The organism is Psychrobacter sp. 72-O-c, from assembly GCF_904846605.1.
Classification (GTDB): Bacteria; Pseudomonadota; Gammaproteobacteria; order Pseudomonadales; family Moraxellaceae; genus Psychrobacter.
Map to the genome: position 1 here is coordinate 1 of NZ_CAJHBI010000017.1, position 57671 is coordinate 57671.

At 43.7% G+C, this 57671-nt stretch carries 40 protein-coding genes and 1 tRNA gene; 30 read left to right on the forward strand and 11 right to left on the reverse strand.

Translation table 11 applies throughout. The features are described 5' to 3' along the window. The 11 genes from JMX97_RS07810 to JMX97_RS07860 form a co-directional block, all read left to right on the forward strand. Positions 1-467, forward strand: a 467-nt coding sequence (locus JMX97_RS07810) for an EF-Tu/IF-2/RF-3 family GTPase (protein ID WP_265089448.1), incomplete at its 5' end; no start/stop codon positions are given. Positions 468-721: 254 nt separating this feature from the next. Next, positions 722-797 (forward strand) — tRNA-Trp (locus JMX97_RS07815). 51 nt (positions 798-848) lie between these two features. After that, complete coding sequence (gene secE / locus JMX97_RS07820) at positions 849-1334, forward strand: preprotein translocase subunit SecE (protein ID WP_201556581.1); 486 nt, start codon at positions 849-851, stop codon at positions 1332-1334. Between the two features lie 108 nt (positions 1335-1442). Next, positions 1443-1973, forward strand: a complete 531-nt coding sequence (gene nusG / locus JMX97_RS07825; RefSeq protein ID WP_201556582.1) for a transcription termination/antitermination protein NusG — start codon at positions 1443-1445, stop codon at positions 1971-1973. Positions 1974-2080: 107 nt separating this feature from the next. Beyond that, positions 2081-2512, forward strand: a complete 432-nt coding sequence (gene rplK, locus JMX97_RS07830; protein WP_201556583.1) for a 50S ribosomal protein L11 — start codon at positions 2081-2083, stop codon at positions 2510-2512. Then, positions 2512-3213 carry a 50S ribosomal protein L1 gene (rplA, locus tag JMX97_RS07835; protein ID WP_201556584.1) on the forward strand — a complete coding sequence of 234 codons (702 nt, stop codon included), beginning with the start codon at positions 2512-2514 and terminating at the stop codon, positions 3211-3213. The genes rplK and rplA overlap by 1 nt, the downstream gene beginning before the upstream one ends. Positions 3214-3733: 520 nt before the next feature. Beyond that, positions 3734-4261, forward strand: a complete 528-nt coding sequence (gene rplJ / locus JMX97_RS07840; protein ID WP_201556585.1) for a 50S ribosomal protein L10 — start codon at positions 3734-3736, stop codon at positions 4259-4261. Between the two features lie 125 nt (positions 4262-4386). After that, positions 4387-4758 (forward strand): 50S ribosomal protein L7/L12, encoded by a 372-nt coding sequence (rplL, locus tag JMX97_RS07845; protein WP_201556586.1) that lies wholly within the window; start codon positions 4387-4389, stop codon positions 4756-4758. Positions 4759-5459: 701 nt separating this feature from the next. Beyond that, a complete protein-coding gene (gene rpoB / locus JMX97_RS07850) occupies positions 5460-9578 on the forward strand; it encodes a DNA-directed RNA polymerase subunit beta (protein ID WP_201556587.1) in 4119 nt (1372 codons plus the stop codon). 185 nt (positions 9579-9763) lie between these two features. Continuing rightward, the gene (gene rpoC, locus JMX97_RS07855) at positions 9764-13990 is read left to right on the forward strand and encodes a DNA-directed RNA polymerase subunit beta' (RefSeq protein WP_201556588.1); all 4227 of its coding nucleotides are present in this window, start codon (positions 9764-9766) and stop codon (positions 13988-13990) included. 189 nt (positions 13991-14179) lie between these two features. Next, positions 14180-14707 (forward strand): DUF6586 family protein, encoded by a 528-nt coding sequence (locus tag JMX97_RS07860; RefSeq protein ID WP_201556589.1) that lies wholly within the window; start codon positions 14180-14182, stop codon positions 14705-14707. A 228-nt stretch (positions 14708-14935) separates the two neighbouring features. Here JMX97_RS07860 and JMX97_RS07865 read toward each other — a convergent pair whose 3' ends face one another. Continuing rightward, entirely contained in the window at positions 14936-17617 is a 2682-nt protein-coding gene (locus JMX97_RS07865; RefSeq protein ID WP_201556590.1) for a penicillin-binding protein 1A, read from the reverse strand. Between the two features lie 201 nt (positions 17618-17818). Here JMX97_RS07865 and pilM point away from each other — a divergent pair, with 201 nt between their 5' ends. From pilM to JMX97_RS07920, 11 genes are all read left to right on the forward strand, one after another. After that, positions 17819-18874, forward strand: a complete 1056-nt coding sequence (gene pilM, locus JMX97_RS07870; RefSeq protein WP_201556591.1) for a type IV pilus assembly protein PilM — start codon at positions 17819-17821, stop codon at positions 18872-18874. Next, entirely contained in the window at positions 18874-19533 is a 660-nt protein-coding gene (locus JMX97_RS07875) for a PilN domain-containing protein (RefSeq protein ID WP_201556592.1), read from the forward strand. Before pilM ends, JMX97_RS07875 begins: the two co-directional genes overlap by 1 nt. Further along, entirely contained in the window at positions 19530-20252 is a 723-nt protein-coding gene (locus tag JMX97_RS07880; protein ID WP_201556593.1) for a type 4a pilus biogenesis protein PilO, read from the forward strand. The genes JMX97_RS07875 and JMX97_RS07880 overlap by 4 nt, the downstream gene beginning before the upstream one ends. Continuing rightward, complete coding sequence (locus JMX97_RS07885; protein ID WP_201556594.1) at positions 20252-20785, forward strand: pilus assembly protein PilP; 534 nt, start codon at positions 20252-20254, stop codon at positions 20783-20785. The genes JMX97_RS07880 and JMX97_RS07885 overlap by 1 nt, the downstream gene beginning before the upstream one ends. Positions 20786-20812: 27 nt before the next feature. Then, positions 20813-23197, forward strand: coding sequence for a type IV pilus secretin PilQ (gene pilQ / locus JMX97_RS07890; protein WP_201556595.1), 2385 nt, complete (start codon positions 20813-20815; stop codon positions 23195-23197). 166 nt (positions 23198-23363) lie between these two features. Beyond that, entirely contained in the window at positions 23364-23933 is a 570-nt protein-coding gene (gene aroK / locus JMX97_RS07895; protein WP_201556596.1) for a shikimate kinase AroK, read from the forward strand. A 94-nt stretch (positions 23934-24027) separates the two neighbouring features. Further along, a complete protein-coding gene (gene aroB / locus JMX97_RS07900; protein ID WP_201556597.1) occupies positions 24028-25152 on the forward strand; it encodes a 3-dehydroquinate synthase in 1125 nt (374 codons plus the stop codon). Between the two features lie 137 nt (positions 25153-25289). Beyond that, entirely contained in the window at positions 25290-26396 is a 1107-nt protein-coding gene (locus JMX97_RS07905; protein WP_201556598.1) for a hypothetical protein, read from the forward strand. 732 nt (positions 26397-27128) lie between these two features. Next, positions 27129-31592, forward strand: coding sequence for a glutamate synthase large subunit (gene gltB / locus JMX97_RS07910; RefSeq protein ID WP_201556599.1), 4464 nt, complete (start codon positions 27129-27131; stop codon positions 31590-31592). A 142-nt stretch (positions 31593-31734) separates the two neighbouring features. Continuing rightward, positions 31735-33156, forward strand: a complete 1422-nt coding sequence (locus JMX97_RS07915) for an FAD-dependent oxidoreductase (RefSeq protein ID WP_201556600.1) — start codon at positions 31735-31737, stop codon at positions 33154-33156. Positions 33157-33342: 186 nt separating this feature from the next. Further along, positions 33343-34554: an FUSC family protein gene (locus JMX97_RS07920; protein ID WP_227671517.1), complete on the forward strand. Its 1212-nt coding sequence runs from the start codon at positions 33343-33345 to the stop codon at positions 34552-34554. 79 nt (positions 34555-34633) lie between these two features. On the opposite strand, the gene JMX97_RS07925 is transcribed toward JMX97_RS07920, so the two are convergent. Then, positions 34634-35770, reverse strand: coding sequence for an ABC transporter substrate-binding protein (locus JMX97_RS07925; protein ID WP_201556602.1), 1137 nt, complete (start codon positions 35768-35770; stop codon positions 34634-34636). A gap of 323 nt (positions 35771-36093) precedes the next feature. On the opposite strand from JMX97_RS07925, the gene JMX97_RS07930 reads away from it, so the two are divergent. Further along, positions 36094-36891 carry a 3-oxoacyl-ACP reductase gene (locus JMX97_RS07930; RefSeq protein WP_201556603.1) on the forward strand — a complete coding sequence of 266 codons (798 nt, stop codon included), beginning with the start codon at positions 36094-36096 and terminating at the stop codon, positions 36889-36891. A gap of 52 nt (positions 36892-36943) precedes the next feature. Then, the gene (locus JMX97_RS07935; protein ID WP_201556604.1) at positions 36944-37201 is read left to right on the forward strand and encodes a hypothetical protein; all 258 of its coding nucleotides are present in this window, start codon (positions 36944-36946) and stop codon (positions 37199-37201) included. Positions 37202-37280: 79 nt separating this feature from the next. Here the strand turns inward: JMX97_RS07935 and JMX97_RS07940 are convergent, their stop codons facing one another. The 3 genes from JMX97_RS07940 to parC form a co-directional block, all read right to left on the reverse strand. Then, positions 37281-38117 (reverse strand): Cof-type HAD-IIB family hydrolase, encoded by an 837-nt coding sequence (locus tag JMX97_RS07940; protein ID WP_227671516.1) that lies wholly within the window; start codon positions 38115-38117, stop codon positions 37281-37283. A gap of 153 nt (positions 38118-38270) precedes the next feature. Continuing rightward, entirely contained in the window at positions 38271-39794 is a 1524-nt protein-coding gene (locus JMX97_RS07945; protein ID WP_201556605.1) for a cryptochrome/photolyase family protein, read from the reverse strand. A 90-nt stretch (positions 39795-39884) separates the two neighbouring features. Continuing rightward, positions 39885-42215: a DNA topoisomerase IV subunit A gene (gene parC, locus JMX97_RS07950; RefSeq protein WP_201556606.1), complete on the reverse strand. Its 2331-nt coding sequence runs from the start codon at positions 42213-42215 to the stop codon at positions 39885-39887. A gap of 627 nt (positions 42216-42842) precedes the next feature. On the opposite strand from parC, the gene JMX97_RS07955 reads away from it, so the two are divergent. The 6 genes from JMX97_RS07955 to JMX97_RS07980 all read left to right on the forward strand — a co-directional run bounded on the left by JMX97_RS07955 (position 42843) and on the right by JMX97_RS07980 (position 51645). Beyond that, the gene (locus JMX97_RS07955) at positions 42843-44705 is read left to right on the forward strand and encodes a vWA domain-containing protein (RefSeq protein WP_201556607.1); all 1863 of its coding nucleotides are present in this window, start codon (positions 42843-42845) and stop codon (positions 44703-44705) included. A gap of 219 nt (positions 44706-44924) precedes the next feature. Then, on the forward strand, positions 44925-46661 hold the full coding sequence (locus tag JMX97_RS07960) for an AMP-binding protein (RefSeq protein WP_201556608.1): 1737 nt from the start codon (positions 44925-44927) through the stop codon (positions 46659-46661). A gap of 452 nt (positions 46662-47113) precedes the next feature. Further along, the gene (locus JMX97_RS07965; RefSeq protein ID WP_201556609.1) at positions 47114-48919 is read left to right on the forward strand and encodes an AMP-binding protein; all 1806 of its coding nucleotides are present in this window, start codon (positions 47114-47116) and stop codon (positions 48917-48919) included. Positions 48920-49269: 350 nt separating this feature from the next. After that, entirely contained in the window at positions 49270-49986 is a 717-nt protein-coding gene (gene rph / locus JMX97_RS07970; protein WP_201556610.1) for a ribonuclease PH, read from the forward strand. A gap of 99 nt (positions 49987-50085) precedes the next feature. Further along, positions 50086-50577 carry a hypothetical protein gene (locus JMX97_RS07975; RefSeq protein ID WP_201556611.1) on the forward strand — a complete coding sequence of 164 codons (492 nt, stop codon included), beginning with the start codon at positions 50086-50088 and terminating at the stop codon, positions 50575-50577. Positions 50578-50925: 348 nt separating this feature from the next. Further along, on the forward strand, positions 50926-51645 hold the full coding sequence (locus JMX97_RS07980; protein WP_413786399.1) for a hypothetical protein: 720 nt from the start codon (positions 50926-50928) through the stop codon (positions 51643-51645). A gap of 119 nt (positions 51646-51764) precedes the next feature. Here JMX97_RS07980 and hemJ read toward each other — a convergent pair whose 3' ends face one another. From hemJ to serB, 6 genes are all read right to left on the reverse strand, one after another. Continuing rightward, positions 51765-52199, reverse strand: coding sequence for a protoporphyrinogen oxidase HemJ (gene hemJ, locus JMX97_RS07985; RefSeq protein WP_201556612.1), 435 nt, complete (start codon positions 52197-52199; stop codon positions 51765-51767). 162 nt (positions 52200-52361) lie between these two features. After that, positions 52362-53495 carry a biotin synthase BioB gene (gene bioB, locus JMX97_RS07990; RefSeq protein WP_201556613.1) on the reverse strand — a complete coding sequence of 378 codons (1134 nt, stop codon included), beginning with the start codon at positions 53493-53495 and terminating at the stop codon, positions 52362-52364. A gap of 274 nt (positions 53496-53769) precedes the next feature. Then, entirely contained in the window at positions 53770-54276 is a 507-nt protein-coding gene (locus JMX97_RS07995) for an SCP2 sterol-binding domain-containing protein (protein ID WP_201556615.1), read from the reverse strand. A gap of 172 nt (positions 54277-54448) precedes the next feature. Next, positions 54449-54856 carry an AciT family ciprofloxacin tolerance protein gene (aciT, locus tag JMX97_RS08000; protein WP_227671514.1) on the reverse strand — a complete coding sequence of 136 codons (408 nt, stop codon included), beginning with the start codon at positions 54854-54856 and terminating at the stop codon, positions 54449-54451. Between the two features lie 155 nt (positions 54857-55011). Beyond that, positions 55012-56043, reverse strand: coding sequence for a DUF368 domain-containing protein (locus JMX97_RS08005; protein WP_201556616.1), 1032 nt, complete (start codon positions 56041-56043; stop codon positions 55012-55014). Positions 56044-56270: 227 nt separating this feature from the next. Beyond that, complete coding sequence (gene serB, locus JMX97_RS08010; protein WP_201556618.1) at positions 56271-57563, reverse strand: phosphoserine phosphatase SerB; 1293 nt, start codon at positions 57561-57563, stop codon at positions 56271-56273. Positions 57564-57671: the final 108 nt, after the last annotated feature.

The following is a 57671-nucleotide window of genomic DNA, read 5'->3' on the forward strand; positions in this document are numbered from 1 at the left end:
GTGACGAGATTGAAATCGTCGGCATCAAAAACACTCAAAAGACCACTTGTACTGGTGTAGAGATGTTCCGTAAACTGCTTGACGAAGGTCGTGCAGGCGAAAACTGTGGCGTTCTATTACGTGGTACTAAACGTGAAGACGTACAGCGCGGACAAGTATTGGCCAAACCAGGTTCAATCACCCCGCATACCAAGTTTGACGCTGAAGTATACGTACTAAGCAAAGAAGAAGGCGGTCGTCATACCCCGTTCCTAAACGGCTATCGTCCCCAGTTCTACTTCCGTACCACTGACGTAACTGGCGCAATCCAATTACAAGACGGTACTGAAATGGTTATGCCTGGTGATAACGTTGAGATGGGCGTAGAGCTTATCCACCCAATCGCTATGGACAAAGGTCTTCGCTTCGCTATTCGTGAAGGCGGCCGTACAGTAGGCGCTGGTGTGGTTGCTACTGTTAAGGACTAATACTTAGTTACTGATTGCAGTACTTAAGTGTTTGACTAAAAAGCCGTTCTCTTTATTGAGGGCGGCTTTTTTTATGGAAGTTCGACCAAGTAGAATATTACTAAAGATGATTAAAATATAGCACGAATGTATTTGCTTAATTTTTACAAGATTTTATCGATTTTAATCTGTTAATTAGATTAATATGACTAAATAGTACCTTATAACTTGCATTCTAACTAAAAGCTTGTATAATTGTCAGCCTTAACACCCATAGGCGATTGGCTCAATTGGTAGAGCATCGGTCTCCAAAACCGAGGGTTGTAGGTTCGAGTCCTACATCGCCTGCCATCTTTTTGTTATATCTTTGCTGTATTTCACCATCTCCAAAGCGAGTCCTTTATGAGCAACAATCAAGATAACCTCGATTCTAAGTTATCTGATGCCAAGGCGACGGCTAGTGGAATGTTGTCTAAAGACAAGCACATATCAGCGACCAATACGTCAGCTGTTGAAGTAGCTAAAACTGGTTCAGCGAAAGATATAATGTTATGGCTACTGGCCATTGCGCTTTTAATTGGCGCGACATTTGTCAATCAGTATCTACCGGGTTATTGGCAGCCTGCTAATGATGTCTGGACACGTATTGGCCTTATTGTTACTCTTTTTGTGTTCGCGCTAGTATGCTTAGCATTAACTCATCAAGGTCGAGCTTTTAAAACTTTGTTAAAAGACGCTGCTGTAGAACTACGCCGCGTTACTTGGCCTGGTAAAGATGAAACCTTTCAATACACATGGCAAACGATTGTCGTGATTGGGATTGTTGGGTTTTTTATTTGGTTATTGGATAACTTTTTTAATTGGTTCGTTGGCTTATTCATTGGTTAAACAGCATAAACTTGAGCGCCAACTCGCATATTGCGAGCCGTCTCAATTGCTACCATTTAACTCAAATTTTACTTATAACGACTTATTTATAAAGATCAGGAGCGTGATATGCGTTGGTATATTGTCCAAGCGTTTTCAGGATATGAAAAACAAGTACAACGTTCATTAACTGATCGTATTAACCGTAGTGACTTTGCTGAGTCGTTCGGTGACGTGTTAGTTCCTACTGAAGAAGTCGTCGAAATGAAAGACGGCAAAAAGCGTAAAAGCGAGCGTAAGTTCTTTCCAGGATATGTATTGATCCAAATGGATATGAACGATGACACTTGGCACATTGTCAAAGAATGCCCTCGTATTATGGGCTTCATTGGCGGTACGCCTGAGACTCCTGCGCCCATTACTGAAGTAGAAGCAGATCGTATTTTAAACCGTTTAAATCAGACTGAAGCTGATCCACGTCCGAAAACATTATTTGAGCCGGGTGAAGAGCTATTGGTTATCGATGGTCCCTTTACCGACTTTAAAGGCTTGGTAGAAAAAGTGGATTACGAAAAGTCTAAACTACATTTAACCGTAAACGTATTTAACCGACCCACTCAGGTCGAACTTGAGTTTAGTAAAGTTGAAAAACTAGACTAAACATTCATAAACCGGGGAGCTATTAATCAGTACCGTGTTATTTTTATAGTGTTTAATATATAGCATAGAATATTGGTTTAGCGCTATCACCCATTTAGGAGACAGTTATGGCTAAGAAGATTGATGGCTATATCAAACTACAAGTGCCTGCGGGCAAAGCAAATCCTTCACCACCGATTGGTCCAGCCTTGGGTCAAAAAGGCGTGAACATCATGGCGTTTTGTAAAGAATTTAACGCTGCGACCTCAAGCCAAGAGCCAGGTCTACCGATCCCAACTGTGATCACGGTATATAGCGATAAGTCTTTTACTTTCATCATGAAATCACCACCAGCTGCGTTCTTACTACGTAAAGCCGCTGGCGTTACTAAAGGTTCTGGTACACCAAATACTGCTAAAGTCGGTAAAGTGAACCGTGAACAACTTGAAGAGATCGTTAAGACCAAGAATGCAGACTTAACTGCTGCCGATCTTGATGCTGCTGTTCGTACCGTTGCTGGTACTGCCCGTTCAATGGGTATTACCGTGGAGGGTATATAATGTCTAAGCTAACCAAACGTCAAAAAGAAATTAATAGCCGTATCGAAAATGAAAAACTATACACTATTGAAGAAGCGGTACAGATCTTAAATGATTTACCAGCTTTAAAATTCAAAGAGTCTATCGATATTGCGGTAAACTTGGGTGTTGATCCACGTAAATCGGACCAAGTCGTTCGTGGTGCAACTAACCTTCCTTCGGGTACTGGTAAAACCAAACGCGTTGCTGTATTCGCTCAAGGCGCTGCTGCTGAAGCCGCTAAAGAAGCGGGCGCGGACATCGTTGGTTTTGAAGACCTAGCAGAATCAATCAAAGCCGGTAACATGGACTTTGACGTGGTTATTGCTGCTCCTGACGCTATGCGTGTTGTTGGTCAATTGGGTACGATTTTAGGCCCACGTGGTTTAATGCCTAACCCTAAGGTTGGTACCGTAACGCCTAACGTTGCAGAAGCTGTAACCAATGCTAAAGCCGGTCAAGCACAGTATCGTGTGGACAAAGCGGGTATTATTCATACCACTATTGGTCAAGTTGGCTTTACTGCCGAACAAGTAATGCAAAATGCGCAAGCGCTACTAGCAGATCTAAAACGTGCTAAGCCTGCAACCTCTAAAGGTATTTTCATTAAGAAAATTACTTTGTCTAGCACTATGGGTCCAGGTATCACTATTGACCCTGTTCCTTATCGCGTTGCTAAGTAAGATAAGTAAAAAATATATTTACGTATTATCTTCAGGTTTTTAGATAAAATATCGTAGTGATAGGTACAAAAGAATTTTAAAAGATTAGGTCAGTGTAGCAGTCGCTACGCTGTCTAAGACCGTAGGTAGAGATCAGTTCGTTATATTGTTAGCTCTCTTTCAAAATTTTTTTTAATTTTTAAAGTGGCTTTTAATACCAATAAGCTGGTTTTATTAATCGATAATAGATGAAAATCTTAGTTGGCCTACGCAGACGGTGGCCCACACAGTTTAAGACAAGAGCGGATAGGGCATGCTTTTATTAAGATACTAGCTATCAAAATATCAGTATTAACCTATCACTCAACGTCATTCTGATAACGGTGCCGTAATCAGTCGTTATCAATGAGCACTGTTTTTTTTGGGCTTATTGATAATGTGTCGTATCAAGTCAGTCTTAGCTTATGGTTTAACGGATTGAAAACTTCGGTTTTTAAAAATTTAAATGGTAAGACGATTGATAAGATTAAGGAGTCAACTTATGGCATTAACGCTAGAGCAAAAACAACAAGTTGTGGCTGAAGTGTCTGAAGTTGCTGCTAATGCGTACTCAGCGGTAGCTGCCGAGTATCACGGTATTGGTGTTGCGAAGCTTACTAAGCTTCGCGAACAAGCTCGTGACAAAGGCGTAGTTTTGAAAGTGGTAAAAAATACCCTAGCAAAACGCGCTTTTGAAGGTACTAGCTTTGAGTGCATGTCAGACAGTCTGACTGGTCCATTACTTTTGGCTTTCTCAATGGATGATTTGGGATCTGCAGCTAAAGTCATTTTTGACTTTAGTAAAGATAACAGTGCCCTTGAGACCAAATTAGTATCAGTCAGTGGTAAATTATTTGGTCCAGAAGAGCTAGAACGCGTATCGAAGCTGCCAACTCGCGACGAAGCGCTATCTATCTTGATGGCTACCATGAATGCACCAGTGACCAAACTTGTCCAGACTATGAATGCAGTCCCTGGCAAATTTGTTCGCACCGTAGCAGCAATCAAAGACGCAAAAGAAGCTGCTTAATTGCTTGTTTTAACGTAACTTTAACATTGCCAGTTGCATTTTATTGTCATACCTATTTTAAGATTTGGCAAGCAGCTTAAGCAATATTAGAATCAATTAATTTTATCAGATAACGGAGAGTTCTCATGGCACTATCTAAAGATGATGTGTTAAACGCAATCGCTGAAATGTCAGTAATGGATATCGTTGAGCTTATCAGCGACATGGAAGAAAAATTCGGCGTAACTGCTGCTGTTGCTGCTGCACCTGCTGCTGCTGCTGATGCCGGTCCTGCTGCTGAAGAGCAAGACGAGTTTGACGTTGTTCTTGCCAGCTTTGGCGAGAAGAAAGTTGCGGTCATTAAAGCCGTACGTGAAGCTACTGGCCTTGGTCTAAAAGAAGCGAAAGATTTGGTTGAAAGTGCTCCAACACCAATCAAAGAAGCTGTTTCTAAAGCTGACGGCGAAGAGTTGAAAAAGAAACTTGAAGAAGCTGGTGCAACTGTTGAACTAAAATAAGTTTAACGCTGTACAAAAAAAGCTGGTGATGCCTTGCATTGCCAGCTTTTTTTAATTATAATTGTCAGCTTGACCTTTTGTGTCTGCCAACATACGTATGCATTAACACGGTGGATACCCATCAAAAGGACAGACGATATACATGCACGCAAACCTGTCAGTTTTTAAAAATAGTTTTACATAAGCTAAACATCAATAGATGGATGTTTGGCGTTTTTTTGCGTCTGCATGCTTTCCAACTACTAATAACGTTTGTATTGATTCCGATTTATTTTACTTCTAAATAGTCTAGCATGGTTTTACTGTCAGTACAGAGTTCATAGACGGTAGATATCAGTGACGATACTGTTCATATCATATATATATCTGATACGACTCAAAAATAAAGCGCTTGAAGATAGATTGTTTATTATTGTCACAATCCACTATTGAAATCTTAAGCGAAAGTAGTCATATCCTAATATCAATTTTAGAAAGCTGCAAAGTGTCATAATGATATGACAGTTGAATTCCAGCTAAATTAAAATAAGTATTTGTTTATTATAAACAGGTACAGCACATTATTAAGAATAGTTGTAGTAAGAACCGTTTTTATTATTATCGTTTACGTCGCTAAGTTTGCACAGTATTAATATCAAATAGTATTGATGCACACTGGCCACGCTTTTCATTTGTTTTCACGTTTACTGTAAGGACTCTCGATGGCATATTCTTATACTGAAAAAAAGCGTATTCGCAAAAGTTTTGCTGAATTGCCCACTGTGATGGACATTCCCTATTTATTGTCTATCCAAGTAGATTCCTACGAGCACTTTTTGCAAGAGCACAAAAAGCCAAAAGCTCGTGAGAATACCGGTCTGCAAGCTGCGTATTCCTCTATTTTCCCTATCGAAAGTCACTCTGGTAACGCAGAGCTACAATTCGTTGAATACTATTTAGGTACGCCTGAGTTTGATGAGCGTGAATGTATCCTACGCGGCTCAACTTTCGCAGCACCGATGCGGGTCAAAATTCGCTTAATTATCAAAGATAAAGACAGCAAAGATAAAGACAGCAAAGCGGCCATTAAAGATATTCGCGAGCAAAGCGTTTATATGGGCGAGATGCCATTAATGACCAATAACGGTACCTTTATTATTAATGGTACTGAGCGGGTTATCGTATCGCAATTACATCGCTCACCTGGTGTGTTCTTTGACCATGATAAAGGCAAGTCGCATTCAAGTGGTAAAGTGCTGTATAACGCGCGCATTATTCCTTACCGTGGTTCTTGGTTAGATTTTGAATTTGATGCCAAAGATTTAGTATTTGCTCGTATTGATCGTCGCCGTAAGCTATTGGCTTCTATCATTCTACGCGCACTAGGTCTGAGCACCTCTGAGATCCTAGATCTATTCTTTGAAAAAGTAGCCGTTTATAGAGGCGAAGAGCAGTTTGAGATTGATCTGGTTGCTGATCGCCTACGCGGTGAGATGGCACAGTTTGATATCTTGTCACCTGAAGGTGACGTGGTTGTTGAGCAGGGCAAACGTATTAATGCCCGCCGTATCCGTCAGCTTGAAGAAGCGGGTATGACCAAAATTTCGGTACCTGATGAATACCTATATGAGCGTATCTTAGCAGAAGATATTATCGTTAATGATGAAGTAATCGCTAAAGCTAACACGTTAATTGACCATGAATTATTGGTAAAATTAAGCTCGTTTGAAGCCAGTGAATCTATCAAAGAAATCAGTATCTTGTTCACTAACGATATTGATCAAGGCAGTTATATCGCTGACACGCTACGTGCTGATAGTACGTCAAGCCGTGAAGAAGCTTTGATCGAAATTTACAAAGTCATGCGTCCAGGTGAGCCACCAACGGTTGACACCGCTGAGAAGCTGTTTGACAGTATGTTCTTTAACGCTGATCGTTATGATTTATCGAACGTCGGTCGTATGAAATTTAACCGCCGTTTAGGTTTAGATTTTGACGATACTGCTGATCCTGATATCCAGCGTTCACGTAGTGTTTTAACCAATGGTGATATCGTTAATGTGCTTAAAGAGCTGGTCGAGATTCGTAATGGTCGCGGCGAAGTCGATGATATTGACCACTTGGGTAACCGCCGTATTCGTTCAGTTGGCGAGATGGCAGAAAACCAGTTCCGCGTCGGTCTAGTACGGGTTGAGCGAGCGGTCAAAGAGCGTTTGAGCTCAGCTGAGTCTGATAACTTGTCACCACAAGATTTGATTAACTCGAAGCCTGTAGCGGCTGCGGTAAAAGAATTCTTTGGCTCAAGCCAATTATCACAGTTTATGGATCAGAACAATCCATTGTCTGAAGTGACCCACAAACGTCGTGTGTCAGCACTAGGACCGGGTGGTTTGACTCGTGAACGTGCTGGTTTTGAAGTACGTGACGTTCATGATACTCATTATGGTCGCGTATGCCCTATTGAGACTCCTGAAGGTCCAAACATTGGCCTGATTAACTCATTAGCTATATTTGCAAAGACCAATAGCTTTGGCTTCTTAGAAACGCCTTATCGTCAGGTGGTTAATGGTCAAGTAACTGATAATATTGAATATTTATCAGCGATTGAAGAAGTGGGTACTGTGATTGCACAGGCTGACTCACCCATGACTGAAGATGGTGCACTGAGCGATGAGATGGTCAGCGTCCGTAGCTATGGCGAATTTGTCCGTATGCCGCCTGAAAAAGTGACCCATATGGATGTGTCACCAAGTCAGGTAGTATCGGTAGCAGCAGGCTTGATTCCATTCCTAGAACATGATGATGCTAACCGTGCCTTGATGGGCTCGAACATGCAGCGTCAGGCCGTTCCTACACTACGTGCTGATAAGCCGTTAGTAGGTACTGGTATGGAGCGTTATGTTGCGCGTGACTCTGGTGTCTGTGTGATTGCTAAGCGTGGCGGTGTGATTGAAGACGTTGATGCCTCACGTATCGTTGTACGGGTCAACGAAGATGAGATGACTGCTGGTGAAGCGGGTATCGATATCTACAACTTGGTCAAATACACACGCTCGAACCAAAATACTTGTATCAACCAGCGCATTATTGTCAACCAAGGTGATGAGATTGCCTTAGGTGATATTTTGGCTGATGGTCCTTCAACGGATCTTGGTGAGTTGGCATTGGGTCAGAACATTCGCATCGCATTTATGCCGTGGAATGGTTATAACTTCGAAGATTCAATCTTGTTGTCTGAAAAAGTGGTTAAAGAAGATCGTTTTACCACCATTCATATCCAAGAATTGACTTGTGTGGCACGTGATACCAAGCTTGGTACCGAAGAAATCACTGGCGATATTCCAAACGTTGGTGAAGCTGCTTTATCAAGTCTTGATGAAGCCGGTATCGTCTATATCGGTGCTGAAGTAGATTCTGGTGATATTTTAGTCGGTAAAGTCACGCCAAAAGGTGAGACCCAGCTGACCCCAGAAGAGAAACTACTACGGGCAATCTTTGGTGAAAAAGCTGCTGATGTTAAAGACACGTCTTTACGTGTACCAACATCAAGCAAAGGGACGGTTATTGACGTACAAGTCTTTACCCGTGACGGCGTCGAAAAAGATGCACGTGCCAGAGCGATTGAAAAATCACAGCTCGACAGCTACCGCAAAGATTTAAAAGAAGAGCTGCGTATTTTTGAAGAGGCGGCACGTGGACGTATTGGTACGTTACTTGATGGCCAAAAAGTCAGTGGCGGTTCTGGACTAAAAGCGGGTACCGTCATGGCAGCCGCTGATATGAAAGATATGAGCCTTGAGACTTTACTTGATATCCAGCCGGTCGAAGAAGAAATTTCTGAGCGTCTAACACAAATCGCCGAATACTTAGTTGATAAGCAAAAAGATATCGATAGCAAGTTTGCTGAGAAAAAACGCAAATTGACTTCAGGTGATGACTTACAACATGGCGTGCAAAAGATCGTCAAGGTTTATCTAGCGGTCAAACGTCGTATCCAGCCTGGTGATAAAATGGCCGGTCGTCATGGTAACAAAGGGGTGGTATCACGTATCATGCCAGTCGAAGATATGCCTTATGATGAGCACGGTAACACCGTAGATATCGTACTGAATCCACTTGGCGTACCCTCGCGTATGAACATTGGTCAGGTACTAGAGACCCATTTGGGTATGGCTGCGAAAGGCTTAGGTGAGAAAATCGAAGGTATGCTCAAAGCGAAAGCGGCGATAACTGACCTACGTAATTTCTTAGATCAAATCTACAATAAAGTTGGCGGCGAAAGCGTTGATCTTGATAGCTTAACTGATGATGAAATCATGACCTTATCAGATAATCTGCGTGGTGGTGTGCCAATGGGTACGGCGGTATTTGATGGGGCGCATGAGCATCAAGTCAAAGACTTGCTAGAGCTTGCAGGCCTCGCTAGAAACGGTCAACAAACTTTATATGATGGTCGTACGGGTCAGAAGTTTGACCGTCAAGTAACGGTCGGCTATATGTACATGCTCAAACTTAACCATTTGGTTGATGACAAGATGCATGCACGTTCTACAGGGTCATATTCACTAGTAACGCAGCAGCCACTTGGTGGTAAAGCTCAGTTCGGTGGTCAGCGCTTTGGTGAGATGGAAGTGTGGGCACTAGAAGCTTATGGTGCTACTTACACCTTGCAAGAGATGCTAACGGTGAAATCGGATGACGTTGAAGGTCGTACTCGCATGTACAAAAACATTGTCGATGGCGAGCAGTATATGGATCCTGGTATGCCAGAGTCATTTAACGTACTGACCAAAGAAATCAAATCATTGGGTATCAATATTGAGTTAAAACAAACCCATTAAGAACGACTGGCTGACTGATTTAACATTATTACAGTCAGTTATTACCCTTAGTGGTTAGCTAAAAGCAGCATGCTCGATTGCTGCTGCTTTTAGTGATTTATCTCAACCCTATTCATTGCCTTCATTCATCTTATCCGCGTTAATAGCACGCTGTCAGATGATTATAAAGATAACGGAGAAGCAACTTGAAAGATTTACTCGATATCATGCAAAGCCCTACCAGTAATGGTAACCATGAGTTTGATAGTATTCAAATTACTTTGGCCTCACCTGATGTTATTAAGTCATGGTCGCATGGCGAAGTCAAAAAGCCTGAAACGATTAACTACCGTACGTTCAAACCTGAGCGTGATGGTCTATTTTGTGCCAAAATTTTTGGTCCAGTAAAAGACTTTGAATGTCTTTGTGGTAAATATAAGCGTCGTAAATTCCAAGGCGTTATCTGCGAAAAATGTGGCGTTGAAGTTACGACTGCTAAAGTGCGCCGTGATCGCATGGGTCATATTGATCTTGCCAGTCCAGTTGCGCACATTTGGTTCTTAAAATCATTACCAAGCCGCATTGGTTTGTTGCTTGATATGACCTTGCGTGATATTGAACGTGTTTTATATTTTGAAAGCTACATCGTTACTGAGCCGGGTTTAACCAGCTTAGAGAAGTATCAATTGCTTGATGATGAAGACTATTTCAGAGCGCTGGAAGAATTTGGCGACGAGTTCATTGCTAAGATGGGTGCTGAAGCCGTCCGTGATCTATTAAAAGATATCGACTTAGATCTTGATATTGATGAGCTGCGCGAAGCCATTCCGCAAACCGGCTCTGAGACTAAGCTTAAAAAGATGTCTAAGCGTTTAAAATTATTAGAAGCTTTCCGTGATTCTAATAACAAGCCTGAATGGATGGTCATGACCATCTTGCCAGTATTGCCGCCAGATTTGCGCCCACTAGTACCGCTAGAAGGCGGACGTTTTGCGACTTCAGATCTTAACGATCTCTATCGGCGCGTTATCAACCGTAACAACCGTCTTAAGCGTCTACTTGAGCTGAGCGCCCCTGATATCATCGTGCGTAACGAAAAGCGTATGTTGCAAGAATCAGTTGATGCGTTGCTTGATAACGGTCGTCGTGGTCGCGCGATTACTGGTAGTAATAAGCGTCCGTTGAAATCTTTGGCCGATATGATCAAAGGTAAGCAAGGTCGTTTCCGTCAGAATCTACTGGGTAAACGTGTGGATTACTCTGGCCGTTCGGTCATCGTGGTAGGTCCAACGCTGCGTTTGCATCAGTGTGGTTTGCCTAAGAAAATGGCCCTTGAGCTATTCAAGCCATTTACTTATAACAAGCTATTATCACATGGTTTGGCGACTACGATTAAAGCGGCCAAGAAAATGGTCGAACGTGAAGAGCCACAAGTGTGGGATATGCTGGCCATGGTTATCCGTGAGCATCCAGTACTTCTTAACCGTGCGCCAACGTTGCACCGTCTAGGTCTACAAGCATTTGAACCGGTATTGATCGAAGGTAAAGCCATCCAGCTACATCCGCTCGTCTGTACTGCGTTTAACGCTGATTTTGATGGTGACCAAATGGCGGTACACGTGCCATTGACCTTAGAAGCACAGCTTGAATCACGTGCCTTGATGATGTCAACCAACAACATCTTGTCGCCTGCTAACGGTGATCCAATCATCGTACCGTCACAAGATGTGGTCTTAGGTTTATATTACATCAGTCGCTCATCAATCAATGCGCAAGGCGAGGGCATGATTTTTGCCACCGTCAATGAAGCATTGCGCGCGATTGGCTCTAATGATTTGCATGTGAATGCCAAGATTAAAGTACGGGTTACTGAAACCCATATCGATGACGATGGCAATCACACTGAAGAAACCAGTATCAAAGATACCGTTGCCGGTCGCTTGCTTATCTGGAACATCATGCCGATGGGTATGGCGTTTGAAGAGTGTAATCAAGAGATGACTAAGAAAAACATCTCAGGTTTGATCAACTCCTGCTATCGTAAAGTGGGTGTGAAGGACAGCGTTATGTTCGCTGACCAATTAATGTATCTTGGTTTCGCACAAGCGACGCTATCTGGTGTGTCTATTGGTTTGGATGATATGGTCATTCCGCCAAATAAAAAGCAAATCATTGAAGTTGCGGAAGCCGAAGTTCGCGAAATTGAAGATCAATTTGAGCAAGGTTTTGTGACCGCTGGTGAGCGCTATAACAAAGTAGTCGATATCTGGTCACGTACCAATGACAAAGTCGCCAAAGCGATGATGGATAACTTAGCAACCGATAAAGTTATCAATGCCCAAGGCGTTGAAGAAGAGCAAAAATCGTTCAACTCGATCTTTATCATGTCAGACTCCGGTGCTCGTGGTAGTGCCGCACAGATTCGACAGCTTGCAGGTATGCGTGGTTTGATGGCTAAGCCGGATGGCTCAATTATTGAGACCCCGATTAAAGCCAACTTCCGTGAGGGTTTGACCGTACTTCAGTACTTCATCTCAACGCATGGTGCACGTAAAGGCTTGGCAGATACGGCTCTAAAAACAGCCAACTCAGGTTATCTAACTCGCCGTTTGGTTGATGTCGCACAAGATTTGGTCATTACCGGTGATGATTGTGGTACGGATCAAGGCTTGCTCATGAAGCCGCACATTCAAGGTGGCGAGATCATTGAAAAACTTGGTGATCTAGTGCTTGGCCGTGTGACTGCTCGTGATGTGACCTATAACGATGATGAATCAAAAATCTTGATTCCAGTTGGCACCTTGATTGATGAGCATTGGGTCAATGTTCTTGATGAAAATGCAATTGATGATATTTGGGTACGCTCAGTCATTACTTGTAATGTGGCACATGGTGTTTGTTCACAGTGTTATGGTCGTGACCTTGCCCGTGGTCATAAAGTTAATATCGGTGAGTCAGTCGGTGTTATGGCTGCGCAGTCTATCGGTGAGCCGGGTACTCAGTTGACTATGCGTACTTTCCACGTGGGCGGAGCAGCAAGCTCAGCCTCTGTGGACAATAGCATCTCTGTACGCAATGCCGGTCAAGCGCATTTCGAAAACATGAAAACCGTTGAGCATACTGATGGCCATTTGGTTATCGTATCGCGTTCAGCTGAGATTGCTTTAACCGATGAGCTAGGCCGTGAGCGTGAGCGTTATAAAGTTCCTTACGGTTCAAGCGTCCTCGTGAAACATGAAGATCAGGTCGAAGGTGGTCAGACTATCGCTAAATGGGATCCGCACACGCATCCTATTATTACTGAGTTTGCTGGTAAAGCGCGCTTTAGTGATATCACCGATGGTCTAACAGCGACTGTGAAAGTTGACGATGCTACTGGTATGAGCTCATTTGAGATTCTAGCGACTCGTGACCGTTCAAGCTCGGCCAAAGACTTACGTCCTGCTATTATTTTGAATACCGATGCTGGTAAAGAAGTGGTTTATTTCTTACCTGCTGAAACCATCATTCGTGTTGGCGATGGTGAAGAAGTTGCTGCTGGTTCAATTCTGGGCCGTGTACCACAAGCGTCTTCAGGAACTAAAGATATTACTGGTGGTCTACCACGAGTAGCTGATTTGTTCGAAGCCCGTCGTCCAAAAGATCATGCCATCATGGCAGAGATGACTGGTGTGGTGAGCTTCGGTAAAGAAACCAAAGGTAAAAACCGCTTTATCATTACCAATGAAGAGGGTGAGGTTCATGAAGAGCTGATTCCAAAATGGCGTCAAATCAACGTCTTTGAAAACGAGACGGTAGCGCGCGGAGAAGTGATCGCTGATGGTCCACAGAACCCGCATGATATCTTACGTCTAAAAGGCCAAACGGCACTTGCTGACTATATCGTGAACGAAGTGCAAGATGTTTATCGCTTGCAAGGCGTAAAAATCAACGACAAGCACATCGAAGTTATCATTCGTCAGATGCTGCGCAAAGTTGAGATCACTGATGGCGGCGATTCAAGCCACTTTAAAGGTGATCAGGTTGAGTTTGCAGATATCAAAGCCGTTAACGCTAAGTTGGCTGAAGAAGATAAATTCCCAGTCCAGTATGAGCGTCAATTACTTGGTATTACTAAAGCCAGTCTTGCGACTGAGAGCTTTATCTCAGCGGCCTCGTTCCAAGAAACCACACGTGTCCTAACGGCTGCTGCGGTTACTGGTAAGATTGATGAACTACGCGGTCTCAAAGAAAACGTAGTTGTTGGTCGCTTGATTCCTGCTGGTACTGGGCTTGCTTATCACAAAGCTCGCAAAGATAAAGCAGAGCAAAAAGTTATCGATAAAGATCGTAATGCGGCATTTGATATGACCACTGCCAGTAGCGATAGTAAAGACTTCACTAGCTTTGATGAAGCATTTGCTCAAGAGCTGAATCAAGACAGTCAGTCTTAATAGCGTTTAACGAAACATTATGATTAAAGTAAAAAAGCCAGCCACGTAGCTGGCTTTTTTATGCCTTTAAAAAAGTGAAAAAAAATCGTCACTATAGCCAAGAAAATAGTACACTAAAAAACCAGCTTTATAAGTCGTGGCTGTTTTTGATTAATATGAGTTCGTTATTAATATAAGGATAAAAGGCGTATGGCAGGTAAAACTCGCGTTGCCAAATATCAAGCAGATCGTACCAATCAAAAGTTATATTTTTGTCGTCTGGCCTGTCAAGCTGCGGGTAGCAGTAATGATAAACAGCACTATCAAGCACACTGTGAGACGGCTATCTTTCATTTGCATGGCACTTTTTTGGCATTATTGCAGGAGCTGAGTCATTTTTATGGTTTGACCATGACGGCACCAACGTTGGCAGATATCGAGCAAGCGTTGAACGATCGTACGCAAGTCTCACCAGAAGTACAGCGTCTACAGCAGTTGCAACAACAAGGGTTTTTAGCGAATATCGAGCGCGCTTATCAACGCTGCTTGTATGCCGTACCCTCTGACAACTCAGCTGATGACAGTGTAAGTACTACTGAGACACAATCACGGGACATCATCGTCAATGTGGTTACTTTATCGAATCAATGGTTACCGGATGAAGCGACCATACGTGAATGGCGACAGCAGTTTTTAGAGCTCATCGAGCAATTACGTGCGGGGATGGTAGAATTTTAGACGTGATATCGAAGGTAGCATAAACAGCCAGTTAATAAACATGCATAATATAACTGTTTAAACGATAAAAGTAAGTAGGGTAGGGTTTATTTGCTCTTAGTAGGACCAATAAAAATGCTTGTTCAGCTATTACTGAACAAGCATTTTTTACGCGTTAAACATCAATAGCGGCTTTTTAATCTAAGGAGCTTCTAATCTAAGGAGCTTTTAATAGCTAGGCCTATTGCTTTATTCTGGCAGCGGCGGCATACGCTCAGCGGGTGTTACTGATAGTTGGTTTTGCGGCACACTACCGCTATTACGTTTTGGTGTTGTGGGTTTATCTGATGGGTTATCTGACGGTTCAGTAGGCTCAGGCTCAGGCTCAGGCGTTTTACGCTGCTGAGTTTTGGGCTTAACCGGTTTTGCCACTGTACGGGTATCTACATCCTTACCATCAGGAGCGATAATGCCGTCATCAGACATCTCTATCACTTGCTGCTTTTGTTTCTGGGATTTAGCACGGTTATTAATAGATACCCATTGGGTAGGGGTATCTTCAAGCTGTGCTTTCATAAAGTCCATCCATACCGGTAACGCTGCTACTCCGCCATATTCACGGCGACCTAAAGTTGATGGCTGATCAAAGCCCATCCATACTACGGTAGCATTGGTCGGATGAAATCCTGCAAACCACGCATCTTTGGCCTCGTTGGTGGTTCCGGTCTTACCTCCGATATCGCTACGACCTAAGGCTTTCGCCCGCACTCCTGTACCGCGCTGTATCACATCACGTAAGATATCTGCCATATCATAAGCAACCCGCGACTTTATAATTCGCGGTGCTTGTATAGCACGTAGGTGTTGGACTACTGGCGCTTTTAGACGATCTGCTGCTGGGGTTGCATCATAAACACTTAAATTGAGAGCCGCACTTTTTTGTTGAGTATTATTTTGTTCTATATTCTCATCATTCTCTGAATTTTGCTCTTCAGTAGCTGCTTGCTCGTTATTAGAATCAGTAGCAGCGTCTTTATCTTCAGCCGATTTATTATAATCTTCAATTAGCTTTTTATTGAGCTCATCGACTTGCTCGTTAAAACATAAGGCACAAGCTTGCTGCGGATTGGCTTGAAATAACAGCTTATTCTCATAATTATAGATTTGTTCGATAAAATAAGGTTGTACGCGGTGACCACCATTGGCAAAGGTTGCATAAGCAGTGGCCATTTGTAAAGGCGTTGCTTGTCCTGTACCGAGAGCCAGTGACAAGGTTGTTGGTAGCTTTTCTTTATCTAAACCAAACTGATCTAATAAATCGCGAGTACCTGAAATACCAATAGCTTGTAGCAGGCGGATCGACACTAGATTACGCGATAAGTATAGACCCCGACGCAAAGTAATATCCCCTAAAAAACGATCGTCAGAGTTTTTAGGTTCCCAATCTCCTACTTGAATAGGGCGGTCTGAAACAATACTATCAGGACGATAACCTTTTTCTAAAGCCGCTGTATAAACCAGAGGCTTAATGATTGAACCCGGTTGCCGCCAACCTTGTAGCGCGCGGTTAAATTTACTATGGTTAAAATCAAAACCGCCGACTAAAGCATTGACAGCTCCGGTCTCCGGATCTAAAGATACCAAGCTGCCTTGTATATCAGGTATTTGTGTCAGTTGCCAATTGCCGTTAGCGGTGGGTATTAGTCGGATAATATCATTTTCACTAACGATCTGTTGTGCATTATCAGGAAGATAGCCGATACGGTCCGCTGAAAAATACTTGCGTGCCCAGCTCATCCCATCCCAGTTAACTGTCACAATTTCACCAGAGGGTATTTTTGCCTCAAAACTACGTGAGTTGACTTTAGTCACTTTGGCAGGAGACATACTGCTATAACGGCGGAAATTTTCAAGGGGTTCGTCTTTAGCCTCAGCACCGCGCCAACCATGACGATGCTCATAAGCAATCAGACCGGTTAGGATGGCGGCTTCGGCTTCGACTTGTGCTTCGCTGTCAACTGTTAGTCGCACACGCCAGCCCCCATTTACCACTTGTTCGCCGTAGCGATTGACCAATGCATAGCGGGTCATTTCTGCCAAATACGGCATATTGACATCAAGCTTTTCTTGATACAAATTAAGGCCGACGGGTGAGTTAATAGCGTCGTCATATTGAGCTTTATTGATATAGTCCAGTTCATGCATACGGCCAATGATCCAGTTACGCCGAGTAAGAGCACGGCTAGGATTGGCGACCGGGTTGTACTTAGAAGGCGCTTTTGGTAAACCTGCTAACATTGCCATCTCAGCAATAGTAAGGTTCTCTAATGATTTGCTATAGTATTTTCTGGCAGCGGCGCGGATACCATAAGCCCCTTCGCCTAAATAGATCTTATTGACATAAAGAGTCAAAATATCATTTTTGCTTAGCTCGTCCTCTATCTTACGGGCCAAAAATAGCTCAGTAAGTTTACGGTTTAAGGTACGCTCTGGGCTCAAAAAGTAATTTTTGGCAACCTGCATGGTAATGGTTGAGCCACCGGTTTGAGTGTCGTCATCAGTAACCACTTCGGTAACCGCGCGTCCGAGGCCTGTGATGCTAATACCACTATGTTGGAAGAAAGAGGAATCTTCAGCCGCTAAAAAGGCATGAGTTAGGTCTTCAGGAATGTCTTCAAAAGTGACAGGTAAAGATAGGCGATTGCCATATTGACCAATTAATTTGTCATCGCGGCTGTAAATCTGTAGGGGCATCTCCAAATTCGCGGTCTTAATCTCTTGAATGCTGGGTAGAGTTGGCGATATATACATGGCCATACCATAAAAGCCAATAGGCACAGCAAGTGCTAAGACGACGGCCAATGCCAGACAGGCAATAACTAGCCCCACTAAAGAGCGAATGAGACGAGCGGTAGCATTTTTTTTGGTCATAATAAGACTTATTGGTTAAAATTTGCAACAAATGAAGTATTATACCTTGAACAAAATAGCCAGGTTATACTAAAAGTGTAATTGGGCCTGAATTGTTTTTTAAATACTTGAATCTGTCTATTAAGTAACGTATTGTATTCAATTATTACAAATGTTATATATAATTGTTAGATTTTACATTCCATATAAGGTGTAGAGCTTTTGAGGCTATTTTCTTCCAAGAATCGACATTTGATTGGGGTAGATGTTTGTGCTACTTCAGTAAAGCTAGTTGATATACAGCGCCAGCAAGGAATATTCCACCTAAAATCATATGGTATCGAAAAATTACCCTTAGGCGTAGTGGTTGATAAACTTATTGTAGATACCGAAGCGGTTGGAAATATCATCGCTAGTTTAGCACGTCGCTGTCAGGTAGCTGGCAGCGATGCTGCAACCGCAGTCTCAGGGTCAGCAGTGATTACTAAAGTTATTGATATGGATATGGTGCTTAATGACATTGAACGTGAAGCTCAAATTCGTTTGGATGCCGATCAATATATCCCTTATCCGCTAGAAGATGTCAATTTAGACTTTGAAGTACTAGGTCCGTCTTTAATAGACGATAACATGGTACAAGTCTTGCTGGCGGCCTCGCGCTCAGAAAACGTAGATCAACGGGTCGATGCCCTGACCTTTGGTGGTTTGCAAACTAAAATTATAGATATTGAAACGCATGCTATCGAGCGTGCTTTTGGGCTTATGGTAGACAATTTGCCCAATATGCCAGAGCTGGTTGCTTTAGTCGATATTGGACACAATCAAACCACTTTGTATGTCGCTAAAAACGGTGAATTTGTTTATAGCCGAGAGCAGTTGTTCGGTGGCAGTCAGCTGACAGAGGCAATCCAAAACCGCTATGGCTTATCATCTGAAGAGGCGACCATTAGTAAGCGTGAACGCACTTTGCCTGATGATTACTATCCTGAAGTTTTAACTCCTTTTATGGAAAACGCGATTCAACAAATTACCCGATCTTTACAGTTTTATTTTTCCTCGAGCCAGTACAGTAGCATTGACCATGTAGTGATCGCCGGTGGTAGCAGCTCTATTCCCGGTTTTGCAGGCATGATACAACAGAAGCTTGGCGTAACTGTCAGCGTAGCCAATCCATTTATAAATATGACCATTGATCCGTATGTGGATAGTGAGCAGCTTGCAATTGATGCGCCAATTTTAATGGCCGCTTGCGGTCTGGCGTTAAGGAACTTTGACTAATGGCTCGTATTAACCTATTGCCATGGCGGCAAGAAGAGCGCGAACGCCGCAACAAAGAATTCATTACCTTAGTCGTTGCAGTGACTCTACTCGCGTTATTGGCTGCATTTGCTTCATGGAGCTATTTTAAAAATGAGCTTGATGAACAACGCGATGCCAATGCGCTGATTGTACAAGAGAACAACCGCTTAGATACTGTGCTGACGGACATTGATAGTCTAGAGCAGCGCCGCGAAAATATTATCTCACGTATGCAAGTTATCCAAGATCTACAAGGTCGGCGTCCCGTCCCTGTCCGTTTATGGGATGATCTAGCCAAAGCTATACCCGCAGCGCTCTATCTAAATAATCTCAAGCGTGAAGGTGACCTGCTGACGCTAACCGGTCTTGCAGACAACCCGAACATCGTATCAAGTTTGATTCGTAATCTTGATAGTAGTAAGTGGATGGGTGACTCGGCTGTTCGTAACATTCAGCAAAATATTAGCGCTTATGAGACCGCACCTGCTCTTAATCAGACCACTACTACGGGTGAACAGCCACGTCCAATTTATCCTGAAGACAGTTATGTGCAGTTTGTGGTGACCACAAAAGTGCAGTCAGAAACCGCCGCACCCGCTGAAACTGACAGTAGCACTGGGCTTGGAGGTGAATTATGAAGTTTAGCCGCAAAAAAAGCCTAATCAAAACCAAAAAAGCCGCTGTACGCCCTAAAAAACAGTTCAATCTTAATGAATTTCGGCGTAGCTTTGAGTCATTAGATTCTGAAAACTACGGCAGCTGGCCCTTGCCTGTTAAAGTAACGGTGATTGCATTTATTGTCGCTCTTATTGCTGCTCTATCATGGGCGTTACCGATTAGCAGTAAAATCGATGATATTAAAGCTGCTGAAAGTGAGCAGCAAACTTTGCTCGATAGCTACCGCGAAAAAGAATCGCGTGCCCGCCACTTGGAAGCTTATAAAGCACAAGTTATTCAAATGGAAACTGAGTTTAATACCTTACTCGATCAGCTACCAAAAGACACCCGCGTGTCAGAGCTGGTAGAGGGTATTAATATGACCGGAGTAGGTAGCAACATACGCTTTCAAGACATTTCGGTGGAAGCTGAAATCGAAAACGAGTTCTTTATTGAACAGCCTATTCGTATCGCTGCGTTAGGGGAATACCATCAGTTTGGTAGCTTCATCAGTGGTCTTGCCGCCTTACCGCGCATTATTACTATGCACGATTTTGAAGTCAGTAATCCCCAGCCCAGCTTAGATGTCTTACCGGAGCTTAATTTGGTATTACAGACTAAAACCTATCGCTCAAAAGAAGCGGCGACTGAAGTTGACGAGACCGTCGCTACGGCTGATGACAATGCAGGAGGCAACTGATGATTGTCAAAAAACTGCCTACGCTGCTGATGTTAAGTGTCACCGTCTTATGGCTGACTGGCTGTAGCGATCGTATTGGGATGGCGGAGCAAGCGATGGCTGAGGTACGTAACCAGCCGGCGCAGGCTATTGAGCCGCCGCCAAAAGCTGAGCTGGTAGAGGATTTCGTCTATAGTGCCAATATGCTACGCAGCCCATTCTTGCCACCAAGCTTAGTCAATGTACAAAGCCCTACTGCCCCTATTGATGGTGTGCGACCTGATATCACGCGGACAAAAGAACCACTCGAACAATATGAGCTAACGCAACTGACCTTTAGCGGTATGATAATCTCACCCGAGGGCCAGCAGTATGCGTTGGTACAGCGTCCTGACGGCTCGGTTGCTAGTGTCAAAGTGGGTGATTATCTTGGATTAAATGACGGCCGTATTGTTGAAATCACGCCGACCCAGATTAATTTGATTGAAATTGTGCCAGACAGCCGCGCAGGGTTTGTTGAAAAACCCCAGTCGCTGGTTTCTCCTATAAGTTAAGTCGGCAGATTTTTTGAGGAATAAATAATGACCGTACGCAATAACAAGGTAATGACGATGAGCAACCGCGTATCTTCTGCCTTTGCCATACCTGCATTGGCAATCAGTATGGTGGCGATTAGCAGTAGCGCCTATGCTGATCAGCGCATCAATAACGTCTCTGTGATACAGACAGCACCAGCAGTCACACAGATGCGCTTGGGGTTTTCAAACGTGCCAGTTCTTCCTGCTGCTTACCAGCTTGATGATCCGAGCCGTTTAGTATTAGATTTTGAGCAGGTACAAAATGGACTTGCTAGCCGCTTTAATGATTATAATATCGGTATGATCAATGATGTCACTACCTTAAGTAATGACAGCACTACTCGTCTTATTGTCGGCTTAAAGCAATCTGGCAGTTACACTACTGCTATTGATGGTAATAATCTACTGCTGACCATCACTGACCCTAACAGTCCTATTGTTACCACCAACCGTACTAGCACTAACTCTGTTATATCAGCGCCTATTGTAAGAGCAACCGATAACGCAGCGATAACGACTACGGCAGTTGTCACACCTATTGTTGAGCGTAACAGCGTGGCCGTTGCTCCTATTATCACTAGCTCTACGGGTGTTAAGAATCAAGTACCTGCTGATACTATGGTGGTACGAGTCAATCCTTTATTAGATCCAAGTCTTGCGGCCTCACAAGTGAGTAAGCAGTATAGTTATGATGGTCTGACGGCGCTTAATTTTTCAGCAGGGAGCAATGGCGGCGGTAATGTCAGTATTGCTCTTGCCAACGAAGCTATACCCGTTGATGTCCAGCGCCAAGGTAATAAGCTGGTAGTACGCCTGACGGGCAGTACGGTGCCTAGAAGTTTATTGCGCCGATTGAATATCAATAGTGGTCTGGTCGATAGCGTTGATACCAAAAACCAAGGACAAAATGGGGTTATCACCATTAATATGACCGGTGATTATGAGTATCAAGCCTATCAATCGGGCAACCAACTTAATATTGGTATCAGTAAGCCTGCGCTGCTACGCGAGCCGACCCTAGAAGAAAAAGTCTATAGCGGTGAAGCGCTGTCGATGGAATTCCAAGACGTTGAGGTTCGTAGTGTTTTAGATATTTTAGCCCAGTTCACTAATATGAACATCGTCGCCAGTGATTCGGTAACTGGTAGTATCACCTTGCGCCTTATCAATGTACCTTGGGATCAAGCGCTTGATATTATTCTGAAAAGTAAGAACTTGGGTAAACGTGAGAATGGCAACGTTATTTTAGTCGCGCCAACTGTTGAGCTTGCGCAACAAGAAGCGCAAGAGCTCGAAGCCCAGCAAGTGGTGCAAGCTTTTGAGCCGCTAAGAACAGAGTATATTCGTCTAAGCTACGCTAAGGCGGCAGATGTGCTGAACCTTATCTCTGATGGTAGTGGGCCTACAGGTAATAGTGGTGGTGGTATTACTACCAATCGTGTCGATGACAACAATACGTTACTGTCGAATCGTGGTACGGTAACCATTGACGATCGTACCAACACTTTGATTATTAAAGATGTGGCATCAAGTATCGAGAACATTCATAAGCTCATCAGCAAGATTGATATTCCAGTGCGTCAAGTAATGATTGAGGCACGTATTGTTAGTGCTACTGATACTTTCAGTAAAGAGATCGGCGTACGTTGGGGTATCTTATCTAACGGCGCTGCTACTAATCGTAACTTACTGGTTGGCGGTAGCAATCAGACCTTAGCGGACCTTAAAGACTTTGATGTAGAGACCACTACCGTCAATGGGCAAACGGTCTCCTATCCTTCATACGATATTACGAGTCCTGATAACCTAAACGTGGACCTTGGCGTCGCCAACCCTGCTGGGCGTATCGCTTTTGGTTTGCTTGGCTTGTCAGATTTTATGCTTGATCTTGAGCTATCTGCTATGCAAGCAGACAATCGCGGTGAGGTGATCTCTACGCCTAAGATTTTGACCGCGGATAAACAAACGGCAAAAATCTCATCGGGTACCCAAATTCCGTATCAAGAAGCAGCGGCAAGTGGCGCAACCACCACCAGCTTTAAAGAAGCAGCCCTCAGCTTAGAAGCCACACCGAACATTACTCCTGATGGCAAAATTGGTCTACAACTGAACATTACCAATGGTACACCAACAATTATCAATGGTGATATAGCGATCTCTGAAGACGCTCTCTCAACCAACATCATCGTCGAAGACGGTCAAACCATCGTGCTTGGTGGGGTCTTCAAAAACCGTATCTCTAATGGGGTGGACAAAGTACCCTTCTTAGGAGACTTACCTTATATTGGCCGCGCATTTAGACGTGATGTGCGTAGTAACAATAAAGAGGAGCTGCTAATATTTATAACTACCAAGCTTATAAATGATGGTATTAGCCGGTTAGATTAATATTGCTGTATTGATATCTAACAAAGTAAAAAAGCAAGCCTAAGCGCTTGCTTTTTTATGGGCTGATCTTTACGATTGGTTGGTTTTTATCGATAATAATCGCGGCTCGTTACTAGCCAGAATATCGATGACGTTGTATGATAGCTAATTTAACTGAGTGAGTATTATGGTTGAGGAATTGCCGTCGGTATTTTTAGTGGGACCGATGGGAGCAGGGAAGACCACCATTGGCCGGTTGCTCGCCAAACAATTAGGACGCGCGTTTGTAGATAGTGACTGGTATATCGAGTCGCAAACCGGCGCTGATATTCCTTGGATCTTCGCTAAAGAAGGCGAGGCGGGTTTTCGCGAACGTGAGACCCGGGCAATAGATGAGCTGACGCAGAAAAAGCAAATTGTATTGGCGACTGGCGGCGGCGCAGTGATGTGTGCTGACAACCGTGAGTTCTTGCAGCAACGCGGTATAGTTGTTTATCTCAATGCGCCAGTTGATGTGCAAATGGCACGCACTGCTAAAGATAAGTCGCGGCCGTTGTTACAGCAGCCTAATCCTAGAAAAATATTGCAAGAACTATATAGCGCCCGCGATCCACTATACCGACAGGTGGCGCATATAATCCTGCCTACGGGTCATACCTACCCACGACATATGGTCAATCAGTTATTACAGCAGCTTGAATCGTTTTCTGTGTCTGTCTCTATTGTGAAGGACTCACCAACGTCTGAAGACGAATAATTATAACAAGACGTGAGATTGGATTAATCACAGAATGTATCAATAAAGACGTTTAGAGAAAGTTAACCTATTAAAGATACTTAAGGAGTATTTCATGGCAACGCCACTGTTTCATGATGGCTTAACAGTACATACTCAAAATCATGATTATCCTATTGTCATTACTGAAAAAACGACTACTGAAAAAGATGCCAGCGCAACAATTACTATGGCAGAGCAAGTTGCGCCCTATATTAGTGGTCAACAGGTATTGATTGTAACTAACGAGACGGTTGCTCCTTTATACTTACAACCACTACAAAAGCAGCTGGCAGAGCAATTCACAGTGAGAGTTTGTGTGCTGCCAGATGGCGAACAATACAAAAACCAAGCCAGTATCAACCAGATTTATGACGAGCTGATGGCGCAGCACTTTAACCGTGATGTGACCCTAATCGCATTGGGTGGCGGGGTGGTCGGTGATATGACGGGGTTTGCGGCAGCAAGTTTTATGCGCGGGGTTAATTTTATTCAAATTCCAACCACGTTACTGTCGCAAGTCGACTCGAGCGTTGGTGGCAAAACGGGTATCAATCATCCGCAAGGCAAAAACATGATTGGTGCGTTTTGGCAGCCGCAAATGGTATTGGCTGATATGAGTACCTTACAAACCTTGCCTGCACGTGAGCTATCGGCAGGGCTGGCTGAAGTCATCAAATACGCACTGATTATGGATGTGAATTTTTTAACGTGGCTTGAGCATAATTTACCAGCGATGATGGCACTAGATCTTGCCATATTAGGCGAGGCAGTGAAACGTTGCTGTGAGCATAAAGCCGCTGTTGTGGCGCAAGATGAAAGAGAGGCTGGCTTGCGGGCGCTATTAAACTTTGGTCACACCTTTGGTCATGTGATTGAAACCCATGAAGGCTATGGTAATTGGCTACATGGCGAGGCGATTGCTGCTGGCATGGTACAAGCCGCTGAATTGTCACAGAAAATGGGCTGGTTGAGCGTCAATGAAGTGGTACGTATTAAGCGTGTCTTAGCGTTAGCCAATTTACCCACCACACCGCCACCTATTGCTGTCCAGACTGCCTTGGATTTAATGGGTCATGATAAAAAAGTGAAAAACGGACAAATCCGTCTGATTTTGTTAAAATCACTAGGACAAGCGGTATTAACGAATGACTTCGATGACCAACTACTCACTGACGTATTGTCACAACACACTTCATAAAGCGTCAGAAAGCTGGTTGTGTAAATCAGTTATGTAAATTAAGGGTGTAACATAGATCTATTAGCGATATTAATATCGTTATACCTATCTGCATTTCTTATCAGTGAGTTTAATTATATTTTATCAAGGATACACTCATGGCAGCCTCAAGCTCGACGACTCATCCCGCTCGCCAGTCATATCGCCGTCAAGCCCTGATTTGGCTTGTAATGACTTTGCTATTAGGGGTTATCACTGCCCTAATTTGGATGTTTAGTCAGACTCCAGCGATGGGTGCCAAAATCGAAAATGAACCGATCTCAGCACCACAAACGCTAGGTAGTGAGCTGGAACAGCCTTTATCGATTGAAGCGCTGCATGAGCTTGATACTGATGTACAGCCAATTAATTTTGAAGACACTATACGCGACCTGCGCAGTTATCCTGATGAATTTAAAGACAAGCGCTATCTGCTTGCTAATAAAGGTAAATGGACCGTACAGGTGATGAATGTCGCTGAAAACGATGTTATTGTAAGCTATCTAGAAGGTCGCAAAGATCGTAAAAAGTTCTCTTACTTCCGTTACCTTGATGATGAAAATCAGCTGCGTTATATGCTTACTTATGGATTGATGAGCAGTCCGCAAGAAGCGGTTGGTGCTGCTAAATTGATAGACTTTAGGCTGCCTGACGATGTGCGTGTACTGGCCGAAGAAATCAGCCGCTACGTTAGTATTATAGATAATTATGAACGCCCTGGCTCTATAAAAGACTTAAGTGCTAGACGCGCCCGTTCTGTTAATTTGAGACCGACCAAGCGTGAAGTGCCGGTTCGTCAGCAGGCTCAAGCCGCCACTGAGAATAGCGTCAGTAACTCAGCGACAAACAATAGCGGTAACTCTAGCAGTCAAGAAGCAAATGATAATAGTCGCAATGCTGAAAGTATTCGTCAATCAGAGGATACCTCGGCCACCTTATCGGTTACTGAAGAGCGTACCGTGGTCACTGAAGACCAAAGTTCGTTTGGCTCACCTGCGCAAAATGATGATAACCTGCGCAAATCTGAACCAGAAAGCAAAAGATCAACAGGAACAGGAACTGATAACAGCTCGCTTAAAAAGCCACCAATTGTCACGCCTAAACCGCCCAGTGCTACTAGTAGTAGCTCAAACGCTAGCTCAAATCCTGGTAGTAGGAATGCAAACTCAGGCGCCGCCAAGAACAATAACGACAGTATCAAAGAGCTGATAGAAGAAAAAAAGTGATTAATTTTGGATTATGACAGTCGCTTATCATGAACCCGCCAGATGTTTTGTTTGGTGGGTTTTTTTATGGGTGAATGAGTATTAGATTTTGTTTTTTTTACGAATTACTCGTCGATGATTGTGCTCATATATTATCCTGATTAAGCTATATCATTCTTATACGGTTTGCTCAAAAAAGCCATTACTGTGATTTATCAATTTTTAAACCATTAAAATTAAAAGGTACAGCCATAAAAACTGGCTGGTCAAATGACAGAAAAGACTAGATTTTTCGCTAAGCATTCACTAAGATAATGGTAGTCGACACTCTGTATAGTTATGGTAAACTATCATTTGATCAGAAATCGTATGATACCTTTCACTATAGTTTCATAGCCTCAAGCGCTGCTACTAGTATAATAAGCATGATTTTAAGTGTTATTATTGTCTTGACGATTGCAATCATAGTAATAACGGTTATTTATATCAAGCGTATTGCAAGTAGCACAATCCCTCATATGATCTCCCTTTCCAGGGTTATCAAGGCGCTTGAAAACAGAGCGTCTGATATTCAAACGTAGTCAAGCGCCGTATTATTGGGTACTCAACCAATCGATTATCGTTCGCTGAACGTGTCGTACCATTTTTCATTCGGTGTTACGAATATCGACCATCAGCCCGTTCTGCTTGCGGGACTCAGCTTATAATCCGCATTGGATGCATATGCTGCCCGCTCACTTAAAAGGACTAGCCATGTCAATGATCTCCTCCCAGACGCATCTGGCCACACCAGATGATTTCTCTGATAACTGTGGTTTTGGTTTAATTGCTCATATTGAGGGACAAGCCAGCCACGATTTGGTAAAAACAGCCATTCATAGTCTAAGCTGTATGACTCATCGCGGCGGTGTTGCGGCTGATGGCAAGACCGGAGACGGTTGCGGCCTGCTTCTTGCGATGCCCATTGCATTCTTCAAAGAGATTGCCATCGAGCAACAGTTAGATATTAGTGATAATTTTGCTGTCGGTATGGTGTTCGTCAATCTCGACGATACTAAGGCGCAGCACAGCCAGCAGGTATTGGCTGAAGAAGTCACCGCCCAAGGTTTAGAAGTGGCTGGCTGGCGTGATGTGCCACTTGATTTGAGTATTGTTGGCGAGATTGGCCGTGAGACGCTACCGGACTTTAAGCAGATTTTTGTTAATGGTCCTGCTAGCCTCGAGGCTGATGACTTTAATCGTAAGCTGTTTGTCGCGCGTAAAAAAGCAGAGCAACGTTTGAGTGATGATGAGCTATTTTATGTCTGCTCACTGAATTGCCAAACGATTATTTATAAAGGCTTGGTGATGCCGTCAGATTTACCAGCGTTTTTCTTGGACTTACAAGATGAGCGTTTGGCCTCACACATTGTGGTATTCCACCAACGTTTTTCGACCAACACCTTACCACGTTGGCCACTGGCACAACCGTTCCGTTATCTGGCTCATAATGGTGAGCTCAATACCATTACGGGTAACCGTAACTGGTCTGAGGCGCGTACGCCAAAATTAAAATCAGATAAACTACCGAACTTAAATGAGCTACGTCCGCTAGTCAATAGCACTGGATCAGACTCATCAAGTTTGGATAATATGCTTGAAGTACTCATGTCAGGCGGTATGAACTTGTTCCATGCTATGTCCATCCTTGTGCCGCCAGCGTGGCAGAATGTTGATAGCATGGATGTGGACTTACGGGCGTTTTATGAGTTTTACTCACAGCATATGGAAGCATGGGATGGGCCAGCAGGTCTGGTTCTCCAAGATGGCCGCCATGCAGTATGTATGCTTGACCGCAATGGTCTGCGTCCATCGCGCTGGGTCACGACTACGAACGGCTACATCACCGTCGCCTCTGAAATTGGCGTTTGGGATTATGAGCCAAAAGATGTGCTCGCCAAAGGCCGCGTAGGTCCTGGTCAGATGCTGGTCATTGATACCTTGACCGGACAGATCCTAGACACCCAAGCTATCGCTACCTTGCTCAAAGAAGCCCATCCGTATCGTAAATGGCTGCGCGAAGAGGCCACGCGTATTCGTGATGATGAACGCTTAGAAGAAGAATTGGCAGCGCAATCATGTCGCGGTGATAAGCTCAAAACCCTGCAAAAAATGTATCACATTACCAATGAAGAGCGTACGGAAATCATTCGCCCCAATGCTGAAAATGGTCAAGAGCCGGTCGGTTCAATGGGGGATGATACCCCGATGGCCGTACTGTCACAGCAGATTCGCCATGTAGGTGACTTTTTTCGCCAGCAGTTTGCCCAGGTGACCAATCCACCGATTGATCCGCTGCGTGAGTCCATCGTCATGTCGCTACAAACCTGTTTGGGCGCTGAGACTAATGTATTTTCGCCTTCTGCCAAAGATGCCCATCGTATTATTTTGTCGTCGCCGGTGTTGTCTGCTAGTAAAATGCAGCAAATTGAGACGTTAGATGATCCTGCATTTAAGATATCTCGTATTGATCTAAACTACGATCGTACCTCAGAGCTTTCTGATGCCATTGTGACTATCTGCGAGCAAGTGGCAAGCGAGATTCGTGCGGGAAATACCTTGATTGTATTGTCCGACAAAGATATTGACGCCGACAAAGTACCTGCCAATGCCATTATGGTGACGGGTGCAGTACATCATTATTTGATTGCTGAAGGCATTCGTACTGATGCTAACTTAATTATCGAAACTGGTCTGGCACGTGATTCGCACCAAATAGCAGTACTGATTGGCTTCGGCGCGACCTGTGTTTATCCCTATTTAGCTTATGATGTCATTGATGACTTAGTGGCGACCGGTGAGTTGCTTGGTGATCCTATTCAAGCGCGGGTTAATTTCCGCAAAGGCTTGGACAAAGGCTTACTGAAAATTTTATCAAAAATGGGTATTTCTACCGTTGTTTCTTATCGCGGTGCCCAGTTATTTGAAGCAGTTGGTTTGTCTGAGCCTGTGGTTGATATGTGCTTTAAAGGCGTTCAAAGTCGTATTAAAGGCGCAACCTTTGCTGATTTGGCTGCTGATCAAGCACAACTAGCGGCCAATGCATTTAAGCGCCGTGCACCGCTCGATCAAGGTGGTTTGCTAAAGTTTGTCTTTAATAAAGAATATCACGCCTTCAACCCTGATGTGATTAACAGCTTACATACGGCGGTACGTACTGGTGATTATGACAATTATCGCCACTATGCCGATTTGGTTAATAGTCGTCCGGTCGCCACGTTACGTGACTTATTACAGTTAAAAACGGACAACAGCATTGACGTGAATGAGGTCGAAGACATTGCGAATATTTTAACGCGCTTTGACTCGGCTGGTATGTCGTTAGGGGCATTGTCCCCTGAGGCACATGAGTCGATAGCTATGGCGATGAACACCATCGGCGGTCGCTCAAACTCTGGTGAGGGCGGCGAAGACCCAGTACGTTACGGCACCTTGCGTAACTCAAAAATCAAACAAGTGGCCTCTGGTCGCTTTGGGGTAACACCCGCTTATCTACGCTCCGCAGAAGTCATGCAAATTAAAGTGGCTCAAGGTGCCAAGCCTGGTGAAGGTGGTCAGCTGCCCGGTGGCAAGGTAAATGCCTTGATTGCCCGCTTACGCTATTCTGTACCAGGGGTGACCTTGATTTCACCGCCACCGCATCACGATATTTATTCTATCGAAGATTTGGCACAGCTGATTTTTGATTTAAAACAAGTCAATCCTGATGCTTTAGTTTCGGTTAAACTGGTCTCACGTCCAGGTGTTGGTACCATTGCAACGGGCGTGGCAAAAGCCTTTGCCGATCTGATTACCATCTCAGGCTACGATGGCGGTACCGCAGCCTCTCCGCTGTCTTCTATCCATCATGCAGGCTCTCCGTGGGAGTTGGGGCTCGCTGAGACTCATCAGTCGCTACGGGTCAATGGTCTACGTCATAAAGTGCGTATCCAAACTGATGGCGGTCTTAAGACTGGCCTTGATGTGGTCAAGGCAGCGATACTGGGCGCCGAAAGCTTTGGCTTTGGCACGACTCCGATGATTGCTGTTGGCTGTAAATATCTGCGTATTTGTCACCTTAACAACTGTCCGACTGGGGTTGCCACTCAAAAAGCTGAGCTACGTGACAAGCACTTCATTGGTGAAGCTGAGATGTTAATTAATTTCTTTAAGTTTGTTGCGACTGAAACTCGTGAATGGCTGGCTGCATTAGGCGTACGTAGTATGGAAGAGTTGGTCGGTCGTACCGATTTGCTCGAGATATTAGAAGGCACAACCGATAAGCAGCGCCATCTTGATTTAACACCTTTATTGTATAGTCATCCCGCAAGCGCGGGCGCCCCAGAAACTTGTCAAGTAGCGCGTAACGAGCCGTTTGATAAAGGGTTGCTGGCTGAGCAAATGATTAGCGATATGCTGCTTAATATTCGTCAAGGTAACGGCGGTGATTATAGCTACGAAGTTGGTAACTGTGATCGCTCTATTGGCGCGCGTATCTCAGGTGAGATTGCCCAAGTATGGGGCAATCTGGGCATGAACGATATGCCTATTAAGCTGCACCTTACCGGTTCCGCAGGGCAAAGTTTGGGCGTATGGAATGCAGGTGGCTTGCATATTGAGCTAGAAGGCGACGCCAATGATTATGTGGGTAAAGGTATGGCAGGCGGCGAAATTGTCATCTATCCACCCGAAGGTTCGAGCTTTGTGGCCCAGAACACCGCGATTATTGGTAATACCTGTTTATATGGTGCCACTGGTGGCAAGCTGTACGCTGCTGGTACCGCGGGTGAGCGCTTCGGAGTGCGGAACTCTGGTGCGCATGCGGTCATTGAAGGCACAGGCGATCACTGCTGTGAATATATGACTGGCGGAATAGTGACCATCCTCGGGCGTACCGGTCTCAACTTTGGTGCTGGGATGACAGGTGGTTTCGCTTACGTGCTCGATATGGAAGGCGATTTTTTTGATCGTTGTAACCATGAGCTGATCGATCTCAACCGTGTCTCTAGTGAGCAGACCGAAGGGCATCGTATCTACTTACAACAAGTGATTGAAAACCATGTGGAAAAAACCGGCAGCGTATGGGGTCAAGCTATACTGGCTGACTTTGAGCATTATGCCCGTAAGTTTTACTTGGTTAAGCCCAAAGCGGCGAACATTGCAAGCTTGCTTAAAACCACAATGGCAGACCCACAATAAGGGTCGTAGGCCATAGGTTTTGAGTTAAGTTTTCAGTTCACATGTGTTAAGCAGGCAAGTGACAGCGTTTATTGCGCCGTACCATTTTTATAAAGGCGGCATGTAACCGCTGTCACCGCCCCCTATTAAAGAGAGTTTGATCATGGCAAAACGCTTAGATAATGATTTTCAATTTTTAGATGTGCCGCGGCTTGAGCCGGTTAAAAAAGCTATCGTCACCCGTGCGACAGAGTTTGTTGAGATTTATAAGCCTTCCGAGAGTGAGTCGGTTGCCCAGCAATCACATCGCTGCCTCCAATGCGGTAACCCTTACTGTGAATGGAAATGTCCAGTACATAACTACATCCCTAATTGGCTTAAAATGGCAACAGAAGGGCAGATATTTCAGGCGGCAGAACTGTGCCACAGTACCAATACGCTACCTGAAGTGTGCGGACGTGTGTGCCCCCAAGACCGTTTGTGTGAAGGTGCCTGTACTCTCAATGATGGCTTTGGCGCAGTCACTATCGGTAACGTGGAAAAATACATTAACGATACTGCCTTTGCACTCGGCTGGCGTCCGGATATGTCCGATGTGGTTTGGACGGATAAAAAAGTCGCTATTATCGGCGCAGGGCCTGCTGGTTTAGGCTGTGCCGATATTTTGGTCAGAAATGGCGTGACGCCTGTTGTTTTTGATAAGCGCCCTGAAATTGGTGGTTTACTCACCTTCGGCATTCCTGAGTTTAAAATGGAAAAAGATGTCATGCGTAACCGTCGTGTGATTTTTGAAGGCATGGGCATCGAGTTTCGCTTAGAGACAGAAATCGGTACTGACGTTAGTATCGATGAGCTGCTAACTGATTACGATGCAGTGTTTATGGGTATGGGTACTTATACTTATATGCGTGGCGGTTTCGCTGGTGAAGAGCTAGAGGGCGTCTATGATGCACTAGATTACTTGATCGCCAATGTTAATCGCTGTAATGACTGGGAAACGAATCCAGAAGAGTATATTGATTTAAAGGGTAAAAAAGTCGTGGTGCTGGGCGGCGGAGATACAGCGATGGACTGTAACCGTACTAGTATTCGTCAAGGTGCTGAGCGAGTATTCTGTGCTTATCGCCGTGATGAAGAAAATATGCCCGGCTCACGTCGTGAAGTGGTCAATGCACGTGAAGAAGGGGTTGAGTTCTTATTTAACCGCCAACCGACCGAAATTATTGGCTTAAACGGCAAGGTTAATGCCGTAAAAGTCGTCACTACGCATCTGGGCGCACCAGACAATCGTGGTCGTCAACGTCCTGAACCGATTGCAAACTCTGAAGAGATCATTCCTTGTGACGCGGTGATTATGGCCTTTGGTTTCCGTCCTAGCCCAGCTTACTGGTTTGAAACGCAACAAGTGGCCATGGACAGCTCCGGCCTTGTATTGGCCGCAGAAGAGCAGACCTTTAAGTTCCAAACTAAGAACCCCAAAATCTTTGCTGGTGGTGATATGGTACGTGGTTCTGATTTGGTCGTAACGGCCATTTGGGAAGGTCGTGAAGCGGCCGAGGGGATATTAGACTTCTTGGAAGTTTAGTGTTCTAGCATGTTTTGACCTCTAACGTCTTTTATCTTTTAATAGGTGAAAGGCGTTATTTTTTTGGTAGACGAGATAAGACTGTGCTGTCGGCTGGCAGTGGCCTTTTATTTTAGGCTAATGTCTCACTTAAAAGCGTCTTACTTAAATTTTTTACTTAAAAATCACTTAAAAGAGTATCCCTGCGTGAAATCTATTCTTTGGCAGCGTGTTACTGCCCCGCTTACTGAGCCTTATGCGCGCTATCAGCACGCTGATGTTTTGCATGCCATACGTTTGGGTATAGCCGTTATACTCGCGCTATTGGTCAATAAAGTTACTAACTTCCCGCATGGCGAATGGACGACCATTACTGTTTTTATCATTTTGGGCCTATTACAATATCAAGGTGCCATCTATACCAAGGCGAAAGAGCGCGTACTTGGCACGTTACTAGGTATTGGTGCCGCGCTTGGTATTTTGTGGTTTAGCCAAAATGTGGGCGCATGGTTGTGGGTAGATTATGCGCTCATTGGCCTGATAAGTGGCATCATTGGCTATCTTGCGGTTAAGAATTTAGGTTATACAGGGTTGCTGACCGGTATTACCATGTTAATGATCGTCTCAAATCTAGGCCAAAGCAGTATCGGTCAAGATGGCATTTATCGCGCCCTTAATATCTTACTCGGTACTGGCGTTGCGGTAGCGGCGACCTTAATTTTACCGCTGAAGTCTACTTTGATGTGGCGATTTTTACTGGCCAGTAACTTGGATGCCTGTAGCAGTCTTTATGCTGGGGTGGGTAATCACATCGATGCGGCTGAGGCGTTGGGGGATGAGTCTGTTCAGCACGTAAACCCAGCTGCCTTTGCCGTCGATGGCGTGCCTGTTGATAAAACATTAGTCGCGGAGCTACAACAGATTAATAAGAGGCTGTTAGCCGTGCGCCCGCATATTGCAGCGACCGCTAGTGAATCAGGGATCAAAAAAGTGACGCTTGAGACTATTCAGCGTACGCATCGCAATATTATTGGTACGATTGATTTATTGTTAAGTGCTGCGCCGCGCTTGGCGAATATTGAGATTGATGAAGACAATCATATCTTACTCATGCATTATCAGCATGAGCTGACCCAAGCCATGCAGCATATGGCAGCGGTACTGCGCAGCCCCAGTGATGAAGTGTTTCGCCCTATTACTCGTATTGCAGTGTCGGAGTATCCCAGTGTTCAAAATTTGGCGTTTGAATGGCAAGGATATTTTTGGTTGACGCAAACGTTGCAAACCCAGTTGCAGCAGCTTAGTGACTTACTGCAAGAGACTAAACCACACTGGTATGCGGCCTCCGGTCTGAGTTATCAGCGCCGTGAACAGCGCAGAATAAAAGAGCAGGGCGGTGAGACGGATTTGCATTTATAAATATAAAAAAACGCTGACCGGCAACGATCAGCGTTTTTTATTGGTGAATCTTGATCAATAAGGCTTTAAACAATTACGATTAACGGCCGGTTTTAAGCTTATTCCAGTACTGTTGATAAACTTGTAGCGCATCATCGCCCACATCTTCTTGGAACTCAGCGTTCGCTAACACTTCTTTGCTAGGATAAATAATGGGATTGTTTCTGACATCATCAGTCATTAGTTCACGTGCCGCGAGGTTAGGTGAGGCATAGCCAATCTCCTCACTCACAATTTTAGAGTTCTCTGGGCGTAGCAGATAATCAATAAATTTATGCGCCGCGTCTACCTGTTTGGCGTTTTTAGGGATAACAAAGTTGTCCATCCATAATATCGCACCTTCACTTGGGTATTTATAAACCAAGCTAGTCAGACCTTCGTCATTGGCTATCACGGCTTCACCATTCCAAGTCATACCAAGATTGGTTTCACCTTCGATATAGGGCATGCGCGAGGCATCCGAATTAAAGGTTTTGACATTTGGCATCAAGGTAGTGAGCTTTTCATAAGCGGCTTTGATTTCATCAGGATTTCTGCTATTACCTGAGTAGCCAAGCGTCAGTAGCGACATGCCAAACACTTCGCGCATATCATTCATCAGCATCACCTGACCTTTGTACTCAGGACGCCATAGATCATTCCAGCTATTGACGGTTGCAGGGTCGATCGCATCGCCATTAATGGCTAGACCCGTGCTACCCCACATATACGGAATCGAGTATTTATTCTCAGGGTCAACCTTAGTATTGGTAAATGAGGTGTCCAAATTCTTAAAGTTGCTCAGTTTTGATTTGTCCAGCTCTTGCAGTAAGCCTTCTTTGGCCATTTTTTCGACATAATAAGTTGATGGAATTGCAAGGTCATATTGGCTAGAATCATCGAGCAGTTTTAGCTTGGCATACATCGCCTCATTGGAGTCAAAAGTAGTGTAATTGACATTGATACCAGTCTCTTTTTCAAAGCCATCAAGAATCTCTTGTGGCATATATTCTGACCAGTTATACAGATTGAGTGTGACATCACTGGTGGCCGCGCTATCGGTAGCAGCGTTATCAGAATTGCTACAGCTCGCGAGCGTAAATCCAATAGCTGCGCACAATAGCGCTTTGGGTAGCATTCGAGTAGAGGCGTGAGCAGCGGTGCTAGTGGACCGGTGTGACGATGATAAGTGGGTCAAAATATCTCTCCTAAAGTCAGTCAAATGCACAAAAAATCGAGGCGTAATAAATAGGTAATAGCAATGTAAATAGCTACGGTAATGACCGCGATTTTACTGTTATGGTTATTGAATATAGTGATTTAAAGGGTAACGAGTTGAATTCATTTGGTTTATCTCAGTCGATTATCACAAAAACAACCACAAGATAGCCAAAACAGGGCAGATTGTACCGTATCCGATAACGAGGTGTAAGCATGCTATGATTGGTGCAATTCGGTTGATAACACCGCTAGAATAAATATTAATTTTTATAAATATAACACAATAAAGGATTACACATCATGACTCAGTCCCACGCCACCATACCAGCACTACTAACAGATAAAGTCGCAATCGTCACAGGGAGCAGTCGAGGCCTTGGTGCACAAATCGCGCAGCAAATGGCAGCAGCAGGTGCTATTGTGTGTGTGAATTATCTCAACAGTAGGGACAGTGCAGAGGCAGTAGTTGCTAATATTGTAGCGGCAGGCGGGCGAGCTTTTGCCTATCAAGGTGACGTGACCGATTTAGCACAAATGGAAGCGATGGCAACTGAGGTCATCAAACGTTTCGGACGTATTGATATATTGGTCAATAATGCTTTGCCTAACTATCAGTTCAATCCAAGCGCCGATTACACCAGTATTGAGACCGTCAAATGGGCGCATTTTTCCCAGCAAATAGATGGTATCGTCAAAGGAGCGGTTAATACAGTACAAGCGGTATTGCCACAAATGAAAACCCAGCAGATGGGTAAGATTATCAATATCTCTACCAACTTGGTTTATAATCCGGTGGTAACCTATTACGACTATACTACGGCAAAATCTGCCTTGATAGGTTTGACGCGCAATCTAGCGGCGGAGCTGGGACAATACGGTATTCGGGTCAATTTACTGGCAGGTGGACTACTTAAAACTACCGATGCCAGTAGTCTGACCACTGAAGAAGTCTTTGATTATATCGCTACTACTACGCCACTGCGCCAAGCAACCTCGGTAGCGGACTTTGCCAATTCAGTATTACTAATGTCGTCTGACTTGAGTGCGGCAATCACTGGTCAATCTATCGCTGTTGATGGTGGGTTGACTATGCCTTAGTATTTGTACCATTCGCTAACCAAATTTGATGTAATGGTACAAGAGAGACAAAATGAATAACCGTAAAACTGCTGGCATTATCACTGCTGTGGTAGGCTTATCTGCCATTATTGCCTTCTTCAATGCGGGCATGGGCACATCAGTTCTAAGCTGGCCACTGGAAGCGTATCTTGGCGTGGCTTTTACTATTGGCTGGTTGACCAGCATGCCAACATTTTTGGCTTATTTAATCGCTGCATTGATATTTATTTTGATTGCTATAGCCTGTTATAAGTTGGGCAGTTGGTTTTATGGATTGGTTGCAGGTTGAGGTTTAATTTCAGAAAATAAAAAAATCCTTGCTAGATAGTAGCAGGGGTTTTTTTATGACTTCTGGGCTAATTACTGATTTAAGCTTTCTGGTCTATATGTAAGTGATCGAGCACAGCTTGTATCCCATACTCTTCAATAGTACCGGTGACAAAATCCGCACGCTCTATAAGAGCCGGTTGACTATCACCCATTGCCACGGCAAACCCGACCAAGTCAAACATTTCTAAGTCATTCATACCATCACCAAACGCCATGCAATCGCTAACATCTACGGCGTAATGCTGACATAGATCTTTAATACCTCGTGCTTTTGACGCCTCTGCTGGTAATATATCTGCGCCAATTTGATGCCAATGCACCAGTTTTAAATCATCTTGGGCAAAATTAATATCTTGCATTTTGTCCTCTTGGTTATTGAAAAATACGGAACATTGATAGACAGGATTTGACTTATAATAATCTGGGTCAAGAATAGAGTTTGGCGTTATAGCGTTGTATTCACGCAGTCGCTCGTTTTCATCTGACCATGCAATATGAGTCGCCGAGTCAAATTTGTGAATGAGTTCGCTTTTTTGGCACAGCAGTACAATCTTATTAGTCTGCGCATCTGATAATGGATAATGACTGATCATGCCGTCGTTATTGAAGCTATATTGTCCATTCATACAAATGATGGCATCTAATACATTAGCGTCAAGTAAAGCTAGAATATCAGCAGGCAAAATAGCTTTTGAACGTCCTGTCGAGATTACCAATTTAATATCAGTCTGAGCAAGCTGCTCCAACGTTGCTTTATTATGCTCAGCAATGACACCTTTACGACTTAAAGTATCGTCAATGTCAAAAAATATGATTTTAGGCGTAGGAAATGAGTTATTCATAATCTCTTGGGCAACTTTATCTTTAATAAACATGATGATCCTATTATTTTTTATTCATCCAAATATTACTATAGCAAGTCATGAGAAATACATGGCTATAGAGTAACTGGTGATTGGTAAAATTTTCCTCACTTACTGCGCAATAATTTTCAACTCTTAACAATCTATCTTAGGATTGTTCATTTGTTAAGCTCTAGTATCAAGCTTAGCCAAAAACTGCTCGGCATTAATGAGATGTTGTTGCTGCTGGTCTTTATCCATTTTATCCCACATGGCGAGCAGCATACCAATGCGTGGGTTTTTACTAAAAAAGTCGCGATGGACGTGCATAAAGCGCCAAAATAACCCATCCCATATCTGCGCCCATTCGACAGACTCGCCTTTTGATTTGACCTGATAATTGCTCATTTTATTAATATAATTACTACCACTAATATAAGGCTTAGTCGCTACCAATCCACCATCTGCAAATTGACTCATGCCATAGACGTTCGGCACCATTACCCAATCATAGGCGTCGATAAACAGCTCCATAAACCACTGATGTACCTCATCAGGATCAAATTCACAGAGCAACATAAAGTTGCCAAAGATCATTAAACGCTCAATATGATGCGCGTAGCCCGTTTTGAGTACCTTTTTAATCGTATTATCAATAGGAACAATACCAGTATCGCCCGTATAAAAACTTGGCGGTATCTTGCGGGTAAAACCCCAAAAATTGGTCGTACGTTGTTGATGGCCAACGGATTCATACAGCCCATACATAAACTCGCGCCAACCGATAATTTGACGGATAAAACCCTCACGAGAGTTGATAGGAATTTCATATTCTTCACTAATCTCTAATGTACGTGCAATCACTTGTCTCGGCGTCAATAAGCCCGTATTTAACATCGGCGTAAGTACACTATGATGCAATATATGCTCGCTATCGACCATCGCATCCTCAAACGGCCCAAAGTCTTTAAAGCGATTTGATAAAAAGTTCTCTAGCCATTGTTCCGCCTCTGCATGAGTAGTCGGATAGCGAAAGTCTGGATTTATCTCGCCATAATGATCGCTAAAATGCTTCTCAATATAAGCTATCGTCTCACTATAATATTCGTTCAGTTCGGGAAAAGTTATTGATGGTGGTGTTTTTTTACGCGGATATTTTTTACGGTTATCTTCATCGAATGACCACTGGCCACCGATAGGATTTTTCTCATCATCTAGCAGTATGTTTTCGCGCTTGCGGGCTTCAATATAAAAGTCGTGATGAAACAGACGATTGTTCTTAAAGAAGTCGCAATATACGGGTAAAGGGTTCAAAAACATTGGCGTTGGTGAGCAGTCAAAAGCAATATCTGCGTTTAGTATGGCCTTTTGCATACGCAGTCGTAGCCAGTTATCGACCACATCAATACAATAAATTTTTGCGATGCTATATTCGTTATCAGGTTCATTGTTTGCACTGACAAAGCTGGCAATCAGTTTGCGACAATCGCTGTGCTCATGCGTTGATTCTATGTAATGTACACTTTTACCCGCTGCAAGTAGCTTTTGCTCGTAAGCCTTCATGCTGGCACGATGCAACACCAGCTTTTGCTTGTGAAAAGGATATTGAGTAAAGTATAAATCTTCTTCTATCAGGTAGCAGTCCTCTTGCCAAAGTGAGATATCAGCAAACAGTTGATGCGGAAAGATTAGGCTGATTTTTTTGCTCATTGGGAGGCTCTAATTTTTTAAAGGGAATGGCTATTTAGAGGAATTGGTTGTAGGCTGGGATTTTAGCCCAGTAATACAAAAAATCTAAACCTAGTCCCCAACCTCAACACTAGTCACATTCTGAAACCCTCTTGGGAGCTGACCACCACGACTACCGCGTTTCGCAGTATAATTAGCTAAGTCCATCGGCTTCAACGTCACATGACGTTTACCGGCCGTAATAACCAGACTGTCTTGCTGACGTAATGGCGTGATGGCAAGCACTTCTTCTTTATCTTTTAGATTGATCATTTTATTACCCTTGCCACGAGCCTGCTCAGGTAAATCATCAAGGGCAAAGATTAATAAATATCCAGCATTGGTCACGACTGCAAGTTGATCGGGAAGATGATTAGAAGTTTGACTGTTTTCGGTAGAAAGTATACTACCGTTCTCCGAATTTATATTTACATCAGCTTGAGTATCAATACGTGCGATAGGTAATAGTCGGCTATTAGCAGCCAGGTTAATTATGTTTTTACCGGCTTTTTGATTACTATCTAGATTACCAATGTTGTTGATAAAACCATAGCCTTGTGAGCTTGCTAAGACGATACGCTGGTCATTGTCACCGGTGAGTAGCTGCTCAAAGGTAGCACCTGAAGGCGGTTTCAATACGCTAGTGAGCGGATCCCCTTGACCACGAGCCGAGGCAAGATTGTGCGCATCAATACTATAACTGCGTCCGGTGCTATCGAGTACGTAGATTCTCTCATTCGATTTACCTCGGACGTATGCTTGGTAAGCATCGCCTGAACGGTAGCTCATACCAGCGGGATCAACCTCATGGCCTTTGGCCGCGCGAATCCAACCCGCTTTGGATAATACCGCAGTAATCGGCTCACTTGGTACAAGGTCTGACTCTTTTAAAGCTTGCGCTTCTTCGCGTTCTGCTAGTGGCGACATGCGATTGTCACCGTGTGCTTTCATATCCTCGGTCAGCTCATCTATGATCAAGCCTGTAAGGCTTTCCGGATTATCGAGATACTCTTGAAGAATAGCGCGCTCAGCTGCCAGTTCATCTTGCTCACGTCTGAGCTCAATCTCCTGTAGCTTTGCCAGTTGGCGCAGACGAATATCTAGAATGGCATTAGCCTGAATATCAGTTAAATCATAATCTTGCATCAAGGCTAATTTTGGATCATCTTCTTCCCGAATAATACGAATGACTTCGTCGATATTTAGATAAGCAACCAACAGTCCCGCTAAAATATGCAGGCGTTTATCAATTTTATCGAGACGATATTGCAATCTACGCATGACCACTGAACGGCGACTGATGAGCCATTCTTCTAATATCTCTTTTAGGTTTTTGACTTGCGGCTTACCGTTTAGCCCAATCATATTCATGTTAATGCGGTAATTGTTTTCAAGATCAGTGCTAGCAAATAGATGGCTCATGACTCGCTGGACATCGACCCGAGTTGAGCGTAATTCCAAGACGATACGGCACGGGTTTTCGTGATCCGATTCATCATGAATATCGACGACCCAAGGTAGTTTTTTATCCGTCATCAGCTTAGCGATTTGCTCTTGGATTTTATTACCTGATACTTGATGGGGTAACGCATCGATAATAACTAAATTCTTCTCTTTATCGTCGATATGATAAGTGGCACGCATTTTATAGCTGCCGCGTCCACTCTCGTAGATAGCTTGTAGGTCTTTTTTGCTGGTAATGATTTCAGCGCTGGTGGGCAAGTCAGGCGCGGGTATCGACTGAGTCAATTGCTTGACTGATAGCTCAGGATTTTTAAGCAAGCGAATAGCCGCACGTACTACTTCGTTAAGATTATGCGGCGGAATATCGGTTGCCATACCTACGGCAATACCAGTCGTACCATTTAATAAGATATTGGGTAGGCGTGCTGGTAGAGTCGTTGGCTCTTGCATCGTACCATCGAAGTTATCTTGCCAATCGACGGTTCCTTGACCTAATTCTGCTAATAACGTATTGGCATAGGCTGACATTTTTGCTTCGGTATAACGCATGGCGGCAAAGGATTTGGGATCATCAGGGCTGCCCCAGTTACCTTGACCAGTAATCAGCGGATAGCGATAACTAAACGGCTGTGCCATCAATACCATGGCCTCATAACAGGCGCTATCACCATGTGGATGATATTTACCCAGTACGTCACCAACCGTACGAGCAGACTTTTTGGGCTTAGCCGTAGACTTAAGACCCAGCTCGCTCATGGCAAAAATAATGCGTCGCTGAACGGGTTTCAGACCATCAGCGATATTAGGTAGCGCCCGATCCATGATGACGTACATGGCATAATTTAAATAGGCTTGCTCGGTGAACTCCGCTACAGAACGGGTGTCCATTGCATCGTTAGGTACGACGGGATTAATGGTGTTATCAATGACATCAGGCATAAAATAGGGTTCGCTTATCAATTTTAAATATTGTTTTTTAAATAGGGTCGTTCAGTTGGGTTATGCGATGGGGTATCGTTCATCCAGAGCAAAAATAGTACGTTATTTTTATAATGACTTGTTAAAGAACACTCGAATAAGTTGTTCTTCATCGTTCTTAACTATTTGCAAGCTCCCAAAGTCACCCGTTTATTTTTGTCAAATCATATTGGCCAATCGTTCTAAAAATAACGACTACTCTGCTTTTAACTTAACGCATGATGACATGCTTAAAAGCTTTGCTGAAAATAAAAATAAGATAGCGCTATCGTAAAGGAAATCGCGACAATTAAAAAGGTGTCTGCCGTAATAGACGACAGGTCATGACGCGACAATTACTATTTTATTGATAGATTTTATAATCTAAGTTAAGTATAGTTAATCTAATTGTTTTTGGTTGTTAATTAATAGTTTAACCAATAGCTTAGCTGGTAATAATAGCGCCACATATAGTTAAGAATTATCAGTAAAAATCGTTGGTAAAAAATATCGACAAGTTATTCATTTTTTTTGCTTGGCTTAATAGCTGTTTAATTATTATTTAAACTCTGCTCAATTCTCTGCTTATAAGGCACAAGGAAGCTGCTTATGTTGTTGTCCCATTCAATCCGAACGCGTACTTACAAGCTTAACCGTACTGTTTTACTGATAAGTGCTATAACCAGTATCGGTCTGAGTGCCTGTAGTACACAGCAGATGAGTAAGCCCGTAGCGGAAACGTCTAGCAGCACCGTAAGCCAACAGCCTGAAACTAACAAAGAGCCTTCAGCGCCTGTTGTGGTCTCAGGTGCTACCCCAGTCGTTGGAATAGTAAGTGCTGACCATGCCAGCAATAGTACCAACAGCCCCAATATGCTCACGCGTTCAGCATCTCAGTCTACGGTTATGCCATCATCAATAAGAGTCGCACCAGAAGCACGCGATAACTATCAAAAGAACGCAGCAAATCCCGTTCATCGTACGGCCGATATGTCAGTCGCCACTTTATCTATCGATACCGACACTGGCAGCTATGCTAATGTTCGCCGCTATCTGAATGAAGGCCAATTGCCACCTACCGCAGCAGTACGAGTTGAGGAGATGATTAATTATTTTCCTTATGACTTCTCGAACAGTCGTCGTCTTGGTCGCGCTCCTTTTGTGGTTGAGACTGAGATTGTCGACTCGCCATGGGATAAGGTAGAGCAAGGCAATCAAATTCTAAAAGTCGGTATTAAAGCCATTGACACCATGTATCCGGGGCAATCTGGTAAAACTGACAGTACAAGTGTTCAGCTACCGCCTGCCAACTTAGTGTTTTTGGTCGATGTGTCAGGGTCGATGCAATCGCAAGATAAATTACCACTTGCCAAGTCAACGTTGAATCTATTATCCAAGCAACTGCGTGCTGAAGATAGTATCAGTATCGTCACTTATTCAGGGCGTACACAAGTGGTATTGCCAGCGACTCGTGGTAATGATGTCGCCACTATTCAAGCGGCAATTGATGGTTTACAAGCGGCAGGTAGTACTAATGGCGAAGATGCTCTTAAGTTAGCTTACGCGCAGGCGAGTAAATCACTAAAAAAAGGCAGTATCAACCGTATCTTGATGCTAACTGATGGTGATTTTAACGTTGGTATTAGCGATGTTGACGAGATGCTAAATTTGGTCAAAGCCAAACGCAATCGCGGCATTTCGCTATCAACTATCGGCTTTGGTCGTGGCAATCTCAACGATTATATGATGGAACAAATGGCCGATAACGGCAATGGCAATTACAGCTATATTGACAGCTTAACGGAAGCTAAAAAAGTACTGAGTGACGAGCTTGCCTCCACCTTCAATACCGTTGCTAGTGACGTTAAAATTCAAATTGAATTTAATCCAGAGCAAGTTGAAGAGTGGCGTTTGATTGGCTACGAAAACCGCGTGCTCGCTGAGCAAGACTTTAATAATGACAAAGTTGATGCCGGAGAATTAGGAGCAGGCAAGGCAGTAGTGGCATTGTTTGAGATTACTCCCAAAGGTCAAACGGGTACTTTTGCACCGCGCCGTTATAAAGAAAATGCCGCGCAGAATACCCGTAAGTCAGCAAAGAATATCAACAGTACAGAATTAGGCTTCTTAAAAATACGCTATAAAGCCACGCAAAACTCAAAATCCCAGCTTATTGATATACCGATTAAATCAATTAGCAAAAGCGCCCCTTTAAATAAAGCTCATCCTGACACTCAGTTTGCGGTGGCAGTCGCCGGTTTCGGTCAGCGCCTACAGCAAAGCCCTTATATCAACAACTGGCAATATACTGACAGTAAACAGCTTGCTAATCAGAGCTTAAGCTATCGAACTGTGAGTGATCCTAACGGTCTACGTCGCGGGTTTGTACAGTTAACGGAGCTTGCCGACGCCCTCCAACCTGCGGTAAACAACAATACGCACCCTTCTAAACAGAAAGTAAGCATGAAATAGTATATAGTAAACATTTATTGGTATTTATCTAATGACTGTTAAAGACCTCGTTATTATCTTTATAAGATGTTGATATAAATGATTTTATTGTCCGTCAAGTAACTTCGTGGACTCAAGTGCCAATTTTTTGTATTGAGTAGTTTAAGCAAAGTGTGTATGTTAAAGAACAAAGGGGTATTCACCGCTAATTGCATAAAATTCATTAGGAGAAACAAGATTATGGACAATCAAGGCCAAGGCAATTTAACCCGTCGTGATGATAAAGTCTGGCTAAAAACTTATGAAGAGCTTGGACTGACCTACGATATCGATTTACCGGCTGACAATACCTCGCTTATCGATATTTTTGAGCAAAGTTTTGCTCAAAATGGCGACAAAAAGGCATATATATGCATGGGTTCTTCGCTAAGCTTCCAAGAAGTGGATTTATATAGTCGCCAATTTGCCGCTTATCTACAGTCATTAGGACTGGTCAAAGGTGATAAAGTCGCGGTGATGATGCCCAATATTTTACAATTGCCCGTAGCCGTCATTGGCGTACTGCGTGCAGGTCTCACTTTGGTTAACGTTAATCCGTTATACACGACCCGAGAGCTTGAACATCAACTGACCGATTCTGATTCCAAAGCGCTGATTATGGTCGAAAATTTCGCCAAAACCTATCAAGATATTGGCCGTAAAGTAGTGGATCATGTGGTTATTACGGGCATGGGCGACTTGATGGGCACGCTCAAAGGCTTCATGGTCAACACGGTCGTCCGTCATGTCAAAAAACTAGTACCAGACTACAAGATTGCCAATAGCGTGAGCTTCAAAGATGCGCTTAAGCAAGTCACTGCCAGTAAGTACAAGCGTCCCAGCAATATTGTGCTCGATGATATCGCTGTCCTGCAATATACTGGTGGTACTACTGGTGTGGCGAAAGGCGCGATGCTAACTCACAAAAACTTGGTAGCAAACTTAATTCAGTCTAATACCTTTTTGGGCACCGCCTTTGATGATTTTGATCGCAGGGGTGAGCAGCCCGTGATTATGACGGCTTTGCCGTTGTATCATATTTTCTCATTCACGGTTTGTGGTATGTTCGGTCTGTATCGAGGTTGCGTCGTGCTATTAGTGCCCAACCCACGCGACCTTGACAGCTTGTTAAAAGCATATAAAGCTACTCCACCAGCATTCTTCCCAGCGGTAAACACCTTATTTAATGCGCTTGCCAATAATGAAGAATTTAAAGCCATGGACCATAGTAAGTTGCGTATGTCGATGGGTGGCGGGATGGCAGTGCTAAGTGCAACCGCAGAAAAATGGCGTCAGGTAACGGGTAATATTGTTGTTCAAGGTTATGGTCTGTCTGAAACATCTCCGGTCGCGACTGCCAACCCTTATAATAGTCCGACGTTTACCGGCACGATTGGTGTACCTATGCCTGCTACCGACATCGCGATCCTAGATGAAGCGGGTAATGAGGTGCCACTTGGCGAGCGTGGGGAGATCGGCGTTCGTGGCCCACAGGTGATGAAAGGCTACTGGAATCGCGAAGATGCCACGGCTGAGTCTATGACGCCGGACGGATTTTTCCGTACTGGCGACATCGGCATTATGTCTGAAGATGGTTATGTGACCATCGTCGACCGCAAGAAGAACATGATTTTGGTTTCTGGCTTTAACGTTTATCCGAATGAAATTGAAGAGGTCATGGCCGGTCATCCAAAGATTTTAGAATGCGGTGTCATTGGTGTTACAGACGAAAAAAGTGGTGAATCTCCGAAAATTTTTGTGGTACGTAAAGATACTAGCCTTACCGCTGAAGAGGTCATTGCCTATGGTAAAGAGCATTTGACTGGCTATAAGCGCCCACGTCATGTTGAGTTTATCGATGAGCTACCAAAGACAAACGTCGGTAAAATCTTACATAAAGATTTGCGTAAACTTGAAGAAGATAGACAAGCTAAATAATAGCTAGAGCTGGTGTCAAAATCGAAGCCAAAGTTAGTTTCAGCGTTTTACCATAAGTTAAATGTTAATCAGTAACAAAAAAACGATAAGGTTGCCTATGTGCGGCCTTATCTTTTTTTTATTAACGTTTTTAGTTGAGGATAGACAGTACACATAGAGAATTTTTGGCAAAACTGCTATAGTGCCCGTCAATATTACCCTCTATTTGGCTCTAAAAGATCCTGGGCTTGGGCTCTACAAATCTTATAAAGATATTTTAGCGTTTTAAATTTAGTGACCGATTAATAACTAGATTGGCGACTGCTATAATGGCTGTTGGTTCAGAAAATGACTGTTTATCTATATATTATCTATAACAGGTTTCTTGTTTAACGAACAGTCACCAACGAACACTGTATTTGCATCTTCATTAGATTATTCTATATTTTTAATGGTAACATTTAGGGAAAGTTATGACGGACAGTATCAATAAATCAACGCCTGACCATAAGCCAAGCAAAGGCAAAGAAGCGGGCGTGAATGATGCCCAATCGGTAGCTGAGATGACCGCATTTCCGACTATGCCGATCATCCCTAGCGATAGACCGTGGCTCAACGCTTATGAGCGCTATGGTATCAGCCCCACTATTGATATGCCAGATAACAGTACCTCTTTGCTTGAGGTCTTTGAGCGTAACTTTCAGTGTTATGGGCAAAAACCTGCCTATATCTGCATGGGTGCCTCGATAAGCTATAAGCAACTCGATCTATATAGCCGTCAGATCGCCAGCTATTTACAGTCGCTAGGATTGGTTAAAGGTGACAAAGTTGGCGTAATGATGCCTAACATTTTGCAGTATCCTATTGCTGCCCTCGGTATCATCCGTGCGGGCATGGTTTTGGTCAACGTTAACCCGTTATATACCAGCCGTGAGCTTTCTCATCAGTTGCGTGATAGCGGCACAAAAGCCTTATTCATTGTTGAAAACTTCGCTAAGACTTATCAAGAAGCTGAAAATAAGGGCCAAGTTGAGCACGTCGTTGTTTGTAATCTTGGTGATATGCTAGGACTGGTCAAAGGCACTGTGGTCAATCTAGTTGCGCGCCATATCAAAAAAATAATTCCTTCTTATAGTTTGCCTAAAAGCATTGACTTTAAGCAGGCGCTAAACGCGGTATCGGCCAGCAAGTATAAGCGTCCTGATCTAAATTTAAACGATGTGGCCTTGTTACAATATACCGGTGGTACGACAGGTGTGGCCAAAGGCGCAATGCTGTCTCACGGTAACTTAGTCGCTAATATGCTGCAGATTAGCGTGTTGATGAACAGCGCTTTTGAAGATGATGCTAACGCTGACGATGTGATTTTAACCGCGTTACCCCTATACCATGTGTTCTCATTTATGGTTTGCGGTATGTATGGCATGTACGAAGGCTACACGGGGTTATTGATTCCGAATCCGCGTGATTTAGATGGTCTGATTAAAGAAATGGCCAAATATAAGCCCTCATTTATCCCAGCAGTAAATACTTTATTTAATGGTTTGGTGCATAAAGACAGCTTTGCGGAACTAGATTTTTCCAACTTAAAGGCAGCTATTGGTGGCGGCACGTCAGTATTGCCTAGCGTTGCAAAAGAGTGGCATAAAATTACAGGCTTACCTATCGTCGAAGGATATGGCTTGTCTGAAACCTCACCAGTTGTAGCCTTTAATCCGATGACTATTGCTGAATTCACTGGCAAAATTGGTATTCCAGCGTCTAGCACCGACGTTGTATTGATTGATGATGACGAAAGTGAAGTCGCCATCGGTGAGCGCGGTGAGATTTGTGTGAAAGGCCCGCAAGTGATGATTGGCTACCAGAACCGTCCTGATGAAACAGCGGAAACTTTTACGGCGACTGGTTATTTAAAAACGGGTGACATCGGTATCATGGATGAAAAAGGCTTTATCAAAATCGTTGACCGCAAAAAAGATATGATTTTAGTTTCTGGATTCAACGTCTATCCTAATGAAATCGAAGAGATCATAAGTGAACATCCAGCGGTAGTAGAGTGCGGCGCGATTGGTATACCAAGTGAGGAACGTGGCGAAGATCCCAAGATTTTTGTGGTCAAAAAGGGCAACGTAACTGAACAAGAATTGCTCGACTTTGGCAAAAAGAACATGACCGGCTACAAGCGTCCCCGTCATGTACAGTTCGTTGATGAACTACCAAAATCAAACGTTGGTAAGATCCTTCGTAAAGAATTGCGTAAGATGGAAGGTTTAGACTAACGTAGACTATAGTCAGAAAAACAGACGTTTTTCGATACTAAAATTAGGCAAAACAAAGGCAATTTTGCCTTCGTTTTGCCTATAACCTTGGTCAAAATGACAAGTTGTGAGCCGACACGTATCTTGCTATTAGACCATTGTCACGTTAGGATATCTCATAATTTAAGCCTGCTAAGCTGCCTGATAATTGTTTATTATCATATGTTTTAATAGGCTACTTATTGATTAAATATTTACTGATTTACTGTTTGTTAATCAAATAGACACCGATTCAAAAAAAGCAGATTTAAAAACTATAGATTCAAAATCTACAGACAGACTGCTTTTATAACCTTGTATTAGGAATTTTTATGCGTACTGATAACCGTGAGCTCGACCAACTTCGCTCGATTAGCTTTGAGCGCCACTATACCAAGCATGCCGAAGGGTCAGTGTTGGTCAGCTTTGGTGATACCAAAGTATTATGCACCGCCAGTGTTGAATCCGGCGTCCCACGCTGGTTAAAAGGCAAGGGCAAAGGCTGGATTACTGCTGAATACGGTATGTTGCCTCGCGCGACTAATACTCGTAACCAACGCGAAGCGGCGCGCGGTAAGCAATCGGGTCGTACCCAAGAGATTCAACGCTTAATCGGTCGTAGCCTGCGCGCTATGATTGACCTAAGCAAACTGGGCGAAAATACTATTTATCTCGATTGTGATGTGTTGCAAGCAGATGGCGGCACGCGTACTGCCAGTGTTACCGGTGCTGCTATCGCGTTAATCGATGCGCTTGAAAGTATTCAAAAAACCAAAAAGCTCAAAGCTGATCCACTCATTGGCTTAGTCGCTGCGGTCTCTGTAGGCATGAAAGATGGCGAAGCTTATCTAGACTTAAATTATGAAGAAGATGCCAGCTGTGATACTGATTTGAACGTGGTTATGACCCAAAAAGGCGAATTTATCGAGCTGCAAGGTACTGCTGAAGAAAAACCATTTACCCGTGCCCAAGCTGATGACATGCTGATCCTAGCCGAAAAAGGTATTGCTGAGCTTATTACTATGCAAAAGACTGCTTTAGGCTGGTAACTTCGTTAGATTAATAGTTTTCATCGCTAATTGCTATTTCAATTAACTTTTAGCTGCCTTCTAATTTTTATTTAATGATCTCGCAACAGGTAGTAATGCATGCTTAAGCTGACTGATGACGGCGCAAAGATTACCTTACAAGGACAGCCCCAAGCACTAGACAATGGGCTGTTTTGGTTTGGTGCGGCGTTATTAGTAGGCGCAGTTGCCGTAGCGATGGTGATGAGTCTGTTACCTGTGAGATGGTCTATTGGCGCGCTTGCATTATTGATTGTCGGTAGTTTTGTTTTTAATCGGCAGCGACAACAGCGTAAAAAAGCCATGAGCGGTCATATTAGTAGCGGTATTTTATGGGTGAAAGATGGTGAACTGGTACATGACAGTCAAGGTAAACGTAACCATATCCTTCTGGTAGAAGGTGATAAAATCACCCTAGATGGTGAGCAGCTACAGATCGTTGGTGCTGACAGTGTACGTAAATACCATATCAACGGCTTTGATAATGAAAAAGAAGCTCAAGCAACCAAAGCTATATTAGAAGGGCAGGCGCTAAACAAACGCCATGCCAATATTAAGATGAACAGCGATTAAAATGAGCAACGCTTAATCCTGTTTTTTTTCCCTCTTTCCTTTTTTGTTTTAATTCTTCCGGTTTTTTTCCCTACCTTTTATCTTGATTTGTCCTCCTTTTATCGCCTGACCGTAATTAATAGTGCTTGCAGTCTCTGGTCTAAATGGTTTATAACTACAAGCTGATAACCTGATTATCACTACCATATTGACAAGGAGCTGGTCATGCCACCATTGTTGGCTGTTGCCTCGCATAACGTATTATTTGCTAAATCTGCTATAACCAAACTCACCACTATAAAAAAAGCCCCTGCTGCCGCGTTGCTAACATTATTCTTAGGATGTACAAGTTACGTCCATGCCGATAGTATGAGCGCGCTTATTGCACAAAAATCAGCCCAGCCTGAATTAATGGCTCGCTACACACGATCATCAGTAGCAGTACCTGCTGCCAAGATTAGCACCCGCTCAACCATTCAACGTGTTCGTACCGATCGAACGAACGCTGTTAATCCTAGACCTGCTTCTAGTCTTAACCGTTTTAATAACTTTAATAATCAGGTTTTAAGCAAACCTATTGCTACTACTTCTTATCGTTATCCTGACGTGCAACGACAATCGCCAGCCGTACTACCTACGTTTTTATCTGGTAGTTATGACAATGTGGATAGTGAATACTTACCGCTGCTAAGCAGGGCTGAGACCCAAAGTAGCACCGCTGCCCGAGAAGTTATTAGTACAGCGCGTGCTATGGCTTTAAATGAGCGTACCATTATTCAAGGTGGCTGTTGGGATTATCTTAATGCCGTTTTTAATCGGGCAGGGGTAACGCGAGACACGGTACATAAAGGCGCTTATAGCCAAGGGCCTTATGCTAATAGTAGTGAGATTGAGGTGGGTGACTGGCTGTATTACATCAATCACGGCTACAATGGTGTCGAGCATAGCGGGCTGTTTGTTGGCTGGGTCGATGAAGCTGACAAACAAGCGCTAATATTAAGTTATGCCGGAGAAAGTCGCCGTGAGCCTGCTCGCTATCGAGTTTATGATTTGAGCAACGTCTATCAAATCATGCGCCCGACTGTTTAATATAGATTGTTTAACAAAGCCCGTTTATTTAAACATAAAAAAGCGTCCACAACTTATCAAGGTTGCGGACGCTTTTTATTTTAGAATGGCTTCAAAGTCAGCTTAGAGGTGTACAAACTCTAGAATGGTTTAACCACCACTAAAATGACGATGATGACTAAAGCAAAGACTGGTACTTCATTGAACCAACGCCAAAAAACATGTGACTTGTATTGTGGATTATCAACCAGCTTCTTACGATAAAAACCACATGCGCCATGATAAGCAGAAAGTAGAACCACTAACAGTAGCTTGACGTGTAGCCAGCCTTGGGTTTTGTATACATCCCAACCCAAAAATACCATCCACAAACCAAAGGCCCAAGTTGCTATCATCGATGGGGTCATAATACCGCGGTATAGTTTGCGCTCCATAATGATAAAGCGCTCATGACTGATCTTATCATCGCTCATTGCATGATAAACATACAAGCGCGGTAGATAAAAAATTGCCGCAAACCAAGTGACCATTGAGATAATGTGGGCCGCTTTAATCCAGTTAAAATAATCCGCCATGGCCTAATCCTTTGTTATCAGTCTTTTATTATTTGGTCTCTTAATGTTCTATTTCTTACTATCGATAAACGCTGACAAGCCCAAACCTAGGTTATAACGGTTGCAATGCTGGCAAGATTAGCGCAGACAACCGAAGGATAAGGGTAGCAGCACGCAATTAAATTACTCTGCCATCATCACCTGGGATTGATGACCGCTCATAGCATCAACTACTGGCAAGTGCTTGGGTGCTCTTGGCGCAGCAAACTGTTTGGTCAATCCCAGCTCACGCATCAATCTATCATCGCCTGATTGGCTGGCATTACCGGTGGTTAGCAGCTTATCACCGTAGAAGAACGAGTTAGCACCTCCCATAAAGGCTAAAGCTTGCTCGGCATCCGATAAGCTCTCACGCCCAGCGGACAGTCTTACATAGCTGCTCGGGCAACAAATACGCGTAACTGCAATAGTGCGAATCCACTCAAGGACTGACAGCTCACCCTCTGCTAATATTTTGTCGCCAATGGGCGTACCTGAAACAGGAACCAATAAGTTAACGGGAATGGACTCAGGCGCTTTGGGCATTTTGAGTAATTCATGTACCCAATCAATACGGTCATCACGGCTCTCGCCCATACCGACGATATTACCGCTACAGACATTCATACCCGAGTTGCGCACGTTGGTGATGGTATCTAGTCGCTCATCATAGCTGCGGGTACTGACTACTTGCTCATAGTAACGGCGTGAGGTGTCCAGATTATGATTGTAATAGTCTAATCCTGCATCGGCCAACTGGGTAGCTTGATTGGTATCAAGCATGCCCAAGGTCATACAAGTCTCCAACCCTAAGGCTTTAACTTCCTTGACCAGCTCGACTACATAGGGCATGTCTTTAGCACTCGGATGTTTCCATGCGGCTCCCATACAAAATCTTGATGAGCCACTAGATTTTGCGCGTTTAGCAGCAGCAATCACTTTGTCAACGTCTATGCGCTTTTCTGCCTGTAGTTTGGTCTTATCACGGTGATGACCGGATTGTGCACAATAGCCACAATCCTCAGGGCAGTTACCGGTTTTAATTGATAATAAGGTACTAATTTGTACTTCATTAGCCTTAAAATGCTGGCGATGAATGGTTTGTGCTTGTAACAACAAATCCATTAATGGCAAATCAAACAGCTGCGCAATCTGTTCGCGGCTGTGTTTGCTGGATGTGTCTGTTGCGTCTGTTGTTAACGTAGGGGTAGCGAAGAAGTCGTCTACGGTGTCGGTAGTATTGGCGGTAGGTTCTGTTATTGAAAGCAATCCTGCCATGAGTGAAGTCCTTTTATAATAAGTGCCACATATAATAAGTGGTATGTATAATAAGTGCTATAAAAAACAGAAGATATGAATAAATAATAAGAGAATAAAACGAGATAAATAAAGGCTTAAATAAGTTTAAACCCAGATGAACTCTAAATTTAATCCATAAAAAAAGCTGCGGAAACCGTAGTATACCGCAACCTTAATGAGAATATCAGAGATGTGTTAACAAGTGATTATGAGTACATTTGCTATACGTATCACTGATTATTGTGTTAATTAATTATTTGCCAAGCTTATGTTTAGCCACACCAATCCAGTGACCAGCAAACTGCTGCGCCTTATAAGCATAAGGTTTAGCACGGGTAATATAAGGTTCTAGCTCTTCAGGAATAGTTGGCACGATATGTTTGGCAAGCTTATTGAACCACATCATTAAGCTGTAGTCGCCCTCTATACTCAGGTTGCCTTCTTGAACCGCGGTCATAAAGGCGGGAAGACTGCCTTTAGTCAATAGCTTAACGCCAGTCATTGAATCTTTAAAACTAATCGTTAGATCTGCCTTGTCAGCATGGCCGCTATGTTGGGTAAACTCGCCATTATCAAAGCTAAAATAACGTGCGATATCAGCCTCTTTACTGGCAAACTCGATGATGACTTTACGATCAGCCAGTAGTGATTCGAACTCTTCGCTATCGCTATCAGCCAGCATTGACAATCTATAGCCAATTGCCGTCAATAGCACATCTAATGGATCGGATTTTACATTTAAAACAGGAACAGTAAACATAGTTTAACTCCTAAAGAATAAGAAATGAAATAAAGCGTACTTTATAGCAATTTTTACTACAATTATATAACTACATTATAAACCATAGACGGGTCTTAATTCTTTAGTAATTACGTAGAGAGCGTTGAGTATCTTGTAACATTCGCTCGTCCATGACTTGCTTGTGATAGGTCTAATGAAAGCGCGGCTGATAATCAGCATCATAAACAGGCGTATGCTCAATATAGCGGGCGGCTTCTAGTTCACGCTGTTGCTGTATGGACTGACTGACATCATCGTAACGTAGCGCCCGATATAATACCCAGACCCCTAAGGGCAGCCAACTGATACCCATCGCTGCCACATAGCTGTGCCATTCTGACAGTACGAACCAATGTAATAATAAACTCTGGATGACTTCAACGGCTACCCAGTACACCATGCCTCCGAACAGATACCACAGCAGCCAACGCTGTGAAGACAGAGCGAGCGCCGCAATCGAGCCTGCTAATAGACCATAACCAAGCAGCGCCCCAGCGCTCCATGTGCCTAAATCTAATGTGCTTATACCTATCATAGAAAATACAGTTGAAAACATCATTCATCTCGCTAATCATAAGGTGAATTCCAATAGAACCATTATGAGAGCTTGGAGAATAAAGCTAAAGGGGGTAAGGGCGACTTTGCGACAACAGTTGACGTTTGGTTTAGTATGGTTTTGTTCCTTTTCTAAATTGGATTACCTATAGCGATATTTTAAGTGCGATTGCTACGGTGACCCCACCATGATAGCAACGAGACTAAAATGGCACCTAATAGCATTAGACTTAAGGTGGTAAGCCAATGCGCCCCAGTAGGGTATTGCCATGGGGCAACATTATTTATTGCATCGCTATTTAGCGTGCCTAAGGCATCTGTTTTCCATGGCCATACTTTGACTAACGAGCCCGCAATAAAGCCCGTCAATAACGCTAACGTTCCTTGATAATAGCGTGATAGTAGCCACTTGAGCATATGGGTAAATAGCAATAGTCCACTTGCCATACCCGCCATGACGGTCAAAATAACAGTCAGGTTAAAAGTATGTACCGCTTCTAATACCGTGTCATAAGCGCCCATCAACAATAAGATAAACGACCCTGAAATTCCGGGTAATATCATCGCGCAAATCGCAATCGCGCCAGCAAGGAATAGATACGGCAAGCTCGGGGTAGTGGTCAGCAAGGGTAGATTACTGATGACCACTGCCACCACCAAACCTGTAATAAACAACCCAGCGCGAACAACATTCCAGCGTTTAATCTCGGCTAATAAAATAACCACCGTAGCGACCACGAGGCCAAAGAAAAACGACCAAATCAATAGCGGTTGATTGTCCAATAGGTGCTTAATAATTCCGGCTAAAGTAGCAAAACTAGTTGCAATACCTAGCAATAGACACAATAAAAATGTCGCATCGACATGTCGCCAAACGGCAAGCAAACCTTTGATACCGCCTTCTTGACGAAACACGCGCCAAAGGCTAGGGCCAATACTGCCAAGGGCATTAATCAAGCGCTCATAAATACCAGCAATCAGCGCAATCGTACCGCCAGAGACGCCAGGTACAATGTCAGCTGCGCCCATCGCGATACCTTTAACATAAACCCCCAATAGCTGTTTGGGGCTGTCTTTTTGCGGACTACCATTTCGTGGGCTACGTTTTTTCAGGCTATCGTTGTGCACGGGAGCGGTCTCTACTTGCGGACTCGGTGACGGGGCATCCGGTCGTGTTGGTGATGCCGTCATGGACATTCCTTTGTTGTTTGAAGTCATAACTTGTTTAAAAGTCGTAAAATGAGCGTTAATGTTCAATGCTAATATATTCAAGACTAATAAGTTCAATAAGAAAAACCAGCCCTAAAAATCAGCGTAAAAAGTTGTATAAATCATAAAAGCTAGGCCAACGATAGAAACATTAACCTAGCTTGTTTTTTAGATGGCTACCTAAATAAAGAAATAGCTCTAGCCAATCTTTATTGCGCAGGGATCAGCGCTGGGTAGCCAAGGGCATAGAGGACGCCTTCAAGTCCCGTAACATTAACGGCCGCATCCGCACGCGCTTGCACAATCGGTTTGGCATGATAGGCGATGCCCAAGTCAGCATTGGCCATCATCGGCAAATCATTTGCGCCGTCGCCAACACAGATGACTTGTGACATCTCAATGCCCAAGCGCTCAGCAGTATGCGCGACGATAGCCGCTTTTTTAGCGCCATTGATGATAGGCAGTTGCACATGTCCGGTTACCTCGCCATCTTCGATATCCAAATGGTTCGCGTGTACCTCATCAATGCCCAACTGTTCAGCGATATAGCGGGCAAAATAAGTAAAGCCGCCTGAAACCAATACCGTATGATAACCTAAGGCTTTAAGGGCGCTTATAGTCGTCCGAGCCCCTGTCGATAAAGTTAGGCGGGCGCAAATCTCATCAAGTACAGTAGTAGGAATGCCTTGTAATAACGCCACACGCTGAGCAAAAGATTCATCAAAATCAATTTCGCCACGCATAGCGGCTTCGGTAATAGTCTCGACTTCTTCACCAATGCCAACCGTTTTTGCCAGCTCAACGATGACCTCTTGTTCAATCAAAGTTGAATCCATATCAAAGAAGGCCATCTTATGAGTGCGCAGCATATGACCGATAGATAGAATGTGACAATCGACCACATCTAAGCTATCAAGCTCTGTGCTCTTTGTTCCACTAACGTTTTGTGCACTATTATTTTTTTCTGCTAAGTAGTTTTTTTCTAAGTCTTGGCGTAGACGGGTGGTCAACTGATCATCAATGATATGAGCGGCAGCGGTTTTTTTGCCAGGATGCATTAACGTATCGGTAACGGGCACTAGCAAATAACGAAATACTTGTGCTGGGACAAAAGGCGGTTTAGCCATTTTATTAGATGTGGTGCCAGTGATGTTAGCGTCAACGCTGGTATTAGAGGTGGCACTAGAAACATAAGCAGGTTCGACGTCATCAACGCCACTTGTATCAATAGTAATATTGACAAAGCTGGCCTCGGTATCTTCTGCTACCGTCACTAAATGCCAGCTCGGCTGCTCATCAACCCACGACTGAACGTATTGATGAATATCAAGTGCATGAACATGCGCAGGCAGTACCACAATCAGGGCAAAGACGGGCAGAGATTGTAACGCGTCAAAATCTTGCAAATTGGTATTGTCAGGTAATAGTGAAGCTACAGAATCGACGGCTTGTTGCCATGCTTTGCTGTCTTTTGGTAACGAATAAGGTGTATTTTTTGGCATGGCTCAATTGTCCCTTGTATGCTCAGATAAGATTAGGAATAATAACAGCTTTACTGGGCAGCGCCTATAGATGGCACGCAAAGTACAACAGTTGGATAAAAGCGTGTA

Excerpts from the sequence above, each read along its gene's own strand:
- secE (WP_201556581.1), top strand. The coding sequence starts at position 849 with ATGAGCAACAATCAAGATAACCTCGATTCTAAGTTATCTGATGCCAAG.
- nusG (WP_201556582.1), top strand. The coding sequence starts at position 1,443 with ATGCGTTGGTATATTGTCCAAGCGTTTTCAGGATATGAAAAACAAGTA.
- rplK (WP_201556583.1), top strand. The coding sequence starts at position 2,081 with ATGGCTAAGAAGATTGATGGCTATATCAAACTACAAGTGCCTGCGGGC.
- rplA (WP_201556584.1), top strand. The coding sequence starts at position 2,512 with ATGTCTAAGCTAACCAAACGTCAAAAAGAAATTAATAGCCGTATCGAA.
- rplJ (WP_201556585.1), top strand. The coding sequence starts at position 3,734 with ATGGCATTAACGCTAGAGCAAAAACAACAAGTTGTGGCTGAAGTGTCT.
- rplL (WP_201556586.1), top strand. The coding sequence starts at position 4,387 with ATGGCACTATCTAAAGATGATGTGTTAAACGCAATCGCTGAAATGTCA.
- rpoB (WP_201556587.1), top strand. The coding sequence starts at position 5,460 with ATGGCATATTCTTATACTGAAAAAAAGCGTATTCGCAAAAGTTTTGCT.
- JMX97_RS07860 (WP_201556589.1), top strand. The coding sequence starts at position 14,180 with ATGGCAGGTAAAACTCGCGTTGCCAAATATCAAGCAGATCGTACCAAT.
- JMX97_RS07865 (WP_201556590.1), bottom strand. The coding sequence starts at position 17,617 with ATGACCAAAAAAAATGCTACCGCTCGTCTCATTCGCTCTTTAGTGGGG.
- JMX97_RS07875 (WP_201556592.1), top strand. The coding sequence starts at position 18,874 with ATGGCTCGTATTAACCTATTGCCATGGCGGCAAGAAGAGCGCGAACGC.
- JMX97_RS07880 (WP_201556593.1), top strand. The coding sequence starts at position 19,530 with ATGAAGTTTAGCCGCAAAAAAAGCCTAATCAAAACCAAAAAAGCCGCT.
- JMX97_RS07885 (WP_201556594.1), top strand. The coding sequence starts at position 20,252 with ATGATTGTCAAAAAACTGCCTACGCTGCTGATGTTAAGTGTCACCGTC.
- pilQ (WP_201556595.1), top strand. The coding sequence starts at position 20,813 with ATGACCGTACGCAATAACAAGGTAATGACGATGAGCAACCGCGTATCT.
- aroK (WP_201556596.1), top strand. The coding sequence starts at position 23,364 with ATGGTTGAGGAATTGCCGTCGGTATTTTTAGTGGGACCGATGGGAGCA.
- aroB (WP_201556597.1), top strand. The coding sequence starts at position 24,028 with ATGGCAACGCCACTGTTTCATGATGGCTTAACAGTACATACTCAAAAT.
- JMX97_RS07905 (WP_201556598.1), top strand. The coding sequence starts at position 25,290 with ATGGCAGCCTCAAGCTCGACGACTCATCCCGCTCGCCAGTCATATCGC.
- gltB (WP_201556599.1), top strand. The coding sequence starts at position 27,129 with ATGTCAATGATCTCCTCCCAGACGCATCTGGCCACACCAGATGATTTC.
- JMX97_RS07915 (WP_201556600.1), top strand. The coding sequence starts at position 31,735 with ATGGCAAAACGCTTAGATAATGATTTTCAATTTTTAGATGTGCCGCGG.
- JMX97_RS07930 (WP_201556603.1), top strand. The coding sequence starts at position 36,094 with ATGACTCAGTCCCACGCCACCATACCAGCACTACTAACAGATAAAGTC.
- JMX97_RS07935 (WP_201556604.1), top strand. The coding sequence starts at position 36,944 with ATGAATAACCGTAAAACTGCTGGCATTATCACTGCTGTGGTAGGCTTA.
- JMX97_RS07940 (WP_227671516.1), bottom strand. The coding sequence starts at position 38,117 with ATGTTTATTAAAGATAAAGTTGCCCAAGAGATTATGAATAACTCATTT.
- JMX97_RS07945 (WP_201556605.1), bottom strand. The coding sequence starts at position 39,794 with ATGAGCAAAAAAATCAGCCTAATCTTTCCGCATCAACTGTTTGCTGAT.
- parC (WP_201556606.1), bottom strand. The coding sequence starts at position 42,215 with ATGCCTGATGTCATTGATAACACCATTAATCCCGTCGTACCTAACGAT.
- JMX97_RS07955 (WP_201556607.1), top strand. The coding sequence starts at position 42,843 with ATGTTGTTGTCCCATTCAATCCGAACGCGTACTTACAAGCTTAACCGT.
- JMX97_RS07960 (WP_201556608.1), top strand. The coding sequence starts at position 44,925 with ATGGACAATCAAGGCCAAGGCAATTTAACCCGTCGTGATGATAAAGTC.
- JMX97_RS07965 (WP_201556609.1), top strand. The coding sequence starts at position 47,114 with ATGACGGACAGTATCAATAAATCAACGCCTGACCATAAGCCAAGCAAA.
- rph (WP_201556610.1), top strand. The coding sequence starts at position 49,270 with ATGCGTACTGATAACCGTGAGCTCGACCAACTTCGCTCGATTAGCTTT.
- JMX97_RS07975 (WP_201556611.1), top strand. The coding sequence starts at position 50,086 with ATGCTTAAGCTGACTGATGACGGCGCAAAGATTACCTTACAAGGACAG.
- JMX97_RS07980 (WP_413786399.1), top strand. The coding sequence starts at position 50,926 with ATGAGCGCGCTTATTGCACAAAAATCAGCCCAGCCTGAATTAATGGCT.
- hemJ (WP_201556612.1), bottom strand. The coding sequence starts at position 52,199 with ATGGCGGATTATTTTAACTGGATTAAAGCGGCCCACATTATCTCAATG.
- bioB (WP_201556613.1), bottom strand. The coding sequence starts at position 53,495 with ATGGCAGGATTGCTTTCAATAACAGAACCTACCGCCAATACTACCGAC.
- JMX97_RS07995 (WP_201556615.1), bottom strand. The coding sequence starts at position 54,276 with ATGTTTACTGTTCCTGTTTTAAATGTAAAATCCGATCCATTAGATGTG.
- aciT (WP_227671514.1), bottom strand. The coding sequence starts at position 54,856 with ATGATGTTTTCAACTGTATTTTCTATGATAGGTATAAGCACATTAGAT.
- JMX97_RS08005 (WP_201556616.1), bottom strand. The coding sequence starts at position 56,043 with ATGACGGCATCACCAACACGACCGGATGCCCCGTCACCGAGTCCGCAA.
- serB (WP_201556618.1), bottom strand. The coding sequence starts at position 57,563 with ATGCCAAAAAATACACCTTATTCGTTACCAAAAGACAGCAAAGCATGG.